Raw genomic sequence first — 54,764 nt, 5'->3', positions numbered from 1 at the left:
CGGTCACTCGACCAGGGTAACCACGCCCGGAATGTTCCTCTTAGGTGACCGCTTCTACACTTCCACTATCAATCAACCCCGGTAATGAGGTAGTGCAGTGGTGGCGACCGACCCCCATGCGAACGCGACGGCCGCCAAGCCGTCGGGTCCTGGGCTGCTCGGGCAGCTCATCCGCTTCGGCCTCATCGGTGGTTTCTGCGCGCTCGTCGACTTCGGTGTCTACCAAGGTCTGCGTGCGCTGGGGATGGACGCGACGCCGTGGGTGGACGTCGCGCGCGCGATCAGTTTCGTCGCGGGCACCACGACCGCGTTCTTCCTCAACCGCAAGTTCACCTTCGCCGGCGGCCGCCAGAACGGCGCCGGTCAGATCGGTGGCTTCATCGCGCTCTACACGGTGACTTTCTTCGTCGCGGTGGGCATGAACCGCTGGATGCTGCACCTGCTGCCCGAGTCCGTGTGGAAAACCACACTCGGCTGGGTGGTGTCGCAGGCAACCGCGACCGTGATCAATTTCGTCATGCTCAAGTGGGTCGTCTTTCGTGAAAAAACAGAGGAGAACTGAGGATCTATGCCCGGTAAAGCAGCAGCCGCAACCGGACAGGCCGCGGTGAAACCGGCCCCGAACGGTCACGCGGAAACGACCTTCGCCGAGCACGTCGCGACGGGGCGGCTCACCGCCCAGCGCGGTCTCTACGCCGGCCCCGCCCCCATCGTGAGCAAGGACCTGTACTCCGAGCTGGAGTTCGGCTCGGTGTCGCGCGAGCGGGCGGAGATCACCCTCGAGCCGGGGACCAAGGTCACCGGCAACACCTACTTCGGCCGCTTCCCCGCCAGCTACTGGCAGCGCTGGACGCACGTGAAGGAGGTCACCGTCGAGGCAGTCGTCACCGGTGACGGCACCCTCACGATCGGCGCCTCCGACGTCGAGGGCGACGCACGCGTCGTCGCGGCCGAGATCGTCAGGGGCGCTTCGGCGACCAAGTTCACCCTCACCGCGAAGCTCGACAAGTTCTACGACGGTGGCGCGCTCTGGCTCGACCTCGAGACCGAGGCCGCGCAGCACCTCAAGGTCGAGCAGGTCCGCTGGACCGTCGAGTCGCCGGAGAAGATCCGCCCGACCGCGGTCACCATCTGCACGATGAACCGCGCCGACGACTGCCTCAAGAACCTGCAGGCGCTCGCCGGTGACATCTCCTCGCTCGACACCCTCGACGCGATCTACGTCGCCGACCAGGGCACCGACCGCGTCGACTCGCGTGACGGCTTCGAGCAGGTCGCCAAGGACCTCGGCGCCAAGCTGCACTACATCACCCAGCCCAACCTGGGTGGCGCGGGCGGCTTCACCCGCGGCCTCTACGAGGTCGCCGGGCACACCGCCACCGAGCACGCGAACGTCCTGTTCATGGACGACGACGTGCTGCTCGAGCCGGACCTGGTGATCCGGATGACCGCGTTCTCCAACCGCACGGTCGACCCGGTCATCGTCGGCGGCCAGATGCTGAACCTGCTGCACCCGAACCAGCTGCACGTCGGCGCCGAGTACGCCAACCTGAACACGCTGGAGCCCGGCAAGCCGGTCGAGCACAGCCTGTCGACCGCCGACCTGCTCGGCATCGACGAGGACACCCTCAAGCCGAACCGCCAGGAGCGTCGTCTCGACGCCGGCTACAACGGCTGGTGGAGCTGCCTGATCCCGTACGAGATCGTCAAGGCCATCGGCTACCCGATGCCGTTCTTCTTCCAGTGGGACGACGCCGAGTACAGCTACCGCGCCCGCGGCGCCGGCTTCCCGACGGTCACCCTTCCCGGTGCGGGCGTCTGGCACGCCGACTTCCACTGGAAGGACTGGGACGAGTGGCACCGGTACTTCAACCTGCGCAACTCGATCATCACCGCGGCGCTGCACAGCCCGTTCAACACGAACCTGGTCGCCCGCGTGCTCGCCGCGCAGGTCGTCCGGTACCTGCTGGGCATGCAGTACGGCCTCACCGCCACGCTGATCAAGGCCGTCGAGGACTTCCTCGAGGGCCCCGAAATCCTGCGTGACGGCGGCGTCGCCGCGATGAAGGAGATCCGCCGGATCCGCGACGACTACCCGGAGACCAAGCGTCACAACGCGACCGACGTCCCCGGCATCGCCTCGAACGACATCGGCATCCTCAACAGTGCGCCGCGGCCCTCGCTGCAGCGCGTGATCCTGCTCAAGCGCGTGCTCGACCGGATTCTCGGCCGTCACCGCCACTCGCTCGGCGCCGTGCCGACCGACGAGGCCAACTGGTGGCACATCTCGCTGTTCGAGACCGTGGTCGTCACGGATGCCTCCCAGGAAGGCGTGCGCGTCCGCAAGTACGACCGCGAGAAGATGTTCACGCTGGCCAAGCGTGCGGCCAGGGTCATCAACCGCCTCCGCAAGGAAGGCACCGCGGTCAAGGAGCAGTACAAGCGCGCGACGCCGGAACTGACGTCGCGTGAGAACTGGAAGCGGCTCTACGAGCTCTGAGTCCGTCTTGCTTGAGGGCCCCCTTCGCCGCACGCGGAGGGGGCCTTCGCGGTTAGTTCAGCCCGAAGACCTTCTTCCGGTTGAGATCGTCGACGTAGGCGACGGCGACGTGGGCGAAATTGACGGTGACGGTCGAGTTGTCCTTGGTCACCACGGATTCGACGGCACCGGCCTTGACGAGTTCGCCGAGCTTTTCGGCGAGCTTTTCGGAAGAGTCGGTCGGAAGCGCGAACATCAACGGTTCCCCGCCGGTGGCGAGGTGCAGCACGAGAGCGGGTTTTTGATCAGCCATGGGTCCATCGGACCAGCGTGAGCAGGCACTCGGCAACTCGGTTCGCTACCGGCTGAGCGGATCCGGTGGCAGCCTGCGGTCGTCACAGCGGGTGGACTACCGTGTTTTTCGGAGTTGATGAAACCCGCAGGGGGCCTGGTTCGATGTCGCACACGTTCTCGCTGTCCTTGGCAGCCGTGGACATTCTGCTCGAGTACACCAAATACGGGCGCGCGCCCGTCCCGTTCCAGTTGCCGCACATCGGCACCACGTTCACCCAGCGCGGACAGGTACGCGGCGCGGTCTTCCGCGACCTCGAAGGCCGCGGCCTGATGCGTAACGGCAGGCTCGACGGCGACCTCGAAATCGCGCTGTCCACCTTCGTGAACTCACCCATCTCGATCTCCGCCGCCGCCAAGCTCGACGGCGAAAAGGCACTGTTCGCCCGCGTGGCTTCCAACGGCCAGTACGCGGTCGTCGTCCGCCAGGACGAGAACCTCCTGGTCTTCGACGAGACCCGCCCGACGGCCATCGTCCCCGCGATCGTCGACCTCCTGCCACTCACCCCGGCCGCCTCTGGCCAGTCGGTCACCATCGCCCGCCCGGCGCCCAAGCCTCGCCGCGACGACGGCTACGACGCCTTCGCGGGCGTGACCGGCCCGAGGTCCCAGTCGACCAGCCAGGTCCGCATGGTCGAGCGCATCTTCGAGAAGCCCAAGCTCCGCGTCGGCCAGTTCACCGTGGCGGTCCGAGGCCGCGACAACCGCCCGGTCGACCTGAGCCCGCTGGTCTGGTTCGACACAGAGGCAGGCCGCTACATGATGACCTCCCGTGATGCGGCCGACGGCCAGCGCTGGCTGACCTACGCGCCCGCGGACAACGCACGGATCGCGCAGCAGCTGTATTCGCAGCTAGAGGGCTATTTGTAGGCCGTTTGGAACCGGTGTGCTCTTGGGTACGTCTGAGCAAACGGTGATCGCGCGCGGCGGCGGGCTAGTAGACTTCCGGGCAACCGTGCACAGGGCAATGACGTGGGGTGACGATGAGTTTCGTACCTGATCCGGGGCAGGGCGGTACCGATTTCGGCAGCATGGTCGGGCTGGTCAGCACTGGCGGCGTCAGTGCGAAGGCCGTCGAATCGGCCAAGGCCGAGACCCAGAAGCTGGTCGACGCGGCGAAGTCCGGCGGCTTCAAGATCAGCGCCGAGGGCGTGAAGCCGCTCACCGACGCCATCATGCAAATGCGCCAGGACCTGATGTACCTCTCCCAGGGGACTTACTTCCTGACGCAGGCTCCTCAATTGGGCAGCCACCCTTATGGGCAGACTGTGGCCCAGCACGATCAGAAAGGTGCTGCGGACGAGACCAACTCTGCGCAAGTAGTGCTGCGGCAATTCATGACCGTCCTCGATCAGGCGGCAGAAGCATTGCTCAGGGCATCCGGGCAGTACAAGGAAAACGAAGCCGCGGTGTCCGACTCGATCAAATCGATTCAAACCTGAGGAACTGTGACTTTCTCGATGCGCATGCTCGTGGTAACCGGTGTGGCACTGTTGTCCATCGCGGGCTGTTCGGCCAAGGAACCGGGCACGGCTCAGCCGTCGACAGGTGCTCCGGGCACCTCTGCGAGTTCACCCTCCGGTCCGAGTTCGTCTGGCAACAACGGCTCGCCGACGGCCGCGCTCGATCCGTGTTCGCTGCTGGATCCTGTCGCACTCGGTGAGTTCGGTCCGTTCGACGGCGGTCCGCGTGCGGACGTCAAGCCAGGCGCGCGGGTATGCAACCTGGGCCGGAAGCTCATGTCGGCCACCGACGAGGTGCTGGTCATCGGTGTTGCCGTCCGTGACGAGCAGGGCTTGGCCGATACGAACGAGACCGGCGCGGGCAAGACCGAAGGCAAGGTCAACGGTCGTAAAGCGCTGCAGGTTCCGGATCTTATCCAGCATTGCTTGATCGTGCTCGAAGTGACTGCGACCTCCAGGGTCGACGTAGCCATTACCGCTTCGGACCCGCAGCAGGCCTGCAAGGTCGCGGGCAAGGTCGCGGACCTCGTCGAACCGAAGCTTCCGAAGGGGTAGGGGACCCGATGACCGGACAACACACGCCGATCTACACGCAGCAGGAAGTCGCCGACATGGCACCTGCTGAGCGTGACGCCTACTTGCAGCAGAAGGCCATCGAGGGTGTTCCCGAAGACAGCTGGCTGTTCGGCTTCATCGAGCAGATGAAGGCCAGTGCCGAGGCGAAGAAGCAGTCGCAGGCGATCGGCGACCAGAACCAGATGGCGGCGACGACCGGGCATGATGTCCAGTACGTCCAAGGTCTTCAGCCGTCGGACGCCAACTATCGCGGAAACGACCACACCCAGCTGAAGGCGTTCCTCGACAGCAACCTCGATGTTGAGCAGGTCTCGAACGTCTCGACCGCTTACCACCAGGTCCACAAGGCGTTCGAGGACTTCTCGAAAACGATGACCCAGGCGGTCAACGCCTCCAAAGGCGAGTGGGAAGGCGCCTCCGCGGACGCCGCCACCGGCTATTTCACCAGCCTCGCCAAGTGGTCCGACGCCAACTCCCAGAACGCGAAACTCGCGTCGGAAACCGTCTTTGACCAGGGCACGGCGGCGTCCAACGCCAAGAACCAGATGCCGACCCCGATCCCCTTCAACTGGAACGACGAGTTCAAGGACTGGGTGACCTCGAACCCGTTCAACATGGGCGAGAACATCGACAAGTCCATCCAGAAGCAAAAGGACAGCCAGGCCGCGCACGAAGAAGCCGCAGGCGTCATGTCGAAGTACGACAACGAGCTGTACCAGTCGGCTTCGAAACAGCCCGCGTTCGCGGAGCCGCCGAAGTTCGGCGAGGGCACTGGCACGAGCAGTGACACCGGCAAAGACACCGGCCGGTCGAGCGACAGCTCCAGTTCCAGCATCAACACCGGCAACTCGGGTAACACCGGGAGCAGCTACACGCCTGGCCCGACGCCGAGTGCTCCGCCGCCGGTGCATGGGCCGGGTGCGACGACCGGGGCCGGGCAGGTGGGTGGTGCGACGTCGGCTTCGTCGTTCGTGCCGCCGACGCAGAACCCGAATCCCGGGCCGAATCCGAACCAGAACCAGAACATGATGCCGATGGCTCCGCCCATGATGGGTGGCGGCAGCTTCGGGCCCGGTGGTGACAACGAGTACAACTCGAAGACCGGCCGCGGTGGCGGTGGGTTCGGGCCGGGGAGTGGCTCGTCGTCCGGTGCCGGCGCGCAGGGTGCCGGGAACAGCTCGGGTGCGGCCAGGCCAGGTGGGGTCGGTGCGGCCGAGTCCGCCGCCGGTCGCGGGCTCGGTGGGCCTGGCGCCGCCGGTCGTGGTGGGCCTGCCGGAATGGGTGGCATGGGCCGCGGCCAGGGTGGCAAGGGCGAAGAGGACCAGGAGCACCAGCGGCCGACGTACCTCGTCGAGGGTGACCCCGATGAGGTGTTCGGCAGCAACGCGCGCACGGCGCCGCCGGTGATCGGCGAATAAGTTTCCACGTCGATGCCCCCGCCTTCACCCGAGGCGGGGGCATTTTCGTTCGTAAAGGATCCGGGCGGCGGGGAACCGGTAGCTTGTTCCTGCGCTCTGAGGGTGAGAGCTGGGGTGATGGAACGAGAGGGTGGGCGATGACGCCGGAAGAATGGCTGGCGAACTTCGACGCGAAGATCGCCGATGTGCAGGCGAAGGCCGCCGAGTTCCAGGAGAACCTGGAGGCGTCCAGCGCTTCCGAGGCCAATCAGGACGGCTCGATCCGCGTCACTGTCGCGCCGAATGGCTCGCTGACCGATCTGCACCTCGCCGACACTGCGGTGCAGGGCAAGTCCGGCTCGAAGATCGCCGAGGAGATCCTCAAGCTCGCGCGCAAGGCGCAGCGCTCGGCCGCGGTGAACGTCGCGGAGGCGTTCAAGCCGATGGGCGGCGACTCGGAGGCCTTGCACATGGTCACCGGCTACATCCCGCCGGAGGAGCCAGAGGAGCCGGAACCCGCAGGTCAGCCGCCCGAGCGGCAGCTGTTCGCGCACGAGGAGCCGGAACAGCCGCGTCAGGCACCGCCCACCCCGCCGCCGCCGCCACCCGCCCGCCCACGACGGCCGCGTCCCGACGACGAGGACGACGACTTCGGCGGCGGCTCGATCCTGCGTCGCGACTGAGGAGCTGAATCATGACTACCGCGACTTCCGGAGCGGGCATCTTCGACACCTATTCGGGGCTGGTCGACTCGATCACCGCCGATTCGGAAAACGAAGGCATGCAGGTGTGCAACGTGGCGATCAGCGCCGCGAGCACGGTGGTCGACACCGTCGGCGCCGCCATGGACCCGCTGGGCGCCGTCCTCAACGCCGGCGTCGGCTGGATGCTCGAGCACATCAGCTTTCTGCGTGAGCCGCTCGACGCGCTGCTCGGCAACCCCGACGAGATCAACGCCAACGTCGACCAGCTCAAATCCGCGGCCGTCGAGATGAAGACGATCGCCCAGGAGCACCGCGAGGACCTCAAGGCCGTCGCCGAGTGGGAAGGCGACGCCGCCGACAAGTACCGCGACAGCCTGACTCAGATGGCCGAGGAACTCGAGGCGCTCGGCAAGACGCTCGACGGCACCGCGGCCATCGCGGGCATCTCCGGCATGCTGGTGACCACCCTGCGCGGCATCGTCTTCGGCCTCATCTCCAACGTCATCGCCGAGCTCATCCGCGACGCGCTGATCGCGGCCGCTTCAGCCGTGGTCACCTTCGGCAGCTCGATCGCCGCCTTCCTCGGCGTCGCGTCGGCCCGCGCGGCCGCCACCGCGGCGAAGATCTCCGGCAAGATCACCAAGCTCCTGTCCGGCTTCGCCCGCCAGGGCACCCGCCTCGCCAAGCTGATCCAGGCCATGGAGAAGATCACGCAGGGCCTCGACCGCTTCGCGACCGTCGGCGGCCTGGCCATGGGCGCGTACGACGCGGTCAAGCCGTACGACGTCCCGCCGGCGGGTGAGTAGCGATGGCCAAACACGGCAGCACCGGCGGTAGTCACCACACGTCAACCGGTTCGCATCACACGTCGACCTCGGGTTCGCATAGCCCCAGCCCGACCCATCACACCTCGGATGGTTCATCGCCGCACCACGAGTCGAAGAAGCCGAACACCAGCCATGGTGAGGGCACGCACAACATCGGTACCAGTGCGGGCGGCAAGGGCCACCGGCTCAACACCGAGTCACTGGGCACGATGGAAGGCCACATCGGCCGCACCCGTGACAAAGTCGACGGTGTCGGCCGGAAAGTCAGCGGCGCGAACTTCGGGCACGAGTCCATGGGCGTCATCGGCACGGGGATGACCGGTTCGCTGAACAGCACGGTCGATGCCGCGAAGGCCCAAGTCGCGAAGACGAGCAAGTCCGTCGACGCCGCGGCTTTGAAGACGAAGGCAGCTCGTCAGCACTACGAGACCAACGAGCTCAACACGGTCGACGCGCTGAACAAGACGGGCAAGTCGGTCAAGGCGCCGCCGGTCAAAGAAGGCTCGACTACTCCGTCCAGTGCGGGAAGCAGTACGCCGCCGACTCCAAAAAGCGCGGGTGGCTCGCCGCCTAACAATCCGCCGCCCGGCGGACCGCCACCACCCGGCGGCGGCGATTCCGGCGGCCACCGCCCTCCCGATGACGATGGGCCCGGGCATCGAGGGACGCCTCCCGGGCCGAAGTCGTGGCGGCAGTCGATGGAGGAGCACTTCACGCCCAGTGAGATGAAAGAGCTGGACCGTGCGTTCGAGAAGGGAACCGCCGACCCGACGAAGGGGCAGGTGCCCGGCTCTGGTCAGCTGACTCCACGGGAGCGCGACCTGGTGGCTCGTGCCCAGGCCTTGGTCGAGATCCACCCGGACACGACGATGCAGAAGGTGATCCCGCCTGGCGCGCTGGACCGATACCTGGCCAATGAGGTCACACCGAGTGGCGACCGGAGGTTCAACGCCAACCAGGTCGGTGGATTCGTGGCCAGGGCACAGGATGCGACTCACATGCGGACGCCGGAGGAGATCATCCAAGGCAACCGGCTGGACTACCAGAATACACCGTTCAAACCGGACAAGCTGGATGTCGTGCACGTAATGGAGTTCCCGGCGGGAGATTCGACCTACAAGGCACCTTTCGGTGCGCCCTACGCGGGAGGCAGCGGTACGCATGCCAATTGGGAGTCGGTGCGTGAAGCACGTGCCGGGATGGTCGACGCAGCCGATTCGGCGGGTTTCACACCCAAGAATTCCGAGTCTATGGTGTCGAAATGGCCGTTCAGTGGGTTCGGGATGACCGCCGATGCACATAATGGTGTGCCAGAGCGCATTCGGCCGTATGCGGACATCGAACCCGGAAGCACTATCTTCGAGTACGACCGAGCAGGCAATAAGCGGCCAGTAGCCAGGTACTGGGGCGAGGACTTGGGATGGGAGGATCTCCGATGATTCGACGGTATCCGGGTGCAGGCACCGTGGTGGAGTTTCGCGGAACCGTATATCCAAAGGCCTCGGTCTTGCACACCGGTGAGGCGCTGCTGACCTACCGGGGTGAAGATCCCCCTGACCCTCGGTTTCACTACCTGGAGAAGTGGAAGGCGTGGCAGGCGAATATTCCATTGGCTGAGTGTGATTCAGCTTATTCGGTCAGTAGTAAGGGTACGTATCACGGGCTCAATGTGCAGGTGATTTCGGTATCGGGCGACGGAAACGCCTTGCTGTATTATCTCGGTGGCGAAACTGCGGATGCCGAGGCGGAAGGGTTCGAGCAGAGCGATCCGGGCACTTTTTCCATTCTCGTGCCACTCCGTGAAGTGCATCGCTACCGTGAGGAGTGGCGCGACCTGCTTTTCCCGATCTGGCGTGAGCAGGAATACGCCAAACCGCAAGGTGAAGGTGTCTCATGACTTCCTCGATTCCGGGTGCGGGCCAGTTGTCGCACGAGCAGCGAGTGTTGGTCGCCCGCTCATTGCGACTGGCGCCCATTGAAGCGGACACGCTCATGGTCAAGGTCCTACGGCCCGGTGCCGCGGGACGTTATCTCGGTCGTGAGGTTTCCGCGGGCATGCCCGGTGTGAAGCCTCCTTTCCATCACAAACTCGTCGGCGGTTCGGTTTCCAGGCAACAGGACACTACGCATCTCCGTACTCCGGTCGAGTTCGTCGCGTCATTTCGACTCGATTTTCCTGCCAATGCCTTTGGCGCGCAGCCGAGCAATGTTCAGGTCATGGAGTTCCTGGCGGTCGACCCCGACCGTTTCGTGCTGCCGTTGGGCGCACCGACGTTGCCTTACCCACGGACCGGCTATCCGGAAAACCATGCTCGCGTCGAAGTGGCCGCGATGGACATGGTGGCGGCCGCGCGAGAGGCGGGGATCGACCTGGATACGTTCCGGCAGGAATTGAACCCGTGGCCGTACACCGGGACTGGTATCACGGCGAATTCCGAGCTGGGATTCCCCGAGTACTGGATGCGTTTTGGTGTGGTGCCGGGCGGTGCCATGATATTCGACTACAATCACCAAGGGCAAAAAAATCCGGTGGCGGTGTATAGAGGGGCAGCCCTCGGGTGGGTGCGTGCGTGATGGCGTCGATGCGTCCGCGAGTTGGTATCTACGCCTCGGTGCGTGGGCATGAATACGAGGTCGAGTCCCATCCGGTCGGGGGCAGTGTGATCTTGCTGCACGCCGGAGCGGTCAACCCTGATGCCAGGATTTTCTTCTGGTCAGAGGAGCGCGCCGCCGGGGCGGCGCAGGTCTCGATTTCTGACTGTGAGCGTCTCGACGAGATCACCGTCGAGACGGACTACGAGGGGCTTCCGTGCGAGATCGTCGCAATTGAAGCGGACGGCAGAGTTGGCCTTTGCTACATCGGAGCTGAGAAGGCACTTGCCCAGAAATACGGCTTCACTCAGACCGATGCGGGAAGCTGGGCGAAAACCGTAAATATCTATGAGCTGGATGTGTACCGCGAGTGCAGGTATGATTTGTTATTCCAACGTAATGTCGGGCTGCTGTACGATGTCGCGACGCCCGATGGTGACTAGCGGTGCCGATGTCTGAGTTCAGTACGGTCTCACCTCGAAACTATGCGCGCTACCAAGGGAAAACGTACGTGGCGCATGAGCGGGTGGCGTCGTCTGTGCGGCTCAACGACATCGATACCGGCAACGAGATCGCCGCCGTTCCAATAGACGACTTGGACGAGTGGTACGCGACGACCGTCAAAGGGATCTTCCTCGACCACGATTTCCAGGTTCTGATGGAAAATTCCGAGAGTTACCTCTTACTGTTCATCGCTGGTGACGGCCAATGGGCTGCCCGTACTTGGGCGCAGGAGGACAAGTACCCCGGCTGCAGTTTTAGTCAACTCGACAGATTCACCTTCGAGGTGACCGTTCCGAAAGAGATGGTTACCGACGCGCACGAAGAACGTCGGGACATCTTGGGTCCGTGGCGGCGAAAACAAGAAGGCCTTCGATGACTGCTGAAGTGGCGATCGTCGCGCGGTATCGCGGGCACCGGGTTGTCGTACTCAAGCGCTTGGAAGACTCGGCACGTGTGCTCTACCAGGACTTCAGCGGTGCGTGGGCCGAGTCCAACGGCTTCGTGCAAGTGGACAAGTACGAGTACCACGCGACTGTTCCCTTTGCCGCGCTCAAGGACGTGGCCGAGGAACGGATCGAGTGCACGCCTGGCTGGTGGCCGAGCCATGGCCGTGCGGAGTATCTGGGGCAGATCTGCGAGGTCGGCGCGCTCGGTGCAGACGGCTTGGTCGAGATCACCTACCTGTGGCGCGAGAACTCATGTGCTGGCACCGAAACCAAGGGAAAGGTGCTCAAACGGGCGGAGAAGCTCGGGTTCGTCGAAACTGCGGGTGGTTTGACCAAAACCGTTGCCGCGAGCGAACTTCACCGCGTCCGTGAGTACACGCCTCAGTAGCGGAAGAACTTCTCCTTGCGGCCCTGACGCACGAGCTTCAACCACTGCAGGAAGGCCTTCGGGTCGCGCTTGACGCCGACGAAGTACAGCCCGAACCGGATGTACTCCAGCGCGCCGATCTTGCGCATGCCCGGCTGGGCCATCAGGAAGCCGCGGTTGCGGTAGGTGTAGTACCGCTTGACCTCGTTCTCCGGGTCCTGCGCGTGGAACTTCCCGCCCAGCATCGGCTTGAACTCGTCCGAGCCGTCCGGGTGCAGGTACGTGGTCTTCAAGGACGTACCGAACGGCAAGCCCGAGCGGACCAGGCGCCGGTGCAACTCGACCTCGTCGCCGCGGAAGAACAGGCGCAGGTCCGGCACGCCTACGACGTCCAATGTGGACGCTCGGAAGAGTGCGCCGTTCATCAGGGAGGCGATGCCCGGCAGGAAGTCCTGGCCGAGTTCCTCGGATGAGCGCTTCCAAGTGAGGCCGCGGCGCAACGGGAAGGCCAACTTGGCCGGTGCGTCGATGTTCGCGACCACCGGGGAAATCTCCGCCAGGTTCCGCTTTTCGGCCTCGTCCAACAGGATCTGGAGGACGTTCTCGTCGGCCGGGCGGCCGTCGTCGTCGGCGAGCCAGAGCCAGGAGGCGCCCATCGAGAGAGCGTGGAGCATGCCGAGCGCGAAACCGCCCGCGCCGCCGAGGTTGTGGTGCGACGGGAGATACGTGAACGGGAGCGGGTAGCTCTCGACGACGTCGCGTGCCGACTGGTCGGGGCCGTTGTCGACCACGATGAGGTGGTCGACGTGGCGGGTCTGGGCCGCGATGATCTTGAGTGAGTCGGCCAGCAGGTCGCGGCGGTGGCGGGTGACGACCACGCCGACGACCGCGCCGGGTGGCAACGGCTGGTCGCTCATGTCATTCGCCGCCGTTCGTGGCCACCGCGAAGCGTTCCCGGTTCTCGGGGCTCATGTGCTCGAACGGGTCGCGGCCCTTGTACTGCGTCAACACCTCGCGGAGGCTGCCGCGCTGCTTCAGGTGACCCTCGTCCATCCAGATGGCCGAGTCGCACAGCTCGAAGAGGAACTCGTCGGAGTGGCTGGCGAAGACCAGGATTCCGGAGCGCTTCACCAGATCCTTCAGCCGGTCCTTGGCCTTGGCCAGGAACGCCGCGTCGACGGCGCCGATGCCCTCGTCGAGGATCAGGATCTCGGGGTCGATCGACGTCACCACGCCCAGCGCCAGGCGGACGCGCATACCCGTGGAGTACGTGCGCAGCGGCATCTGGAGGTAGTCGCCGAGTTCGGTGAACTCCGCGATGTCGTCGACGCGCTTTTCCATCTCTTTCGCGGTCATGCCGAGGAAGAGGCCGCGGATGATGATGTTCTCGAGGCCGGAGATCTCCGGATCCATGCCGATGCCGAGGTCGAAGACCGGCGCGATCTTGCCGACGATCCTGGCCGAGCCGCGGGTGGGCTCGTAGATGCCGGACAGCAGCCGCAGCAGCGTGGACTTGCCGGCGCCGTTGTGGCCGACCAGGCCGACCCGGTCGCCTTCCTGCAACGACACGGTGATGTCGTGCAGCGCCTCGATGATGGGCACCTTGGTGTCGGAGCCGATCTTGCCGCCGACCTTGCCGAGCACCTGCTTCTTCATCGACCGCGTCTTGGCGTCGAAGATCGGGAAGTCGACCGATGCGTTCCAGACGTCAATGCTGACCACTAGCTGTCACACCCAATACGAGACGCGGGAACGGTAGTTTTTCATGACCAGCAGCGCGATGCCCCAGCCGAGCCCGGTGAGCGCGACCACGATCACCCAGCTCCACCAGTCGACCTGCTGGCCGAGCAGCGGGCCGCGCACGACCTGCACGTAGTGGTACAGCGGATTGAACTGGACCGCCGTGTGGCCGATGCTGCGGCCGCGCTCACCGAGCACGTCGGGCGACCAGACGATCGGGGTCATGTAGAACACCAGCTGCACCAGGCTGTTGATCACCTGGGGGATGTCGCGGAAGCGGGTCGAGATGATGCCGAACAGCAGCGAGACCCAGACACCGCTGACCACCAGCAGGATGAAACCGGGGATCACCAGCAGCATGCCGAAGCCGAGACCGGGGTGCAGCGGGCCGGAATTGTCCTCGCTCATGTGGTACGGGCTGCCCAGCGTGCCGATCGAGACCAGCAGCACGATCACGTAGATGATCAGGTTGTGCGCCAGCATCAGCACCTGACGCCACACGGTGCGCAGCACGTACACCGTGAGCGGCGCCGGCATCTGCTTGATCATGCCCTCGTTCGCGATGAACGTCTCCGCGCCTTCGGTGATGCAGGCGAGGATGAAGTTCCAGACGATGAATCCCGTCGTGATGTACGGCAGGAACGTCTCGATCTTCATGTGGAACAGCGCGGAGTACAGGATGCCGAGGCCCAGCGCCATCACACCGGTCGCGATGGTGATCCAGAACGGGCCGATCACCGAGCGGCGATAACGCTGCTTGATGTCCTGCCAGCCGAGGTGCGCCCACAGCTCGTGGTTCGCGAACCCGGTCTTGAGGTCGGTGAACGTCCGCGCGAATGATCGGCGGTCGGATTCGATCGGCGCCGGATTCAGGGCTGTCTCCGTGTGGTCACTGGTGGCGTGAACCGTGCTGGTGGCATGCACGAGATACGAGGGTACCTACGTGACTCGGTGTGCTTGCCCTGCCCCATGGGAGCGGGATCGGCCGCAAGCCCTAATCTGCTTCGCCGATTCGCACGACGACCTGCTCGTCGACGTAGGAATACCCGACGTATTCGAACGAAATGCCGGTTTTCTCGACGTACTCCGTCCAGGCCCGGTATTCCCCGTCCTTCCAGGCCGGATAGTTGAAGAACTCGTCGAATACGACGATGGAACCCGGCCGCAGGCGCGGGCCGACGAGCTCCAGCACGGTCTTCGTGGAGCTGTAGAGGTCGCAGTCGACGTGCAGCAGGCCGACCGGGCCCTGATGTTCGTCGAGGAATCCCGGCAGCGTCTCGTCGAACCAGCCGATGACGAGCTCGGCGCCCGGCACCTCCGGCGGTTCGTCGACGGCGAAGTAACCCGGCGCGAAGTCGACGCCCCATTGCTCGGGCAGGCCTTTGAACGAATCGAAACCGTAGACACCGCCGGTCTGGCGGGTTTCGGCGATGAGCTTGAGGCTCGTTCCCTTGAACACGCCGAATTCGAGCGCCATGCCCTCTTCCGGCGCCAGCTTCAACCCGTGTCCGAGCACGCCGAGACGCTCATCGAAGCGCGGCGCGCTCGGCATGTGCTCGATGACGAATTCGGCGGCCTCCAGCGCGGCGCGCTGGTCGGCGGCGTACACGAGGTCGCGGCGTGACCGGATCTCGAACTCGATGACCCGGTCGTAGGCGCGCTGAGCTTCCGCGCGCGCTTCGGTGATCTGGCGCTCCAGCCGCTCGGTCTGCTCGCTGACCAGCGGTTTCACCGCCTCCGCCACGGCCCGTTTGAACTTGTCGGCAAGCGCGCGGCGGATACGGGCGTCTAGGGGGAGCTGGCGCACTGTGGGTCCTCTCGCACGGGGGATTCCGGCGAGTTTAGATGCCGGGATAACCGCTAAAGGTATTGCCCGCTTCCGGACAGGCCCGGTTCGCCGCCACCGGCGGCGGCCGACGCGCCGGGCGGGAGACCGCGGCGCATCTGCTCCAGCTGCACGCGGGCCGCCATCTGCTGGGCGAACAGCGCGGTCTGGATGCCGTGCACGAGGCCTTCGAGCCAGCCGACGAGCTGGGCCTGCGCGATGCGGAGCTCGGCGTCCGACGGGGTCGAGTCGTCGGTGAACGGCGAGACGAGCCGCTCCAGCTCGTCCTGCAGCTCGGGGGCCAATGCCTTCTCCAGCTCGCGGATGGACGTCTGGTGGATGTCGCGCACCCGGTTGCGGCTGGCGTCGTCGAGCGGAGCCGCGCGGACCTCTTCGAGCAGCTGCTTGATCATGGTGCCGATCCGCATGACCTTGGCAGGCTCCTCGATCAGCTCGCCGACGGCCTCCGCGTCGCGCTGGTCGAGCTGGCCGTGGCCGACCTCGCTTGTGTCGACTGGAGTGCCGTCCGGGCCGACGACCACCACGTGGGGTGCGGATTCGGGGTGCTGGGAATTCGGCGCGGTCATGTGCCCGAGAGTAGCGGTCGGCGGCGCATCCGGTGTCTGCCAGGCCAACCCCGAACACATCGCACTTGCAAGCATCCGTACGGTGTCCACCATGGCGTTCGACGTCGCTCGTATCCGTGGGTTGTTTCCCGCGCTGGGTGACGGCTGGATTCACTTCGACGGCGCTGCTGGAATGCTGGTACCCGAACAGGTCGCTTCGGCCGTCTCGACGGCGATGCGCGCACCGGTATCCGGCCCTGGCGGGGCGTTTCCGGCCTCTCAGCGCGCCGAGAGCATTGTCACGGCGGCTCGCCGGGCGGTCGCCGACCTTGTCGGGGCCGATCCGGCCGGAGTCGTGCTCGGATCCAGCGCGCCCGTGATGCTGCGCCGCCTGGTCGAGGCCATGGCCGAGCGCTGGACCATCGGCGACGAGGTGGTCGTCTCCCGGCTCGACGAGGAGGCCAACCTCGCGCCGTGGCAGCGCGCCGCGAAGCGCGTCGGCGCCGTCGTCCGCTGGGGCGAGATCGACATCGAGACCTGTGAGCTGCCCGCCTGGCAGTATGAAAGCCTCGTTTCCGCCCGCACGAAGGCCGTCGCCGTGACGCTCGCGTCCGGCTCGGTCGGCACCAGGCCGGACGTGCCGACGGTGATCGAGTTCGCCAAGCGCGTCGGCGCGCTGGTCGTCGTCGACGCCACCTACGCCGCCCCGTTCGTGCCGCTGGACCTGCAGGCGCTCGGCGCCGACGTGATGGTCGTCTCGGCGCAGGCGTGGGGTGGCCCGTCGGTCGGCGCGCTCGTCTTCCGCGACCCTGAGCTGCTCGAACGCCTGCCCTCGGTCTCGCTCGACGCCAACGCGCGCGGGCCTGCCAGGCTGGAACTCGGACCGCACGCGTACCCGCTGCTGGCCGGGCTGGTCGCTTCGGTCGACTACCTCGCCGGGCTCGACGACGCCGCGGCCGGGTCACGCCGCGAGCGGCTGGTGACCTCACTCGGCTCGGCGAAGTCGTACCACGCCGGGCTCGCCGCGCAGCTGTCCACGGAACTGCGGGCGTTACGTCATGTGATGGTGATCGGCGACGCGATGCGCCGGATCCCGGCGCTGGCGTTCACGGTGGCGAACAAGAAGGCGCCCGAGGTCGCCGAGTACCTGGCGAAGCAGGGGCTGTGCGCGTTCGCCGACGACGGCACGAACGGCGTGTTCGCCTCGCTCGGCGTCGGCGAGGTGGGTGGCGCGGTGCGGATCGGGCTGGCCCACTACTCGAACACCTTCGAGGTGAACCAGCTCGTCCGCGTCCTGGATGAGCTTCGCTAGGGCGCGTTTCTCGGATCGGATCCGCGATAGCCGCGCCCAGGTGGCCCCTGGCGGCACCGCGGCATCACCCGAGTACAACCCGGTACGAGGATGATGCCGCGGCACCGCCAGGAACCACCTGGATCACGACTCTCATCGCACCCGATCCGAGAAACACGCCCTAGCTCTTCGCCGCCAAGATCACTTTCCCGAACACCGAGCCTTCGGCCAGCGCTTCGTGTGCCTTCGAAGCCTCCGCGAGCGGGACCACCTGACCGACGATCGGCTTGACCGAGCCGTTCTCGAGCAGCGGCCACAGATGCGCGCGCACGTCGGAGACGATGGCGGCCTTCTCGTCGAGCGGACGGCCGCGCAGCCCGGCGGCGAACACGCTCCCGCGCTTGCCCAGCAGCTTGGCGATGTTCAGCTCGGCCTTCACCCCGCCCTGGAAGCCGATGACGACCAGCCTGCCGTTCATCGCCAGCGCGTCGATATTGCGATCCAGATACGACGCGCCCATGTTGTCGAGGATGACGTCGGCACCATCGGTCACCTTCTTGAGTTCGGCGACGAAGTCCTGCTCGCGGTAGTTGATCGTGATGTCGGCGCCGAGCTGACGGCAGCTTTCGAGCCGTTCCGGCGAGCCGGCGGTCACCGCGACGGTGGCGCCGAGCGCCTTGCCGACCTGGATCGCGTGCGTGCCGATGCCGCCGGCGCCGCCGTGCACGAGCAGCACGTCGCCCTTGCCGAGCTTGCCGTGCATGACCACGTTCGCCCAGACCGTGCAGGCCACCTCTGGCAGCCCGCCCGCGATGAGCAGATCGACCTCCGCGGGCACCGGAAGCAGCTGACCTGTGGGAACGGCGACTTTTTCGGCATAGCCACCGCCGGCGAGCAGCGCGCAGACCTCGTCGCCGACTTGCCAGCCCTCGACACCCTCGCCGAGTGCGGCGATGGTGCCGGAGCATTCGAGGCCGAGCGTGTCGGTCACGCCGGGCGGCGGGGGATAGAGACCTTGACGCTGCAACAGGTCGGCGCGGTTGACCGCGGTCGCGGCGACGTCGACGAGCACCTCGCCGGGGCCGGGAACGGGATCGGGGACCTCGGTCCATTCGAGTACTTCAGGGCCACCAGGTTCACGGATGGTGATCGCGTACATGATCCGAGGGTATCTCCCGCTGAGTGGACTACCGCCGAATGCAGCATTGACGTATCAGTCAGTACGCATGAAAGTCTTCGACCATGCATAAAGCTCGCAAAAGACACTTGCCCGCGGTCGTGCTGACCGCCTGCGCTGCGCTGGCACTGGGCACCGCGCCCGCCGCCACCGCGGCGAAGGCCGATGACCCCACCGCGCTCGCCAAGAAGCTGGTCCAGAAGGTCGATGTCAACGGCGTGAACCGCCACCTCATCGCACTGCAGCGCATCTCGGACGCCAACGGCAAAACGCGTGCCGCGAGCACCGAAGGCCACAAGAAGTCCGCCGAGTACGTCGCGACCAAGCTCGAAGCGGCCGGCTTCGACGTGACGCGCCAGGAGTTCCCGTTCACCTTCAGCCAGACTCTGGCCGAGAAGCTGACGGTCGGCGGCGCCGCGACGCCCATCATCGCCATGACCTACACCCCGTCGACGCCCGTCGGTGGCATCACCGCGCCGCTCGCTCTGGCCGCTGTCGACGACACCTCCGGCTGTGAAGCGGGCGACTACACCGGCGTGACCGGCAAGATCGTGCTGATCAAGCGCGGTGGCTGCACCTTCGCGCAGAAGCAGGCGACCGCCGCGGCCGCCGGTGCCATCGGCGCGATCGTCTACAACAACACCGACGGCTCACTCAACGGCACGCTGGGCGACCCGGCCGCCGCGAAGATCCCGACCGGTGGCGTCACCGCCGCGGACGGCGCCGTGCTCGCAGGCAAGGCAGGTCAGGCGGTCACGCTGGAGCTGCGGACCGTGCTCGAGCCGCGCACCAGCTACAACGTCATCGCGGAGACCAAGACGGGCCGCAAGGACAACGTGGTGATGCTCGGCTCCCACCTGGACAGCGTCCCCGAGGGCCCCGGCATCAACGACAACGGCACCGGCTCCGCCGCGCTGCTCGAGACCGCGCTGCAGCTCGGCGCCACCCCCAAGGTCAACAACGGGGTCCGCTTCGGCTGGTGGAGCGCCGAGGAGTTCGGCCTGGTCGGCTCGACCCACTACGTCAACCAGCTGAGCTTCGAAGAGCAGCTGAACATCGCGCTGTACTTGAACTTCGACATGATCGGCTCGCCGAACGCGGCGTACTTCGCCTACGACGGCGATGACTCCGACGCGACCGGCGCCGGCCCAGGCCCGTACGGCTCGGCGCAGATCGAGAAGAACTTCACCGACTACTTCGCGTCGCGCAATCTGCCGATCGAGGGCACGGACTTCACCGGCCGCTCCGACTACGGCCAGTTCATCGCCGTCGGCATCCCGGCGGGTGGCCTGTTCACCGGCGCCGAGGGCAAGAAGACCGCGGCACAGGTGGTGAAGTTCGGCGGCACCGCCGACGTCGCCTACGACAAGTGCTACCACCAGGCCTGCGACAACCTCGGCAACGTCGACCGGGTGGCGCTGGACCGCAACTCCGACGCCGTCGCGTGGGCGCTCGGCAGCTTCGCGTACAGCACAGCCGACGTGAACGGCGTGTCGCCCGTGGGCAGCACCGCGAACGCGAAGGCCAAGCGGGCTTCGGCGATGCGGATCCTCGGTGACCGTGAGGCCGGAGTCGACTCCGACCACGCGGCCGCGTAACCAATCGCGAAAGGCCCGCCATCTCAGTTGAGATGGCGGGCCTTTCGCGTGGCGGGTCAGCCGAGGTCTTTGGCCCCGAAGGTGTCGCACTTGGCGGGCTGGCCGGTTTCCCAGCCGGTGGTGAACCACTTCTCGCGCTGGGCGGACGAGCCGTGCGAGAACTTGGACTGGTCGACGCGGCCGCCGCCGAGCTTGGTCTGGATGTAGTCGTCGCCGATGCGGGACGCCGTGTCCAGCGCGCGCTTGATGTCGTCCTGGGTGACGTCGGTGATCAGCGGCTTGCCGCTCTCGGCCGGTGTCGAGGTGGCGTGGTTCGCCCAGACGCCCGCGTAGCAGTCGGCCTGCAGTTCGAGGCGGACCGAGCCGGAGGTCGGGCCGGTGCCGGTGCCCTTCTTGGACACGCCGGTCAGGTTCTGCACGTGGTGGCCGTACTCGTGGGCGAGCACGTAGGCCTCGGTGAACAGGCCGCCCTGCGCGCCGAACCGGGTGCGCAGCTCCTCGAAGAAGGACAGGTCGATGTAGACCTTGGAGTCGGCCGGGCAGTAGAACGGGCCGACATCGGAGCTCGCGCTGCCGCAGCCGGTGTTCACGCCGCCGGTGAAGAACTTGGTCGGCGCCTTGCGGTAGGTCGAGCCGGACCGCGAGAACTCCTGCGTCCAGTAGTCCTGGATCGAGTTCACGATCGCGACGATCGCGCAGTCATGTTTGGCGTTGGCGTCCTTGCCGGTCTTGCACTCGGTCGCGAGCGAAGTGTTGTTCCCGGTCGAGCCGCCGCTCTCGAGCCCTGGCAGCCCGCCTGCCTGCTGGCTCAGGCCGCCGCCGAACTGCGAGAACAGGAAGTAGATGACGAGCCCGACGATGCCGAGCCCACCGCCACCGAGCGCCACCCGGCCCCCGATCCCACCGCCGCCACCTTCACCACGCGAGTCCTGGATCTCGGAGATGTCCAGCCCGGAGTCATCGTCGAATCGCACGGCCACAGCGTAGCCCGCGCGCAGGCCGGGGGCGCGGCACTGAACTCCAGCGCCGCGCCCCTGGTCAATCGAGGTCGAAAAATCCGAATCGGCGGTTGGCCGCTGCCGGGCCGGCGTTCAGCGCTGCCGGCACGGTCGAAGAGGCCGTGACCGAAACAGGCTCGAACTACGCCGAATGCGCGAGAATCTTGCCGAGCGCATTTACGAAGAACCCGTGCGTGCTGTTCGCAATCGCGACCGGGTCGGGATCAGTCCGCACCGCTCGCGGGGACACAGCAGGCAGTCAACCGCGGGAAATCAGCGATCACGCAACCACCTGTCCTTCCCGGTTGGAAGGTCACGTACCGGCGTTGCCTGGTGACTCGCCTTGTACGGCCCCGTCCACCCTCTGACAAGTAAGGATGCGCCTTTTACCGCCGACTCTCAACCGTTTCGTAATCCCCCTTCGGGCGATCTTTGGCAGAGTTTTATAACCCAGCAGGCGGTGCATCGGTGGTGGCGATCAACGTTCTACTCTGCCAGGCATGAGCGAGGAGCGTGAGGACGTGCGATGGCTGTCTGAGTCGGAGGGACTCGCCTGGCGCTCCTACATCGTCGCGACCTTGCGCCTGCGTCAGCGCCTGCACCGCGAACTCGCCGATCAGCACGACGTGTCGCTCACCGACTACGAGGTGCTCGTCTGCGTCGACATGCAGGAAGACAAGCGCATGCGGATGAGCGACCTCGCCGAGATGCTCGGCTCCACCAAGAGCAGGCTCTCCCACCAGGTCGGCCGCATGGAGCTGGCGGGCGTACTCCGCCGCGACCGCGACCCGGAGGACAAGCGCGGCGTCATCGCCGAGCTCACCGAAGCGGGCACCGACCTGCTGAAAAAGGCGGCCCCCACGCACGTGCTCGGCGTCCGCGAGCACCTGATCGACCTGCTCACCCCAGCCGAGCAGGCGACCATCGGCGCCGCCTTCGGCCGAGTGCTCGAACACCTCACCGAGCTCGAGCCGTGACCCGTTAGGCTTGCGGCAGGGAAGCGTGGCAGAGCGGCCGAATGCACTCGCCTTGAAAGCGAGCGTTGGGAAACCAACCGGGGGTTCAAATCCCTCCGCTTCCGCATAGCGCCTCTGACCAGTGGAAACGCTGGTCAGAGGCGATCTTGTCAGTACGCGGATGAGCGAGCACAGCGCTTCCAACACGCTCGCCTGGTGACACTTCGGCACCAGGGTGGAGAGCATGAAAGACGCGTACAAGTACGCACCGGGCGAGTGGGAGTCGCTGGGGCGCGAGTGGCGCAGGTCCCTTCAAGCGGACAACAAGTCAGCCGACACGATCAGGATTACCTAGGCGTCTGTACCACAACCACTTCCGGTCGCTGCGGACGTTTACCTTGGATGCTGAGGGGGACGAGCTGGGCGGGACCGGCACCGAGCCCGGTGAGTAGTTCTACTCAGTCGAGGGTAAGTAGAGACCCTTGAGCTGGTAGGTATGCCTCCCCCTCCTGGGGTTCGGGCGTTGAAACGGCCTTCCTTGACCCCGTAGTGTCACCGGTTGACTACGGGGGGGGAGGCCGCGTGTCGGGCTATCAGGTTGTGATTGACAAGATCAGAAATACTGGCCGAGCTGCCGGGCGTGTGGCGGACGGCCTGCGAGGTGTCGACTGCGCCGCTGTGCTGCCGACCGGGGACGCTGGAATGCCGGGTGCGCGCTGTGTGCCGAAGCTGGCAGCGGTGATCCAAGCGTGGCAAGGCCGTGAAAAGGCCGCTGAGGGCCAGCTCGATGAGCACTCGTCGAGCATGGCCAAGGCCGCTGATCGCTACAGTTCGAATGAGGTGGACGCGAGCCACGACCTGATGGTTCAGGCGCGCCCAACGACCGGTCCGAGGCCGTCCTGATGGCCACATGGGGCGAGGTCAAGCGTTGGCAGAACGGACCAATGCAGAACTCGGTAGGTCCGTTGAACGGTGAGTACAACAAGCTCCTCGCGCTTTCGGATGACCTGCGCGATATCAATGCGCCGTATGGATGGTCGGGTGCCGCTGCGAGCGCTGCCGCGGGCGCGGTGAATCAGATCATCGACACGCTGGAGGAGTACGCAGCCGAGGTCGCCGCCGCTCGGCGAGGTCTTGGTGATACCGGCGACGCGATCTTGGGCATCATGCACGGGGTATCCGACGCCGAGCATCTTGCGGCCGCGCATCGCTTCACGATCGGTGACAACGGTGCGGTCGTGGACAACGGCCCGCCGCCGGACACGCCTGAGGATCAAAAGGATGCGGTCGCGCGTGAGCGGCAGAAGATCGCCGCCGAACTCAAAGACCGAGTCGAGCAGGTCATCCGCAGCGCCACAGACGTCGACGATGACCTGTGCATCGTGCTCGACCGCATCTTGTCCGGGCACACGATCGACGCCGGAGCTAATGACAACGAGCACACCAGTCTCGCCGCCGCGGGCAACGCAGGCGACGCTCTCGGCTCCTTGTCGATCCCAGCGCCACCACCGGAGGGTGCAACGGCTGCGCAGAACGCCGCATACTGGTCGACCTTGAGCGAAGCACAACGCACTCGGCTTGCCAAAGACAGGCCTGAACTCGTCGGTCCGCGAAACGGGTTCTCAGCTACACAACGAGACATTGCGAACCGTATCCTCTTCGACCGCGAGCATGAGCGGTGGCGCAAGGAACGCGACGAGCTGCAACGGAAGGTTGACACCTTTCCCCGTTCAGGCGGGGGAGAGATCAAGCTCAATGACCAACATGAATTCGATGCGCTGAAGGCAAAACTCGACGAAGCCAATGGCAAGGTCGGCGGTCTCGACAGGATCGAGCAGGCACTGGCGGACCCGCCAGGAACGCCCGATTCGAGGCGGCATTACCTGCTTGGCCTCGACACGGCCAACGACGGCAAAGTCATTCTCTCCACCGGAAACCCTGACGCCGCCAAGAACGTCGCGACATACGTTCCAGGCACAAGCTCCGACCTGCCTTCGTTCGGAACCAGTATCGACCGTGCGGACGTCATGCAGCGGGCTGCAGACAAGGTGGACGCCACGGGCGGAAACGCCGTCATCGCCTGGATGGGCTACGACGCGCCAAACGAGATCCCGAACGCAATTTTCCAAGACTACGCGAACAACGGGAAGCATGCTCTCGTGGACTTCCAAAATGGACTCAGCGAATCGCATAAAGACGGTCCTGCGCATAGCACTGTAGTGGGACACAGCTACGGCACCACAGTGGTCGGACTAGCAATGCGAGACGAAGGGATGGCTCCTGGCAACGTGATCAACGTCGGCAGTCCAGGTATGGGCGTCCACCATGCAAGCCAGTTGCACTATCCCGGTGACCAGATCTACTCCATCGCTGCCGACAACGACCTTGTTCCTGATACTCAAGCGCAAGGAAACGATCCAACGGATCCGAGCTTCGGCGGCCGGGTCATCAACGCCGACCCAGGGCCTGGTGGCTGGATGTTCGGCTACAGTTCGGATGCTCACAGTCAGTATTGGGACCCGCGAAACCCGGCACTGGCAGGCATGGGTGAGGTTATTGCCGGCCACCCGCCGCGCTAGGAGGCCAATAGTGAAACGCCTGAGACTGATACTCGGCATCACATGTACAGCGGTATGCGCGGTCCTGTTGACCGCGTGTGGAGACGACAACCCTTCGGGAACATCATTGAAGTCGACGATCACCGTCAAAGAGGCAAACCAGCGAGTTGACGATCTCATGGAGCAGGGGAGGAAGGCGCTCGGCCCTGACACGCGACTGACTGATGACTTCCGCAAGGAGTCCATGGCGTGCGATGACCCCACCGACCAGGGCCCGAAGGGGCGCGTCTTCGCTACGCGTGACGCTCAGGTCGTGAACACGCGCACCAGCGTTCCGCAGGAAAACTTCGCTGCCCTCCGTGAATGGTGGAAGGTCAGCGGGTTTCAGATCACCAGCGACGCGAGCTCCCGCCTCTTTGCGGAAAACCCTGCGAACGGATTCCGGATGAGTATCGAGACTAATGCGCAGGGTTTGCTGTATCTCGGCGTCAGCTCGCCCTGTGTGTGGCCAAACGGAACGCCGGAGCCAAAAGAAAAATAGGTGTCGATGCGCTTGAAGACTTGCCGGATGGCAGACGATCACATGATCGTTGTCATGTGCGTGCTGCTCTCCGTCGCCAGGCGTGAATCGTCCGTACTTGCCTGAGGTCGCGCCTGCGTTGACGGTCCAGGCGTCGACTTCGGTGTCGGCGAATTTGAGTCGGTAGGTGACGTTCGGCGTGCCGACGGATCGCCCCGGACACCGACGTACGGAGTGGTATTGCCGCGGACGGTGAAGGTGGGCAGCACGTCCTCCGGGTGTATCAGGATCAGGCCCATACCGGCCACGACCGCAGGTCTTGATAGACACTCGTGGGCCGCCTGTCTGCCGGTGGCACTCGGCGCGATCCCTAGTTGTCCACAGGGTGGGGACAACATGGGGACAACTCGAACACGCGTTCGTAGCCGGTCGTGTTCGAAGGATTCACCTCGAATCTTCCGCCCGGCTCAGTCTCCAGAGATGCCCCAGAGCGCCAGCTCCACGGCCGTGCCGTTTTCGTAGAGCAACGCGCACGTCGCGCTCCAGCGCGGCGCCAGGTAGAGAAGGTCGGCGTTCTGCTCGCGTTCGTAGTCGGCGATCGTGGGGTCCTCGGTGCCGAACGCGGCGATGAGCTGGGCGGAGGTGAGCGGCCGGATGGTGCCGAAGTCGTCAGGGTCGTCGGCCGCGATGAACCGGGAGACGTCCAGCGCCGAGTGGGTGCCGCATTCCTGCGTCATCTCGTTCGCCATCAGTTCCTCGACGGAGGCGGGGTGCGGTTCGTCCTCTTCCCAGAGGTAGTCACGCTCGAGGAAGATCCGCTCCCGGATCTCGTGCAACGTCTTCATCGGATCGCCGTCGAACTTGCCGCGATACGTCCAGTACGAAGCCCCCATGGGCCACCTCCTCGTGTGCTTCGCCGCAGCGTAATCGCCGCCACCGACAAGACCAGGGCCTTTGCCGCTGACAATGGCCTGGCCGACGCCGCTCAGCCGGGCAAGCCGCCTGAAGCGATCGGGCCCGCCGGGGGTGGCTACCGCCTCATTGCCCCTGAGCGCGCGCGGCGATCCGGGCCTGGACCTCCGGGCGGCGCAGCGGCGGGACCGTCGCGGGCGGCTGGCGGCGCGGCGGCAGCTCGTTCAGCAGGCGGGTGCTGATGGCGGTGATTTCGGCGACCGCCGCTTCGAACGCCTCGCGGGTGCTGTCGGTGACGGTCTGCACGCCGCTGATCTTGCGCACGTACTGGCGTGCGGCCGCCTCGATCTCCTCGGCGGTCGCGGACGGTTCCAAGCCACGAAGTGTGGTGATGTTCCGGCACATGCACCCGAGGATAGGCGGGAAATCAGCCCAGGGTGACTCGGCATTGCTGCGAACCGACGCCGACGACATCGCCGTTGACCAGCTGACGGCCGCGCCGGATCTCGGGTTCGCCGTTGACGGTGACCTCGTCGGCGTCGAGTAGGTCCTTGGCGTGGGTGCCGTCTTCGGCGATGCCGGCCAGCTTGAGGAACTGGCCGAGACGGATGGGTTCGCCGGTGATCGGTACGTCCACGATGGGCTTCATGGACGCATCATCTCAGCCCAGCGCGGTGCTCTGCGCGTACAGGCTCTGGACGTCGGTGTCGAAGTAGCTGCTGTAGGAGGTGTCGGCCTCGTCGCCGCCGAACTGGTAACCGCCGATCACACCGATGACAGTGCCCAGCTTGGTCGCCGGATCGGCGCCGGTGACCCACGGGGCGCCGCTGGTGCCGTCCGGGAAACCCGCGCAGTCGACACGCATCTGGAACTCCGACTCGCGGGCGGTCGTGTTCGTGCAGACCACGGGCGCCTCGGCGTCGTCCGGATAGCCGGTCATGGTGATCTGGTTGTCGAAGCCGCGGGCGACGCCGAGTTCGTTCGCGCCGGTGACGCTCTCGATCGGGTGCGGGTTGCCGTTCTGCCGGACGGTGATGAAGCCGACGTCGAGGTCGGGGTCCGACGACTCGATCCAGCCCGGCGAGACCAGCGTCTTCACGGCCGTCCACATGCCGTACGGCGCGACGCCGTCGTGGTAACCCGGCGCGAACGAGATGTCGTCGATGTAGTCGCCGCCCTCGCCTTCGTGGAGGCAGTGCGCGGCGGTCAGCACCAGGTCGCCGGCGTCGCTGTGGACCACACTTGCGGTGCAGTAGTGGCCGTCGCCGGAGAACAGCGCACCAATCGGTGCCAGGCCGGCCGGCACCACGGGCGCGGCTTCGGCGGTGGCCTCGGGCCCGCCTTCACTGGCTCGCGGAGCGATCTGCGGGGTGGGTGTCTCGATGACCGGAACTTCGGCGACCGGCACGTCGTCCGGCTGGAGGATGACCGCGGAGCCCGCGATCGGCAGCGCGACCAGCGCGCAGACGAGCACGAGGAGAACCGGCCGCGGCACGCGCATGGTTACTCCTTCCCCGTCCGGCAGGTCGTTGAAACCAGATCACCATAGGGCGGACGCGGAAAACACCTGCGCCCGGCTGATGCACAGCAACCTCACAGCTCGACGGCGCGGTCCGGGTCGAGTGTGATGCCCTGTTCGCGCAGCACCGCGTCGAGCGCGCCCCAGGTCATGGTGGCCAGGTGCGTGACGAACTTGTCCTTGGGCATCGTGCGGGTGCGCATCCACCACTCAGTCGCCGCGCCGACCGCCCCGACCACGGCATACGCGCTCGGATCCGCCAGCTCGGCGTCGAGATCGGTGGCGCTCAGGAACTCCTTGAGGACGTTCGCGATGACGCCCGCGATCTCCTTGCCGCTCTCCATCAGCGGTTCGGAGTCGGTGCGCATGAGGAACTTGAAGACGTTCGGGTACTCGTCGACGACGTTGACGTACGCCTCGAGGCCGCGCCGGATCGTCACGCGCGGCGCGTCGCGCAGGTTCATGTTGGGCAGCAGTCGCTGCCAGAGGATCTCGCCCATCCGCTCGGAGACGGCGCCTGCCAGGTCCGACTTGGCCGCGAAATGCCGGTAGAGCTTGGGTTTGACGGTGCCTGCCTCGGCGGCGATCTCGTCCATGCTGACTTCGGGTCCGTGTTCCGCGAGCGCGCGGAAGGCCGCGTCGACGAACTCCCGGCGCAGCGCGAGCTTGTGTTCGCGCCAGCGCTCGGTGCGAGCGTCCGTCCGCTGACGGTTGACACTCCCGGGCATGCGTTGGATAGTACCGGAAGTATCACGTACTGCTGGTACTGGCTACTTCAGGTAACAGGGGTTCAATGATGACCGCACCTGACAAGGAGAAAGTCGCCCGGCGCCTGCTCACTTCGTCGGCCGACCGCTACTACGACCCTGAAGTCGACATCGACTGGGACGCGCCGTGGGCGCCAGGCGTCCCGTTCATCCCCGATCACCGGATCACCCTCTACGGCACCGAGCTGTGGCAGGAGATGACTCCGGAACAGCGCCTCGAGCTGGGCAAACACGAGGCCGTCAGCATGGTCAGCTACGGCATCTACGCCGAGGCCGCGCTCATGCACATCCTGCTGCGCCTGGTCACCGAGGGTGACCCGGCGACGCCCAGGGTGCGCTACACGCTGACCGAGATCGGCGACGAATGCCGCCACTCGACGATGTTCGCCAGGTTCATCGAGAAGTCCGGCATCCGTGCCTATCGCCAGCCCCGCGTGGCCGCGCGGGCGATGAAGTTCATCTCGCTGCTGCCGGTCGGGCCTGCCAGTTACGGCCTGGCGCTGCTGATCGAGGAGATTCTCGACCGCGGCCAGCGCGAAAGCATGAACGACGAAAACGTCCAGCCGCACATGCGCATGCTGAACCGCATCCACGTGCTTGAAGAGGCCCGCCACATCAGCTTCGCGCGCACCGAGCTGGTACGCAGCGCGGCCGAGCTGAACCGGTTCGAGCTGTTCGTCAACCGGATGGTCGTGGCGATCGCCGCGAATCTCGTCGCGATCATGCTGATTCACCCGCGCGTGTACAAGGCGGTCGGCATCCGGCCGCGCGACGGCCGCCGCGCCGCGCTGAAGAACCCGCACTACCGGCAGACGCTGGCGTTCATGGCCGAGAAGCTCATCGCGTTCTTCGAGGAGTCCGGGATGCTCAAGGGGCGGCTCGTGCGTGCGCTCTGGCGCCGCTCCCAGCTGATGCCGAGGGCGGCTCGATGACCGCGCTGCCGTCGGAAAGCGTTACGCAGCAAAGGAATCGGTTCATCACGAGCGACGGCGTGGCGCTGCACGTCGTTGAATCGGGACCGGCCGCGCCGGTGACGGTGGTGCTCGCGCACTGCTGGACCTGCGATCACACGTCATGGGACGACGTCGTCGCAGCGCTCGGCCCGGAAGTCCGGGTGCTGCGCTACGACCATCGCGGGCATGGGCGTTCCGGTGCAGGCGAGCCGTCGATCGCGAGGCTGGGCGATGACCTGGCCGAGCTGATCGAGCAGCGAGCCGCTGGAAAGGTCGTGCTCGCCGGGCATTCGCTCGGCGGGATGACGATCATGGCGCTCGGCGAGCGGCACCCGGAGCTCGTCCGGCAGCGGGTCGCGGGCGCGGTGTTCGTCGCGACCAGCGCGGGGCCGTTCCGGATGAGACCATGGATGCTGAAGCTGGAACAGGTCGCCGCTTTGCGTACGGCCAGGCGTGATCCACGTGCTCGGGCGCTGCCATCAGTGCTGCTGCGGCCGTTGCTGTTCGGCGCTCGTCCACAAAGGACCGCGGTGGCCGAGACCGCGAGGCAGATGGCTCGCGCGCATCCGGCGAGCATGGCCAGGTTCCGTGGTTCCATCCTGCGGCACGACCGGGTCAAGGCGCTGAGCGTGTTTCGCAAGATTCCGGCCGCGGTGCTGGTCGGCGACGTCGACAAGCTGACTCCGCCGAGCACGGCGCGCGCGATCGCCCGCGCGCTGCCCGCGGCCGAGTTCACCGTGTTCCCTCGTACGGGACACATGCTGCCGTACGAACGATCCGCCGAGGTGGCGGCCCGGATCTGGAGGATCGCGCATGCCTGAAGTGATCATCATCGGCACCGGGTTTTCGGGGCTGGGTATGGCCATTCAGCTCAAGCGGCAGGGACGGAACGACTTCGTCCTGCTCGAAAAGGCCGACGATATCGGCGGAACCTGGCGCGACAACAGCTATCCCGGCTGCGCCTGTGACGTGCCATCGCACATGTACTCGTATTCCTTCGAGCCCAAGGCCGACTGGTCGCGCGCGTACTCGAGGCAGCCCGAGATTTGGGACTACCTCAAGGAGTTGACCGATAAGTACGGCCTGCGCGAGCACATCCGGTTCGGCGAGGAGGTGACCTCCGCGAGGTGGGAAGACAACCAGTGGGTCGTCGGTACCTCGAAGGGTGAATACCGCGGGCAGTTCCTGGTCGCGGGCGTCGGCGCGCTGCACATCCCGAACATCCCCGCGCTGCCCGGCATCGAGCGGTTCAAGGGGCACTCGTTCCACTCGGCGACCTGGGACCACGAATACGACTTGCACGGCAAGCGCGTCGCGGTGGTCGGCACGGGCGCTTCGGCGATCCAGTTCGTGCCGGAGATCGTCGGCGAGGTTTCCGAGCTGCACCTGTACCAGCGGACGCCGCCGTGGGTGCTGCCGCGCGGCAACGGCCGGATCAAGGAGTCGACGCAACGGCTCTTCGAGCGGGTTCCGTTGGTGCGCAAGGCTTACCGCAACGCCGTCTATTGGGCGGCCGAGTCGCTGGCCGTCGGTTTCAACGGTCACCCCGGCATCCTCAAGGTGGGGGAGTACTTCGGCAAGCGGCACATCGCGAAGCAGATCGCCGATCCGGAGTTGCGGCGGAAGGTCACGCCGGACTACACGCTGGGCTGCAAGCGCGTGCTCGGCTCGAACAAGTACTACCGGGCGCTGACCAGCGGTCATGTCGACGTGATCACCGACGGCATCCAAGAGGTCCGCGAGCACTCGATCGTCACGAGCGGCGGTGTCGAGCGCGAGGTCGACGCGATCATCTACGCGACCGGGTTCCACGTGACGGACTCGTTCGACTACCTCGACATCAAGGGGCGCGAGGGCGTCGACCTGGCTTCGAAGTGGCGTGACGAAGGCATCCAGACCCACCTCGGGATCACGGTCAATGGGTTCCCGAACGCGTTCTTCCTGCTCGGCCCGAACACCGGGCTCGGGCACAACTCGGTCGTGTTCATGATCGAATCGCAGATCCGGTACGCGCTCGACGCGATGCGGATGGTGCGGCGCAGCCGTGCGGAGGCGTTCGAGGTGCGGGCGAGCGTGCAGGCCGCGTTCAACGACGAGATCCAGCGCAAACTCGCGAGCGGGGTGTGGAGCACCGGCGGCTGCACGAGCTGGTACCTCGACTCGAAAGGCGTGAACCGGACCATCTGGCCCGGTTTCACCTGGCAGTACTGGCTGCGGACACGCAAGGTGGACACCGGTGACTTCGAGCTCACCGGGTCACGGGCACGCAAACTGACGGGAGTTGCTTGATGAAACGGTTGGCCGGCAAGGTCGCGGCGATCACCGGAGCGGGTTCGGGGATCGGCAGGGCACTCGCGCTGGCGCTGGCCGAGCGCGGTATGCGGCTGGCGCTGTCCGACATCAGCCTCACCAGGGTCGCGGAAACGGCCGCACTGTGCGAAAAAGCCGGTGCCGAGGCGAAGGCGTACGAGCTGAACGTCGCCGACCGGCAGGCCGTGCTCAGTCACGCCGACGAGGTCGTCGCCGACTTCGGCGTGATCAACCTGGTCGTCAACAACGCGGGTGTCGCGCTGCAGGCGACGGTCGAGCAGATGCGCTGGGAAGACCTCGACTGGGTGATGAACATCGACTTCTGGGGCGTCGTGCACGGCTCGAAGGCGTTCCTGCCGCACCTCATCGCCTCGGGCGACGGGCACCTGGTCAACGTGTCGAGCGTGTTCGGTTTCGTCGGCGTGCCAACGCAAAGCGCGTACAACGCGGCGAAGTTCGCGGTACGCGGGTTCACCGAGTCGCTGCGCCAGGAGATGCTGATCGCCAAGCGCCCGGTGAAGGTCAGCTGCGTGCACCCCGGCGGTATCCGCACCAACATCGCCCGCGACGCCCGCGGAACGGAGGCGGGCGACGCGGAGAAGTTCGCCCAGATCGCCCGCACCAGCCCCGAAGGCGCGGCGCGCGCGATCATCCGCGGCGTCGAGCGCAACCGCCCGCGCATCCTGATCGGCGCGGACGCCTATGTTCTCGACGCGATCCCCCGCCTGCTCGGCCCGTACTACCAACGCCCACTGGCCCTCTTGGCCCGCCTTGGCGTCCGAGTCTGAGACAGGATAAAGCGGGCTTTATCCCGGGGTGGGATAAAGCCCGCTTTATCGCGTTTAGATGGCTACGTAGTGGGTCCAGACGCAGAGGGGCTCGCCCCACTCGACCGAGACCCAGGCGGTGACGTTGCCCGCCCACACTGAAACGTTGTTGACCCGCATACGTGCGGCGCCGAAGAACTCCGAACCGCTGGTGCCTGCCTGGACGACGGTCACCGCGACGGCCTGGCCGTCATAAGCGCCCAGTCCGGTGAGGTTGAGGTGGAAGTCGCCCTTGACCCCGCACCACAGGTGCCGGTAGGAGATCGCACCCAGCGTGCCCGCGGTGCGGACCTGGTCCAGGTGCGCGGCTTCGGTCCGCTGACCGATGACCTTGCTCGAGTCAGGCTGGGCCGCCACATCGGCGGAGGTCGCCGAGGCGACCCCGAAGAAGCCGCTGATCAGCAAAGCGAAAGCCGCCAGCAGGGTGATGAGCTTGGATGATCTTTTCACGTGATTTCCCCTCGATCCGTATCAACCAGGACGATTCGAGCATCCGCTTCGCAGATACAAAGTTCGCACGAGGTAGATACACGGAAAGCGATTGCCCGTTGGGGTGACCATGCGTGCAGGAGTGTTGCGTTTGGTGTGCTGCCTGCGATCCTGCGTTCAGTTGGCATTGCGAAAGACAGTGGGGTGGCTGTGGAGTTTCGCGTGTTGGGACCGCTCGAACTAAGAGCGGCGGACAGTATCATTCCGGTGAAAGCACCGGGCCGAAGATCTTTACTGGCCGCGTTATTGCTGGCTCCGAATCAGGATGTCAGCGTATCGAGGCTGGTAGACGTCATCTGGGGGCACAATCCACCGTCATCGGCGGTGGCGAACCTGCGCAGCCAGATCGCCGCATTACGCCGTATACTGTCCTCAGTGGACGGTGGAGTGGCCAGGCTGGAGACGAGGCCGGGCGGCTACCTCATGGTGGTGCGTCCCGGAGAGCTGGACTTGACGGTCTTCAAAGACCTTGTCCGCCTTGCCAGGCAAGCATTACGCGAGTCCAGGCATCCGGAAGCCGTGGAACTCTTCGGCCGCGCGCTCGGCCTCTGGCGCGGCGAGCCACTGGCCAACGTCGCGCTGCTCGGCGGCGCCGAGGCCGACCTCGCCCGCCTCGGCGAAACCCGCCTCGCCGTGCTCGAGGACTACCTCCGAGCTCGCCTGACCTGCGGCGAACACGCCGACGTCGCCGGTGAACTCCAAGGCCTGGTCGTCGAGCACCCGCTCCGCGAATCCCTCTGGGCACTGCTCGTCCACGCCCTGCATCACGCGGGCAGGCGCGCCGAAGCCTTGCTCGCCTATAACCGTGCGCGCACCCAGCTGGCCGACGAACTCGGCCTGGATCCCGGGCCTGACCTGCGCGAAGCCCATGCCCGCCTTCTCGCGGGTGACCCTCTCCCTCGCTGAATCCGAGTCTTTCCTGGGGCTCGCTCGGGGTTTGGGTTTGTTGGGGTGGAACCAGGGCGGTCCCGTATGAACATTTCCGCAGCGACCCACCACCCCACCCGACCCAATGGAACCCAAACCCCACAGCCGAGAGCGACCTTCCAGCAGGAGAAAGTCCAGCCAAGCCTTGAACCCCGGGCACGGGTCCCGCCCGCTGCTGAAAAAAATCCCAATGTGGCTTTCGTCAGCTCAGAGCTGACGAAAGCCACATTGGGACGCTGAAACCTGACGAAAGCCGCATTCGGGGTTTCACAGGAGTTGGAGCGAGGAGACGAGCCAGCGGGAGTCGTGGTGCTCCAGGGTCATGAGGACCCGGTTCCGGTCCACGCGGGGGTCTTTGGTCGCCGCGTTGGTGACCGATTGGTCGACGAACAGCAGGACCTCGGCCCGGTCGACCGTCGCGGACTTCAGGCCGGACTCGACGACCGTGCCTCGTGCGGTCGCCTTCGCCTCTTGGATCAGCTGGCGTAGGGAGCCGGAGGCGCCCGTGTACTGGTCCTTGAACTCGCCGGTCGCGCCGTCGAGGACGTCCGCGAAGTTGCGGTCCAGGTTCTGGAAGTCGTACGTCGTCACCGTGACCGCGTAGGAGCGGGCGGTCGCCAGTGCGGCGTCGCCCGCGGCGGTGGCGTCCGACTTCGTCTTGTACTGCCAGGCGAAGAACGCACCGGCGGCGAGCACTGCCAGTGCCAGCACTGCGAAGCCGAGCTTGCGGACCGGGAACGGGCGCTTTTCCTTAACCTCAACGGCTTCTTCTTCGAGTACGTCCACGGCGATTCTCCTTACTGGCCCAGCAGCTGCGGATAGCGGGTGAACCATGTCGTCACCTCCGGAGCGGCGGCGGGAACAGGAACCGGTACAGGCAAAGGTCCCCCTGGGCGTGGCGCGTTCTGGGCGCCGCGTTGCTGCACCGTCACGCGGGTGTCGGTGCAGTGCACGTCGAGCGGGGGAGGAGGGCTGCCGCCGATGGTCGGCGGGCGGCGTGGGGTGTGGTAGTCGCAGCCGGCACGCGGGTAGGCGTCGACCAGTGTCTGGATCGCGCCGCCGCGGACGATCGCCGCCAGTGCGTCGCCACCATGCGCGAGTTCGGGCAGGAACGCGCTGATCGCGGGCAGCCGCATGCTGACCACTTCGCTGACGGTCGACAGGTCGCCGAGCAATGCCGCCATGGTCGGCTGGTTCTCCTTGATCAGCCCGTCGACGAGGTCGAAGGCCGCCGGGCTGTGGTCGAGCAGTGTGCGGATCTCGGGATCGGATTTCCGCAGCTGGTCGCCGAGCCGGACGCCTGCCGTGCCGAGCCGCGCCAGTTCGTCGGTCAACCCGTTCGCGGTGTCCAGCACGACCGACGAGTTGTTGAGGATGCTGACCGTCTCAGGCAGTACTCCTTCGAGGCCTGCGAGCAGGAAGTCGCCGCCGTCCAGCAGCTTCTTCAAGTCGGGGCCTGCGCCGTTGAACGCCTTCGCGAGCTCGTCGATGACCAGCGTCAGTTTTCGCGGGTCGACCTGCCCTGCCAGGCCGTTCACGTGGCCGAGTAGCTGCGCGAACGGCGTCGGCGTGCTCGTGTTCTTCTCCTCGATCACCGCGCCGTTCGCCAAGAACGGCCCGGCGTCGGTCCGCGGCCGAAAGTCCAGGTACTGCTCACCCGCCGCTGAAAGACTCGCGACGACGGCCTCGGTGTCGGCGGGGATCTTGGCTGTGGAGTCGACCTCGATGTCGACGGCCACCCCGCCGGGCACCAGCTGGATCTGCTTGACGTTGCCGACCCGGTAGCCGCGGAACGTCACGTCCGAGCGCCCCAGCAGGCCGCCGGACTGCGCGAGGTTCACCCGCATCGTCATGACTTCCGCGGTCGGGTCGATGCGGACCACGCCGAGCAGCAGATACGCCAGCCCGACGGCGAACACCGTCAGCAGGCCCACGGTCGACAGCCAGATCCTCATCGCGGTCCACCCAGCTTCCTGATCAGGTCGCTGATGTTGTCCGAGATGGTGCCCAGCGCGCCGTTGAGATCGTCGGGCCCCAGCACGGGCAGGTTGGTGATGCCCGCGAACCGCGCGATGCCGACGCCGGATTCACCCTTGGTCGCGCCTTCGACGAGCTTGCCGAGCATGACCAGGCTCCGCAACGTCGGACCGAGATTGTCTTTCAGCGCGCCGAAACCGTCGAGCACCGGACCCAGATCACGCAGCATCGCCTTGAGGTCGGCACTGGTCTGGCCGAGCACGCGCGCGCCGGTGTCACCCGCGTCCGCGACCTTCGTGAGCACCTCGGTGAACCGCCCGGTCTGCTCGGAGAGCACCTGCAACGCGGGCGTGATGTCCGCCAGTGCCGCGTCGATCGTGCCCTGCCGTTCGACGGCCAAACCACTCAATGCCTTGGTGGAAGCCAAGATCCGGTCGATGTCGGCGGTGCGGGCGGTCAACGTCTTCAACGTCGTGTCCAGCTCGCCGATGAGGTGACGTGTCTGGTCGGCCTTGCCGTCGAGCGCGGCGTTGACCTCGTGTGTGATGGTCTTGAGCTGCCCCAGTCCGCCACCATTGATCAAAGTGGACAGTGCGGCCAATGTGTCTTCGACGGTCGCCGCCGACGAGGTCGAGTCGACACCCAAGGTCGCACCAGGCGCCAGCGCCCGCCCCTTGCCGCGATGCAACGCGACGAAGACATCGCCGAGCGGCGTGGCTTGGCGCAGCTCGGCCGTCGTGCCTTCCGGCAGCGAGACGGCCTTCTGCACCACCATCCGCACCCGCGCGGTGAAGTCCTTGGCGCTGATGCTCTCGACCGTCCCGATCACCACACCGTCGAGCTTCACCCGCGCCTTGTCCGGCAGGTTCAGCGCGTCGGTGAACACGGCGTTCAGCTCGTAGGTCTCACCTTCGACATCGCCGCCGGGCAGCGGTAGATCGGCGGCGGTGACACTGCAGCCTGCCAGCAGGAGCACGGACGCGAAAGCGGCGAGGACTCTCATTTCTTCGTCGCCCCCAGCAGCAGTTCGGTCATCCCGAGATCCGGCCCGAAGTCGCCGAGCTTGCCGGAGCCGCACCCGGGCAGCCGCACGCCGACGCGTCCACAAAGGATGTTGATCAGCTGACCGTCGAGCAGCATCTCGGCCGGGTCGATGTGCACTCGCAGCTGCCCGGTCGCGGGGTCGGCCGCGTTGGCGAGATTCTGGAACAGGAGCGGCAGCACGTCAGCGGACTCGGCGAGCTGACGGGTGTGGTCGCTGAGCGTCCCGGTGGTGACTTTGAGGCCGCGCAAGGTGTTCTGCGCGGTGTCGCGGTTCTCGCCGATGAGCTTGACCGCTTCGTCGAGCAGGCCGTTGAGCCTGGTCAGCGCGTCGCCGAGAGCCGGAGCGTCCTCCGCGAACAGCTCGCTCGCCTGCGTCAGGTTCTGCGTGAACGACGTGATCACGGCCTGGTTGTCCGCGGCCGCCTTGGTCAGTGTGTCGACGTTCTTGATCAACCCGGTCAGCGCGTCACGCTTGTCGGTCATCGAGTCGACCGCCCCGGACAACGCCTCGACGGTCGCCCGGATCTTGTCGCCGCTGCCCGCGAGGTTGTCGGCGGCGACGTCGGTCGCGTCCTTGAGCACCCCGGTCTTCGACAGTTCACCGGCGAGCGTGTCGACGGCCTTGATCACGCGGTCGATCTCGACCGGCGTCCGCGTGCGATCCAGCGGGATGAGGTCGCCGTCCCGCATCGTCGGCCCGCCGCGATACGCGGGCGTCAACTCGACATGTCGATCGGTGACCACGGACGGCGAGACGGTGACCGCGCCAGCGCCCGCCGGGACCTTCGCGTCGGCGTCCAGCTCCAGCTCGACCTGCACGGACGTCCCGCGCGGCTCGATCTTCGTCACCTTGCCGATCGGGATGCCGAGCATCGCCACGTCGTTGCCGACGTACAGCCCGACGGCATCCCTGAACTGCGCTTTCACCGTGATGTGCGGTGACTCCACCGCCGCGCAGGAGCTGGTCACCACCGCCGCGACGGTGCCCAGCACGAGGACGAGTGCTTTCATTTGCACCCCTTGACCGCGCCGGTGAGGCACAACAGGTTGTCGGGGAAGATCGCGTACGGCAGGTTGATCGTGAGGTAGTTGCCGTCGCCGACCGAGTTGGTGAGATAGCGCGCGGCGGGCGCGAGCAGCTTCAGCGCCTCGCCGACGGCCGCGTTGTTGCGCTTCAGGATGTCCGTGACTCCACCGAGGTTCGCCAGCAGCGGCTGCAGTTGCGGGCGGTTGTCGTTCAGCAGGCCTTGCAGCTGAGTGGTGAGCTGCTGGAAATCCGTCAGGATGTTCGTGATCAGTTGCTTGCGTGCGACGAGCTTCTTGAGCAGTACGTCCGCCTGGCCCATCAACGCGAACACCTGCGTCCGATTTTCGTTGAGCAGCTTGGTGATCCCGTCCGCGCTCGAGATGAGCTGACTGATCTGCCCCTGCCGCTTACTGACCACTTCGGACACTTGCGACAGCCCGTCGAGCGCCTTACGGCCTGCTTCCGGGGTGCCGCGGAACGTGTCCGTCAGCACCTGCAACGAGTCACGCAGCTTCACGGCGTCGATCTGCTCGACGGCCGGCGTGCCTGTCTGCAGCACGTTCTGCAGGTCGAACGGCACCGAAGTCCGCGCCAGCGCGATGCGATCCGACAGGTCACCCTCGCCGAGCGGCGAAAGTTCGAGGTACCGCCCGCCGAGCAGCGTCGCGAGCTTGATCGACGCGCGCGTGGCCGTGCCGAGGTGCACGCTCCGGCGCGTCCGGAACGACACGACGACCTTGTCCCCGTCGAGCCTCGTCGAGGTGACCTCGCCGACGCCCATGCCCGCGACGCGCACCTCGTCACCAGAGCGGATACCGCCGGAGTGCGCGAATTCGGCTTCGTGGCGCGCATCCCCGAGGCCTAGCTCGCCGAACGCGACCGACCCGGCGACCAGCAGCGCGATCACCGCGGCTCCGATCACCCCGACCCACAAGGGATTCCGCGACTTCAGCCAGGCCATCATCGGCACACCTCCGTGTGCTTGTCCCCGCCAAGCTTCGGCAAGATCCCCGAAGGCAGCGGCGCGAGATTGATGTCGATCGCGCAGGCGTAGAGGTTCCACCACGAGCCGTAATGGCTGATCCGCGCGAGCCCGGCCAGGAAGCCCGGCAGGCCCTGCAGCGTCGCTTCGACGGTCGGGCCTTCCTTGAGGAACAGGGCCGCGACCTGGTTGAACTTGCCGATGTCGTCCTTCAGCGCAGGCCGGATGTCGCCGATCAGCCCGGTGATCGCGCCGCTGACCTTGTCGATGCGCTCGACCGCCCCGAAGATCGGGTCGGCGTTGGCGGCGAGGCCGTCGACGAGCTTCTTCGTCTGCCCGACGAGTTGCTGCAGCTGATCGCCCTTGCCGGACAAATGGTCCAGCACGCCGGTCAGATTCGTGATGACTTGGCCGATCACGTCATCGCGCGACGCGATCGCGCTGGTCAGCTGCGAACTCTGGGTCAGCAGGCTGGTCAGCGCCGGGCCTTCGCCCTGCAGGACGCGCACGATGTTCTCCGACAGCCGGTTGACGTCGGCCGGTTCGAGCATCGAGAACAGCGGCTCGAAGCCGTTGAGCAACGCGGTCAGGTCGAGCGAAGGTTCGGTGCGCTCGGGCGGGATGCGGGCGCCATCGGTGAGCGGTTTCGCTTGTCCCGCACCGGGAAGCAACGCGAGATAGCGTTGGCCGACCAGGTTCTGATACCGGATCAGCGCACGCGTGTTCTCGAAGATGGGCTGGTCACGCTGCACCGAGAAGCTGACCTCGGCCCGCGTGTCGACGAGTTCCATGTCCTCGATGCGGCCGACCTTGACTCCGGCGATCCGGACGTCGTCGCCGACCTTGAGCCCGGACACATCGGTGAATTCCGCGCTATAGCCGTAAGTCTCACCGCTGACCGTGTTCTGGAGCGTGGTCCAGATCAATGTCGTCGCCATGATCGCGACGACCGCGAACACGACGAGCTTGATCAGCGGACCTCGGACGCTCATCGCGGGACCACCACCGTCAGGCCGCGCAGGATCGGCCCGAGCAGCAGGTCGCCGAGCGAACCGGTGCCGCCGATCAGGTTGTTGAGCTGCTCGATCTCCTGCGGACTGCCGACCGGCCCGACCGTTCCGCCCTGCGGCACGACCTCGGGCGTTTCGTCGGGGACCGGCGCTGGTGGCGGCAGTGGGTTTTCGAAGCGACGACCGCAGTTCGGGCCGTTCATGCCGGGGTACCGCGGGCAGTCGGCGGGCGTGTAGAGGTGGAACGGCGACAGCGAGATGACCAGGTCGATCGTGAGCTTGCCACCGGGGAACGCGCCGGACACGGCCGTCGCGCCGCGGCCGAGCGCGTCGAACGACACCGGGATCGCCCCGCTCTGCTTGGAGATCGTGCCGACGATCGGGCGGCTCTGCTTGATCACCGTGATCACGCGGTTGGCGTTGTCGTTCATGAACCCGCGCACGGTGTCGACGGCCACCGCGCCACCAGCCAGCGAGGCCGCGAGCTGCTGTTGTTTGTCCACAATGGTCTTGGTGGTGACCAGCGCGCTGTCCACCGTGTCGAGCAACGCGGGCGCCGTGCGCTGGAGGCCTTCGAGCGCGGAGGCCAGCGCGGTGACGTCGTGGCTGAACGTCCCGCTCTGGGCGTTCAACGCGGTCAGGTAGCCGTCGAGCCGACTGACCATGTTCCCGAGCTGCTCACCGCGCCCGGACAAAGCCTGCGAAATCCCGGTCAGGGCGGCGTTGACCTTGGACGGCTGGACCGCCGTGAGGATGTCCTTGAGCTTGGTCATCGCGGTCTGCAGCTGGACGGTCTCCTGCGAATCGTCGCTGGTGATCACGGTTTCGGCGGTCAACGACGTGGTGTCGCCCGGCGAGGGCACCAGCTCGACCGAAGGCGACCCGAAGATGTTCGTCGGCACGATCCGCGCCTTCACCGAAGCCGGGATCCCGCTGACCTGCTCCGGTCGCAGCCTCAGATGCACGACATGGCGCGCGGTGCCCGCCTGCGATTCGACGGCGGCGACCGTGCCGACGAGCACGCCTCGCACCTTGACGTCCGAGCCGACCGGCAGCCCGTCGCCGACGTCCGAAACCACCGCGGTGGCGGCGAAATCGTCACGGAACGCGCCACGAGACTGCAGCAGAAGAAAGGTCCCGATCAGCAGGAGAACGGCCAGGTAAACGACCCCGCGCACGGCCAGTGTCGCGGCGCGCGGTCCTCGTCCGGAGGGGTCGATGTAGGTCATCCCGAGATCCGCACTCCCGGGTCGAAGCCCCAGAACGCCAGCGTCATCAGCATGTCCAGCACGACGATCACGATGATGCTCGCGCGGATCGCCCGGCCGGACGCGACGCCGACACCCTGCGGGCCGCCGGACGCGTAGTAGCCGAAATAGCAGTGGATCAGCGTCGCCACCACGACGAATGTGACCGCCTTGACCACGGACAGGAACACGTCCATCGGCACCAGGAAAGCCTGGAAGTAGTGAAGATACGTGCCCGACGACTGGCCGTAGAGCCCGCTGAGGATCAGCTGGGTCGCGAGGTAGTTGCCGGCGAGCCCGACCGAGTAGAGCGGGATGATCGCGAGGAACCCGGCCAGCATCCGCGTGGTCACCAGATACGGCAGCGGCCGGATCGACATCGACTCCAGCGCGTCGATCTCCTCCGAGATCCGCATCGAGCCGAGCTGCGCGGTGTACCGGCAGCCCGCCTGCGCGGCGAACGCGACCGCGGCGATCAGCGGCGCGATCTCGCGCGTGTTCCCGTACGCCGAAACGAAACCGGTGAGCGGAGCCATGCCGAGGATGTCGAGCGCGTTGTAGCCCTCGATGCCGACGGACGCGCCGGTGAACACGGCCAGCAACGCCATCACGCCGATCGTCCCGCCGCCGACGATGATCGCGCCGCTGCCCCAGCTGATGTCCGCGAGCAGCCGGAACACCTCGGCGCGATAGTTCTTGAGCGTCAACGGGATTGCGGCGAACGCCTTCACGAAGAAGGTGATCTGGTGGCCCATCCCGACGAGCGCGTCGTATGGCTTCCCTGCCACGGCCGTGATCGGCCGGGGGATGACGGGATGCTTCGAGCCGACGGCCATCACGCGATCCTTTGCGGGAACAGCACGGCGTAGAGCTGCGTGATGATCACGTTCACCGCGAAGAGCAGCACGACCGACAGCACGACGGCCGCGTTGACCGCGTTGGCGACGCCTTTCGGCCCGCCGCTGGCGGTGAGTCCCTTGTACGAGGCGACGACCGCGACGATCCCGCCGAAGATGACCGACTTGAGCTCGGCGAGGATCAAGTCGGCGGGCTGCGCGAACGCGGCGAAGGTCGCGACGTAACTGCCGGGCGTGCCGCTCTGCACGAGGACGTTGAACACGTAACCGGTGACGACGCCGGTGAACGAGACCATGCCGCACAGCAGCACGGCGACCAGCAGCGTCGCGGCGAGCCGGGGTGCGACCAGTCGTTGCACGGCGGACAGGCCCATGGTCTCGAGCGCGTCGATCTCGTCGCGGATCTTGCGGGCGCCGAGGTCGGCGCAGATCGCGGAGCCGACGGCACCGGCGAGCAACAACGCGACAACGATCGGAGCACCCTGGCGGATCACGCCGAGCCCGTTGGCCGCGCCCATGAACGAGGTCGCGCCGACCTGCTGCGAAATGCTGCCGACCTGCACCGAAACGATCACGCCGAACGGAACGGCGACGAGCAGCGTCGGCACCATGGAAACGCTGGTGATGAACCAGGCCTGCCGGACGAATTCCTTCCAGGGGAAGCGCTTGTGCGGGATGTAGCGCAGCGCGTCGACGGCGAGCACCAAGACCCTGCCGAAGGTGACGAACGATTTCGGCACCCGCTCCAGGATCTGCATGCGCTCACCTCCAGGATCGGTGATATTGACACATCGTCAACTACTCGGCAACCTCAGGTGGTCGGTGCTCCAAATGTGTCCTGGGTCATAGTGGCACATTAGAGACTGACACGTCATTCTGTACAGACCAAAACAGCGACGCGGAACGCGTCTCCGTTGAGGGTGGCGGTGGGAGACGGGTGGGGCGGTACCACCAATGGCGGAGGTGGCAGCAGATGAGTGTTCCCTTTCCCGAGGTCAACGATGGTCCGGCCGCGGAGGAAACGCAGGCTCGCATAGTTCACGTAGACGGAGTAAGCACCGGAGCGCGGGTCTTGGCCCTCGCGCTCCGTACCTTCATCCGGCCGGTGCTCGTCGCGGGCGTCCGGTACCCCTCGTTCTCGTGGCCGTGGGGTCTCGTGGACTACGCGGGCCTGCTGCTGCCCGCGCGCAAGGGCACCGACCTGCGGCCGGTCCGGCTGCCGAACTGCCGCGCCGAGTGGGTCGAAGCGCTCGGCGCGAGCCAAGACCGCGTGGTGCTCTATCTGCACGGCGGTGGCTTTGTCTGTTGTGGACTGCGTACGCATCGGCGGCTGGTCTCGCGGATCTCCGCGGCAGCCGACGGGCCGGTGTTGAACGTCGACTACCGGATGCTGCCGCGCAATCCGATCTCGTCGGCCGTCTCGGATGGGGTCGACGGATACAAGTGGTTGCTGTCCAACGGTTTCCGGCCGGAACAGATCGTCGTCGCCGGTGACTCCGCAGGTGGGTATCTGGCGTTCATGGTCGCACTGGCGGTCGCCGAACTCGACCTGCCACGGCCCGCCGGTGTCGCCGCGCTGTCGCCGTTGACCGAGATCGACCCGGCGCGGAAGATTGCGCACCCCAACGCCTCGACCGACGCGTACCTGGTCCCGCAGTCGCTGAAGCTGATCGTCGAGCTGAACGAACGTATTGTGGTGGAAGGACAACTCGGGCCGCATGTGTGCCCTGTGGACAGTGAGCTGGCGGAGATGCCGCCGACGCTGATCCAGGTCGGATCCACGGAAATGCTGCTGGCGGACGCCGAGCTGATGGCCGAGCGGCTCGCCGCCGCGGGCTCGGAGTGCGAGGTTCAGGTCTGGGAGAAGCAGGTGCACGTCTTCCAGGCGGGCGCGGACATCCTGCCGGAAGCGCGCAGGGCGATCCGCCGGATCGGGGAGTTCGTCAAGCGGGTGGCACCCTGAAGCCCGGCGACTACGTCAACTTGCGGGGCGACATGCCTCGCGTCGAACCTTACGATGACCAGGTGAGTGCGGGATGACGACCACGGAGCAGCGGGCCGAGCAGCGGCGTCGGGACATCGTCGACGCCGCGTTCAAGGTGTTCAGCCAGCGTGGCTACCACGCCGCGGGCATCGCTGACATCGCCGCGGAGCTCCAGATCGGGCATGGCACGTTCTACCGGTACTTCGAGAACAAACGCGACATCCTGGTACACGTGGTCAACGAAGCCGCCGCCAGGCTGATGAGCGTCATGGTCGAGGACGATCCAAAAAGGACGAGTTCGCTCGCCGACTACCGGGCGCAGACCGAGCACATCTGCGCGCGGCTGTTCACTCTCTTCGCCGAGGACCGGGCGCTGACCAGGCTGCTGTTCGTCGAGGCGCTGGGCGCGGACCCGGAGATGACACTGATGATCCAGCAGATCTATCGCGGGATGGCCGCCGGGACCGAGCAGTACCTGCGCAACGGCGTCGAAAAGGGCTTCCTGCGGCAGGGAATGGACACCGAGATCACCGCGCAGGCGCTGAACGGGATGATGATCGCCTGCGGGATGTCGCTGCTGTCGGCGGAAGATCCCGCCACGGAGCGGGATCGCTGGATCCGAGCGGGTATGCAGATCATGTTCGATGGGATTGTCGCGTGAACCTTCTGCACGAACTGGTCAATGTCGGCATCCTCGCGCGCGGTGGCATCGCCAGGCCGATGCGGCCGGACAAGGCGTTGCGCATCGGCGTAGCGGCGCTGCGCTGGGGCATGTCACCCGCGACGCTCGTCGCGGCCGCGGCCATTCAGCATGGCGAGCGCGCGGCGCTGATCGACGAGCGCGGCACGCTGTCCTTTGTGGACTTGGACCGGCGGTCGTCGGCATTGGCCGCCGCACTGTCGGCGCACGACATCCGCGCGGGCAGCCGCGTCGCGGTGATGTGCCGCAACCACCGCGGTTTCGTCGACGCGCTGGCCGCACTCGGGAAGCTCGGCGCCGACGCGTTGCTGCTCAACACGGCCTTCGCCGGGCCGCAGCTGGCCGACGTGCTGGACCGCGAGCGCGCTGACGCGGTCATCTACGACCACGAGTTCGAGGCACTGATCGGCTCCGTCGACCTGCCGCGGTTCGTCGCCTGGCACGACGAGCGCGTCCCCGAGCCGACGCTGGACGAGCTGATCCAGGACAACTTCGACGGCTATGTCCCGATGCCGTCGCGAGCCGGTCAGGTGGTGATCCTGACCTCGGGCACCACCGGCGCGCCCAAGGGCGTCGCCAGGAAGGCCGACTCACTGGACCCGGTCGCGGGCCTGATCGAGCGAATCCCGTTGCGCCGCAAGTCGTCCTACGTCGTCGCGGCGCCGATGTTCCACACCTGGGGCCTGGCGTTCCTGCTGCTGGGCCTGCAACTCGGCGCGACCCAGATCGTCCGCCGCAAGTTCGACCCCGAAACCACACTGGCCGACCTGGCGTCCCACCGCGCTTCGGTGCTGGTGCCGGTTCCCGTGATGCTGCGGCGGATACTGGACCTGCCGCGGGTCGTCCTGCGTGGCTACGATCTGTCCGGCCTGGAGGTCGTGGCCGCGGCGGGTTCCGCGCTGCCGGGTGACCTGGCGCTGGAGTGGATGACTCAGTTCGGCCACACGCTCTACAACATCTACGGTTCGACCGAGGTCGCACTCGTCTCCATCGCGACACCCGCCGACCTGCGCGTCGCCCCGGACACCGCCGGACGCCCCGCACGCGGAACGATCGTGAAGATCCTCGACGAGAACGGGCTTGAAGTTTCGCAAGGGGTGACCGGCCGGATCTTCGTCGCGAGCGGAGCCCTGTTCGAGGGCTACACCAGCGGCGAGACCAAACAGTCCTTGTCCGGCCTGATGTCCACCGGCGACGTCGGCTACCTCGACGCCGAGGGCAGGCTCTACCTGCAAGGCCGCGACGACGACATGATCGTCTCCGGTGGCGAGAACGTCTTCCCCCAGGAGGTCGAAGACCTGCTCGACCGCCACCCGGCGGTGAAGGAGGCCGCCGCCATCGGCGTCCCCGACGAGAAGTTCGGCCAGCGCCTGCGCGCCTTCGTCGTACTCGCCGAGAACTCCCCGCTCACCGAGTCCGACCTCCGCCAGTACGTCAAGGAAAACCTCGCAGGCTACAAGGTGCCCCGCGAAATCCTCTTCCGCTCCGAACTCCCGCGCAACGCGACCGGCAAGATCGTCAAGCGCCTGCTCCAAGCCCCCTGACCCCGGCCGGTCAAAAAAATCCCAATGTGGCTTTCGTCAGGTTTGAGCTGACGAAAGCCACATTGGCGTGCTGAAACCTGACCAATGCCGCATTGGGAGAAAAATCAGCAGCCTAGACGGCGGCCATGCCGTGGTAGGCGAACTCGACCAGTGCTTCGATCTGGGCGTCGCGGTCGGCCGGCCGGAGTGAACCGCCCATGGTCGAGACCACGGCCGAGATCATCAGGGCGAGCAGGCTCTCGCCCGCGATCTTGGTGTCCAGGTTCGGGTCGAGGAACCCGCGGCGGACCCCGTTTTCGAGGTAGCCCATCGCCAAAGTCCCGAACGACGACGTCAGCTCGAGCAGGCGGGTGATCATCTCGCCGTCGATCGCGGGTGCGTCGAGCATCAGGAACTCGATCAGCCCCGGCTGCTCTTCGATCACCGCGAAGAGCCGGGTGAGGATCGCGCGGAACTGGTCGGACAGCTCGTCGAGCGTGGTCGCTTCCGCAGGCGCGTCCGAGCCGATCACGCCGACGATGATCTTGCCGACCGCGTGGTCGAGCACCGCGTCGAGGATGTGGCGTTTGCTGTCGTAGTAGTTGTAGAACGTCCCGTGGCTGACGCCTGCCTCGCGCACGATGTCGGCGACGCCGGTCGTGCGGTAGCCCTGGGTGGAGAAGACCTTGTACGCGGCCGCGATCAGTTCTTCGCTGCGAGCCGCCGCTCTGTCGGTCATCGGGGGCCGCGCATTCCGAACACGATGAAGGAAACGAGCGCGTCGACATATCTGGCGCGTCTGTCAGGGGTGGCTTCGCCGCGTAGCGCCAGCAAAAAGCCCGGTACCAGCAAGGAGTTCATCGCGTGCGCGGCCCAGCGGCTGTCGAGCCCCTTGCGCAGCCAGCCTTCGCGCACGCCATGGTCCAAATAGGACGCCATCATCATGGTGAGCGTGTTCTCCAAGCCGACGAGCCTGGCCTTGAGCTCGTCGTCGATCGCGGTGGCCTCGACGACCACCAGCTTGATCAGGTCCGGTTCCGCCTCGATCAGCTCGAATAGTCGTTCGGCGATCGAACGAACCTGCGCGGTGAACTCTTCCAGCGAGTGCGGGCGTTCGCGGGTCGCACCGGTGCGCACGGCGTCCAGCATGCGCTCGACGCTGTGGTCCAAGACGTGGTCGAGGAGAGTGCGTTTGCTGTCGAAGTATCGGTATACGGTGCCCTGGCCGACGCCGGCGTGCTTCGCGACATCGGAGATACTCGCGGCTTCGTAGCCACGTGAGGCGAACACCGCGCAGGCGGATTCGACGAGCTGGCGGCGCCGGCGTTCCGCGAGTCCTTGCTCAGGTGGACGCCCGCGGCGTGCCTTTGGCTTCGCCGTACCGGATACGTGCGGGGATTCCATCGGGGAGGGAGCCTACGGGATATCTCCTATTACGGAACGCTTATCTGGTGTTACTGTTGAGTAACTGGAGGTCGTCGATGCCGAGTGAGATCCCGACGTCCCGTTTTGCCCGCACGGGCAGGCTCGGGGTGTTCGCCGCGGGCCAGGCCGCGCGCCAGATGGGCACGAAAGCGAGCACGCTCGGACGTTCCGAACCCGAGCGCACGCGCATTCTCGAACGCCGCGCGCTGGAAGCCGCAGATCAGATCGTCAACGTGCTCGGCAGCATGAAAGGCGCGGCGATGAAGCTGGGCCAAATGCTCTCCGTGATCGACATCGGGATCGTGCCGGAGGACGCACGCGTCGATTTCCAGCGGAAACTGGCCGCACTGCGTGATCAAGCACCGCCTGTTCCGTTCAGTGGGATGCGCACGGTCATCGAGAGTGACCTCGGAAAGCCGCTCGGCGAGGCCTTCGCGAAGTTCGACGAGACCCCGGTCGCGGCCGCTTCCATCGGCCAGGTCTACCGCGCGGAATTAGCGGACGGCCGTGTCGTCGCGGTGAAGGTGCAGTACCCGGGAATCGCCACCGCCGTCCGCGCGGATCTGAAGAATCTGGCGTTGTTCCTCAGATTTTCGAAGAAACTGGTGCCGGGACTCGAAGCCGGTCCGATGACCGACGAGATCAGCACGCGCATCATCGAAGAGCTCGACTACCGCCGCGAGGCCGAAACACAGGCCGAGGTGGCCGCCGCGTTCCGCGGGCATCCGTTCATCGTCGTGCCGGACAGCGTTCCGGAGCTCTGCGGGGAACACGTGCTGGTCACGGAATTCGTCGAGGGCGCCGGATTCGCCGAGATCCAGCGCGAGCCGCAGGACGTGCGCGACCGCGTCGCCGAGATCGCCTACCGTTTCTATTGCGGCTCGCTGTATCGGAAGCACCGCTTTCCCGGCGACCCACACCCCGGGAACCTGCTGCTCTGCCCGGACGGCCGGGTCGCGTTCCTCGATTTCGGACTGTTCAAGACGATGCCCGAAGAGGACGTCCAAGTTGAACTCGACGTGCTGCGTGCCGCGAGCGAAGGGCGCGCGCAAGACGTGCACGCGCTACTCGACGGCATCGGTGTCTTTCCCGATCCCGGTTTGATCGAACCGGATGTCATGCTCGACTACATTCGCGACGCCGTCGGCTGGTATCTCGACGACGAAGAGATCGCCGTCACACCCGAGCTGGCGACCGACGCGTTCATCTCGTCGATCGACCCGCGCTCGGCCCATTTCCGCAAACTGCGCTGGCAGCATCTCCCGCCTGCGCACCTTTTCGCGCGACGCGTGGAGCTGTATACCTTCGGGCTGCTCGGCCAGCTGTACGCACAGGGGAACTGGCATCGCATCGCGCGCGAATGGCTGTACGGTGAGGCACCGGTCACAGCACTGGGCAAACTTGAAGAGGACTGGCGAACCTAGGGCGTGCCCCAGTCACCCGATTGAGTCAACTTTCGCCAGGTTCGGTGGAAAACCCACCAGAATGCAGACGTCTGCGACAAAAGCCGGAGGTTTTCGTATGGTGCGCACCGCTCCGCGCGGCATGACGACCGTGCCCGAGGTCGAGTTGCTCGACCGCACGGGGATCGTCGCGGCGAGCCTGCCGCAGCGCCGCCGCACGGTGAGCGGCCGGTCTCCGGCAGGCGGCGTCGAGCAGCACGACAAGGACTGGGACCTGCGGCCCAAGTCTGTGGTCATCCAGCGCCGCATCAAGACCTGGCTCGGCACCTGCAGCGCGGTCGCGCTCGTGATGACCGGGTGGATCACCGGCGGTGCCTTCGACGGTCCCGAGACGCAGACCGCGTCGCCCGTGCCGGTCGAGATCCAGGAGCGGGCCGCCGAGCCCGCGCCGGTCCCGGTTCAGGTCGAGCAGCCGCCGAACCCAGGCCCCGCGCCGGTTCCGGTGACGAAGAAGCCCGTCGCGCAGAAGCCTGCCGCCGCGCGCACGCCGTCGGCGAAGAAGCCACCCAAGTCGACACCGACCACGCCGTCGCCGCGCGTCGACCTCCCGGCGCCCAGCAAGCCGAAGGACCCGGTCGAAGAGTTCATGCGCAGCTACGTCGACCAGTTCGTGAAGGTCACCATCACCAGGGGCTAAGCCTCTTTCCAGCTGTACTCGTGCTCCGGCCTGCCCGTCGCGCCATAGCGCAACCGCATCTCGACCGAACCTGATTCCGCCAGCGCGGTCAGATAGCGCTGCGCCGTCGCGCGTGCCATGCCGAGTTCGTTCGCGACTTCGGCCGCCGACAACGGATGCGCGGCGTTGCGGAGCTGATCCGAGACCAGCCGCGAAGTCGCGGTCGACTGGCCTTTCGGTGCGAGTGCGCGATCCTGCTCGTGCAGCGCGCGAAACGCGCGGTCGACGTCATCCTGGTTCAGCACCCGATCATCGGTGAGCAGCCCGCGGTACCGCGCGTAACTGCGCAGCCGTTCCGAGAGCTGGCGTGTGGTGAACGGTTTGATCAAGTAGTTCAACGCGCCGGCGCCGATCGCACGCCGGATCGACTTCCCATCGGTCGCCGCGGACAGCACGATCGTGTCGGTCTGCAGCTCGGGGAGCAGGACGAGGCCGGACTCGTCCGGCAGGTAGACGTCGAGCAGCACGAGGTCGGGCGACAGCTCGCGGACGCGAGCCCTGGCCTCGGCGGCGGTGTGCGCGGTGCCGACGACCGCGAACCCCGAGACCTCCTCGACGAACCCGGCGTGCACACCCGCGACCCGGAAATCGTCGTCCACGATCAAAGTTCGGATCATCCCTCTGCCCTCCCCGTGCTCAGCATGCCCGGCAAAGCCGCTACGAACAACGCCCCGTTCTCCTCGTCACCCGGATTCGCGAGCCAGACGTCACCGCCACGCGCCCGCGCCGCCTGTCTCGCCAGCGCCAGCCCGAGCCCGTGCCCAGGGCTGAGTTTCGTCGAGACGCCTTCGTCGAACAGCCGGTCGCGCAGCTCCGGCGCGACGCCGGGCCCACTGTCCACAACGGACACGTGCAGGGTGTCGCCGTCCGCGAGCAGCGCGATCTCGACGGTCGCCGGTCGTCGCGGACCCATGCGCGCGGCGTGCAGCGCGTTGTCGACGAGATTGCCGACGACAGTGTTGACGGCGATCGGATCGGTCACCGAGGCGGGCACCCATGAGTCGTCCGACACGCGCAGCGTCATGCCTTTTTCTTGCGCCTGCTCGGTTTTTGCGACCAGCAGCGCCTGGAGATACGGATCGGTCACTGCGTCGCTGGCCTCTGTCGAGATGTTCCCGGCCGACTCGGTGATCGTCTGCAGGTACTCGGCGGCTTCGCTGTTGTGCCCGAGTTGCAGCAGGCCGGACAACGTGTGCAGCCGGTTCGAGAATTCGTGCCGCTGCGCACGCAGGCCGTCGGAGAGCGCGCGGATGCCGTCGAGTTCGCGGCTGAGTGTGTCGAGATCGGTGCGGTCGCGGAAGGTCAGCACAGTCCCGATGACGTGATCGTCCCTGACGACCGCGCGGGAATTGATGACAAGTACCCGGTTTCCCGCTACGGCAAGGAGATTGTCCACAGGCAACCCCTCGTCGAGTGCCTTGCGCAGTCGGGGCGAAAGGTCCAATGAGGACAGTTCTGTGTTCAGGGGCAGTGAAATGCCCAGCAGCCGTTCGGCTTCCTCGTTGCGGACGGACACGCGGTTGGAGGCGTCGACGGCGAGCACGCCCTCGCCGATCCCGTGCAGCACGGCTTCGCGTTCGTACAGCAACTCCGAAAGTTCGTGTGGTTCCAAGCCGTGCGTGACACGTCGCAGGCGTCGGTTCAGCAACGCCGATGCCCCGACGCCCAGCAGCAACGCCCCACCCGCGAACAGCAACGTCGTCGGTAGCAGGCGGTTGAAAGCCTCGATCGGATCGTCGAACTCGAATCCGACGCTGACCTCGCCGACCGGCAGTTTGTAGCCCGGCGCCCAGATGGGCGTCTTGCTGCGTACGGACAGGCCTCGGGTGCCTTCCTGCACCGCGCTGACCACGTCATTGCCCGCGAGAGCTTCCTTGGCGGAGGTGCTCACTTTCTGCCCGATCAGCTTCTCGTCGGGATGGGCGAGCCGGATCTCTTGATCGTCGGTGATCACCACGAACAGCGATTTGGTCCGTGTCGTCACCTCCACCGAGCGTCGCTCGAGTTCGCCGCCCGGTCGTTTCGCAGCCACCTCGGCGATCACTACGGGGTCGACGGCGACCGAGCGCGCTATCGCCAGTGCCCGCTCGCCGTATTGCTCGTTGAGCGTCTTCCGCAGCTGCCAAGAGACCAGCGCGAGGCCGAGGCCGAGCATCAGCACGACCACGCCGACCTGCAGCAACAGGATCTGGCGGCTGAACCGCATCTTCATGCTCAAGGACGGTACCTGCAGGTCACGGCGCTGCGCAGAATGAGCAAAACGCTCAATATGCGCAGTCCGCGCGCAGAAAGTGGCCAAGCTTCACGGCCTCTTGATCAACTCTTAACGTCAGTGTGACCCCCTGCACACCGACGATGGAGTCGATGACGATGGCCCCACCACTGATCGAGCTCATCGGAGCCACCAAGCGCTTCCCGAGCGGGTCCGGCTCCGTGCACACGGCGGTCCGCGACCTCACCATGACCGTGAACCCCGGCGAGTTCGTCGCGGTCGTCGGCCCGACGGGCTGCGGTAAGTCGACCACGCTCTCGCTGGTCTCCGGCCTGCAGCCGCCCTCGGCGGGTCAGGTCAAGGTCAACGGCGTGGACGTGAAGTCCATCCCGGACGGTGTGGGCTACATGTTCCAGACCGACGCGGTGATGCCGTGGCGTTCCGTGCTCGACAACGTGGCATCCGGCCCTCGCTTCCGCGGTGTCGACAAGGCGCAGGCCCGCGAGCAGGCCGTCGAATGGATCGAGCGCGTCGGCCTCGCCGGCTTCGAGAAGTACTACCCGCACCAGCTTTCCGGCGGCATGCGCAAGCGGGTCGCGCTCGCGCAGACGCTGGTCACCAGTCCCAAGATCCTGCTGATGGACGAGCCGTTCTCCGCGCTCGACGTGCAGACCCGCGCGCTCATGCAGGACGAGCTGCTGCGGCTGTGGTCCGGCACCGGCGCGGCGGTCATCTTCGTGACGCACGACCTCGACGAGGCCATCGCGCTGGCCGACAAGGTGGTCGTGCTGACCACCAGCCCGGCGACCGTCAAGGACGTCTTCGAGATCCCGTTGGAGCGCCCTCGGCACGTCGAGGACCTCCGGCTGACCGAGGAGTTCCGCCTGATCTACCGCGAAATCTGGGAATCACTGCGTGGCGAGGTCGACAAGGCTCGCGAGAAGGGTGCCAACCGTGTCGCATGAAACGCTGACCGCCGCCCCAGTCGTCCCGGTGATGGAAACCGAAGCCGACATCCTGAACAGGCAGCGCAGGGCGAACGCCAAGCGCAGGCGCAACATCTGGGCACTGCGTGCCGCGATTCTCGTGGTCTGGCTGGGAAGCTGGGAACTGACCGCGACGTTCTGGATCAATGACTTCTTCTACTCCAAGCCGTCGAAGATCTGGATGCGGCTGGTCGAGTGGTTCACCGACGGCACAGCGCTTGGCTCGATCTGGTACCAGATCTTGGTGACCATCGAGGAAGCCGTGCTCGGGTTCGTGCTCGGCGCTGTCGTGGGTGTCCTGTTCGGTGTCGTGCTCGGTCGCAGCCGATACCTGGCGGACGTGTTTGCTCCGTTCATCAAGGCGGGCAATGCCTTGCCGCGCATCGTGCTCGCGGTGCTGTTCCTCATCTGGTTCGGGCTCGGCATGGCCTCAAAGGTCGCGACGGTCTTCGTGCTGGTGTTCTTCGCGGTGTTCTTCAACGCGTTCACCGGTGCCCGCGAGGTAGACCAGAACCTGATCGACAATGCGCGCATCCTCGGCGCGAGCCGCTGGCAGGTGCTGAAGTCGATCGTGCTGCCCAGCGCTACCTCCTGGATTCTGTCTTCCTTGCACGTGGCGTTCGGCTTCGCTCTGATCGGCGCGATCGTCGGTGAGTACACCGGTGCGAAGGCGGGGCTCGGATTGCTCATCAACAACGCGCAAGGCACCTTCGATTCGGCGGGCATCTACGCGGGCATGGTGATCATCACCGTCATCGCGCTGTCCGCGGAGTGGGGTATCGGGCAGCTCGAGAACCGGTTGTTGCGATGGCGTCCAAACGCTTCCGCCAACGCGGTACAGATCTGAGGTGGGCGGTATGCGTCTCAAAAGGACATTCGCGGTCACCGCCGCGCTCCTGGTCACGCTGACCGCCTGCCGAGGGGTGCCAGAGGTCGAGCTGGGCGAAAGCGGCAAACCGCACGTCAAGATCATGGTCGGCGGACTGTCGAAGGTGATCTACCTTCCGGGGCAGCTCGCACAGCAGCTCGGTGAGTACGAGAAGCAAGGCCTGGAAGTCGAACTGTTCGATCAGCCGTCCGGCGCGAACGCGGAGACCGCGTTGCTCGCCGGTGAGGTGCAGGCGGTGGTCGGCTTCTACGACCACGCGATCGATCTGCAGGCCAAGGACCAGTGCATTACCAGCGTTGTGCAGTTCGCGAACGTGCCGGGTGAGGCCGAAGTCGTCGCCACGGACAAGGCGAACGCCATCCGAGGTTCCGCGGATTTCAAGGGCAAGAATCTCGGCATCACCTCGCTTGGCTCGTCCACGGACTTCCTGACCAAGGCGCTGGCGACCAAAGCGGGGATCAGCTCTGACCAGTACACACTGGTCAAGGCAGGCGCAGGGCAGACGTTCATCGCCGCGATGAACCAGGGTTCGATCGATGCGGGCATGACCACCGACCCGACGATCGCCCAGCTCACGAACACCGGCAAGGCCAAGGTGCTTTACGACATGCGCACCGAGGAGGGCACCCGCGCCGCGCTCGGCGGCCTTTACCCGGCCAGCTCCCTGTACATGGGCTGCGAGATCGTCCAACGATACCCAGACGTCGTGCAGAAGTTAGCCAATGCTTTTGTGGCCTCGTTGAAGTGGTTGAAGGAGCACACCCCGGAAGAGGTGGCCGCGATCATGCCACCCTCGTTCGCGGGCGGTGATAACGCGCTGTATGTCAAGTCGCTCAAGGACAGCTTGCCGATGTTCACCCCCGACGGCCGGATGGACCCCGAAGGCGCGAAGAACGTGCTCGAGGTCTTGGGTGAGTCATCGACCAACGTTAAGCCGCGCAAGGACAAGATCGACCTGAGCAAGACGTACACGACCCAGTTCGTGGACGCCGCCAAGGCTCAGGTCGACTGAGACCCGGTTACCCGGCATGCCGGGTGGAGAACGCCTTCCCCGCCCGCCGCGGGGAGGGCGTTCTTTCTATTGGGGTCGTGAGCGTTGCGGGCGGTTAGAACCGCCCGGAAC

At 66.1% G+C, this 54,764-nt stretch carries 61 protein-coding genes and 1 tRNA gene (1 of these 62 running past the window's edge); 34 read left to right on the top strand and 28 right to left on the bottom strand.

The annotated features are described in order from the left end of the window. Positions 1–7, bottom strand: partial view of an FAD-binding protein gene (locus ACFV15_RS29475; RefSeq protein WP_378354202.1) — the beginning only. Its footprint begins 1,364 nt before the window's first position; the window shows 7 of its 1,371 coding nt (coding positions 1–7); its start codon is at positions 5–7; its stop codon lies off the left edge, out of view. 90 nt (positions 8–97) lie between these two features. Here ACFV15_RS29475 and ACFV15_RS29470 point away from each other — a divergent pair, with 90 nt between their 5' ends. Further along, a complete protein-coding gene (locus ACFV15_RS29470) occupies positions 98–562 on the top strand; it encodes a GtrA family protein (RefSeq protein ID WP_378354200.1) in 465 nt (154 codons plus the stop codon). 6 nt (positions 563–568) lie between these two features. Then, complete coding sequence (locus ACFV15_RS29465; RefSeq protein ID WP_378354198.1) at positions 569–2,500, top strand: glycosyltransferase; 1,932 nt, start codon at positions 569–571, stop codon at positions 2,498–2,500. A gap of 52 nt (positions 2,501–2,552) precedes the next feature. Here the strand turns inward: ACFV15_RS29465 and ACFV15_RS29460 are convergent, their stop codons facing one another. Further along, a complete protein-coding gene (locus ACFV15_RS29460) occupies positions 2,553–2,792 on the bottom strand; it encodes a hypothetical protein (RefSeq protein ID WP_378354196.1) in 240 nt (79 codons plus the stop codon). 143 nt (positions 2,793–2,935) lie between these two features. Here ACFV15_RS29460 and ACFV15_RS29455 point away from each other — a divergent pair, with 143 nt between their 5' ends. The 12 genes from ACFV15_RS29455 to ACFV15_RS29400 all read left to right on the top strand — a co-directional run bounded on the left by ACFV15_RS29455 (position 2,936) and on the right by ACFV15_RS29400 (position 11,727). Beyond that, positions 2,936–3,700 carry an ESX secretion-associated protein EspG gene (locus tag ACFV15_RS29455; protein WP_378354194.1) on the top strand — a complete coding sequence of 255 codons (765 nt, stop codon included), beginning with the start codon at positions 2,936–2,938 and terminating at the stop codon, positions 3,698–3,700. Between the two features lie 113 nt (positions 3,701–3,813). Next, positions 3,814–4,272 (top strand): hypothetical protein, encoded by a 459-nt coding sequence (locus ACFV15_RS29450; protein WP_378354192.1) that lies wholly within the window; start codon positions 3,814–3,816, stop codon positions 4,270–4,272. A gap of 42 nt (positions 4,273–4,314) precedes the next feature. Beyond that, positions 4,315–4,848, top strand: a complete 534-nt coding sequence (locus ACFV15_RS29445) for a DUF3558 family protein (protein WP_378354190.1) — start codon at positions 4,315–4,317, stop codon at positions 4,846–4,848. A gap of 8 nt (positions 4,849–4,856) precedes the next feature. Further along, complete coding sequence (locus ACFV15_RS29440) at positions 4,857–6,287, top strand: hypothetical protein (RefSeq protein ID WP_378354188.1); 1,431 nt, start codon at positions 4,857–4,859, stop codon at positions 6,285–6,287. 137 nt (positions 6,288–6,424) lie between these two features. Further along, the gene (locus ACFV15_RS29435) at positions 6,425–6,949 is read left to right on the top strand and encodes a YbaB/EbfC family nucleoid-associated protein (RefSeq protein ID WP_378354186.1); all 525 of its coding nucleotides are present in this window, start codon (positions 6,425–6,427) and stop codon (positions 6,947–6,949) included. An 11-nt stretch (positions 6,950–6,960) separates the two neighbouring features. Continuing rightward, on the top strand, positions 6,961–7,776 hold the full coding sequence (locus ACFV15_RS29430) for a WXG100 family type VII secretion target (protein ID WP_378354184.1): 816 nt from the start codon (positions 6,961–6,963) through the stop codon (positions 7,774–7,776). Between the two features lie 2 nt (positions 7,777–7,778). Beyond that, the gene (locus tag ACFV15_RS29425) at positions 7,779–9,236 is read left to right on the top strand and encodes a hypothetical protein (protein ID WP_378354182.1); all 1,458 of its coding nucleotides are present in this window, start codon (positions 7,779–7,781) and stop codon (positions 9,234–9,236) included. Further along, positions 9,233–9,694, top strand: coding sequence for a hypothetical protein (locus ACFV15_RS29420; RefSeq protein WP_378354180.1), 462 nt, complete (start codon positions 9,233–9,235; stop codon positions 9,692–9,694). Before ACFV15_RS29425 ends, ACFV15_RS29420 begins: the two co-directional genes overlap by 4 nt. Next, positions 9,691–10,371: a hypothetical protein gene (locus ACFV15_RS29415; RefSeq protein WP_378354178.1), complete on the top strand. Its 681-nt coding sequence runs from the start codon at positions 9,691–9,693 to the stop codon at positions 10,369–10,371. Before ACFV15_RS29420 ends, ACFV15_RS29415 begins: the two co-directional genes overlap by 4 nt. Then, positions 10,368–10,832, top strand: a complete 465-nt coding sequence (locus ACFV15_RS29410) for a hypothetical protein (protein ID WP_378354176.1) — start codon at positions 10,368–10,370, stop codon at positions 10,830–10,832. Before ACFV15_RS29415 ends, ACFV15_RS29410 begins: the two co-directional genes overlap by 4 nt. Before the next feature lie 2 nt (positions 10,833–10,834). Next, positions 10,835–11,269: a hypothetical protein gene (locus ACFV15_RS29405; RefSeq protein ID WP_378354171.1), complete on the top strand. Its 435-nt coding sequence runs from the start codon at positions 10,835–10,837 to the stop codon at positions 11,267–11,269. After that, on the top strand, positions 11,266–11,727 hold the full coding sequence (locus tag ACFV15_RS29400; protein WP_378354169.1) for a hypothetical protein: 462 nt from the start codon (positions 11,266–11,268) through the stop codon (positions 11,725–11,727). The genes ACFV15_RS29405 and ACFV15_RS29400 overlap by 4 nt, the downstream gene beginning before the upstream one ends. Here the strand turns inward: ACFV15_RS29400 and ACFV15_RS29395 are convergent. The 5 genes from ACFV15_RS29395 to ACFV15_RS29375 all read right to left on the bottom strand — a co-directional run bounded on the left by ACFV15_RS29395 (position 11,721) and on the right by ACFV15_RS29375 (position 15,858). Beyond that, a complete protein-coding gene (locus ACFV15_RS29395; RefSeq protein ID WP_378354167.1) occupies positions 11,721–12,623 on the bottom strand; it encodes a glycosyltransferase in 903 nt (300 codons plus the stop codon). The genes ACFV15_RS29400 and ACFV15_RS29395 overlap by 7 nt on opposite strands. A gap of 1 nt (position 12,624) precedes the next feature. Next, complete coding sequence (locus ACFV15_RS29390; protein WP_378354165.1) at positions 12,625–13,428, bottom strand: ABC transporter ATP-binding protein; 804 nt, start codon at positions 13,426–13,428, stop codon at positions 12,625–12,627. Between the two features lie 6 nt (positions 13,429–13,434). Continuing rightward, positions 13,435–14,370 (bottom strand): ABC transporter permease, encoded by a 936-nt coding sequence (locus ACFV15_RS29385; protein WP_378354163.1) that lies wholly within the window; start codon positions 14,368–14,370, stop codon positions 13,435–13,437. 70 nt (positions 14,371–14,440) lie between these two features. Continuing rightward, entirely contained in the window at positions 14,441–15,253 is an 813-nt protein-coding gene (locus ACFV15_RS29380) for a class I SAM-dependent methyltransferase (protein WP_378354161.1), read from the bottom strand. Positions 15,254–15,306: 53 nt separating this feature from the next. After that, positions 15,307–15,858 (bottom strand): bacterial proteasome activator family protein, encoded by a 552-nt coding sequence (locus ACFV15_RS29375; protein ID WP_378354159.1) that lies wholly within the window; start codon positions 15,856–15,858, stop codon positions 15,307–15,309. 91 nt (positions 15,859–15,949) lie between these two features. On the opposite strand from ACFV15_RS29375, the gene ACFV15_RS29370 reads away from it, so the two are divergent. Continuing rightward, positions 15,950–17,149: a cysteine desulfurase-like protein gene (locus tag ACFV15_RS29370; RefSeq protein WP_091299626.1), complete on the top strand. Its 1,200-nt coding sequence runs from the start codon at positions 15,950–15,952 to the stop codon at positions 17,147–17,149. Positions 17,150–17,309: 160 nt separating this feature from the next. On the opposite strand, the gene ACFV15_RS29365 is transcribed toward ACFV15_RS29370, so the two are convergent. Continuing rightward, positions 17,310–18,287 (bottom strand): NAD(P)H-quinone oxidoreductase, encoded by a 978-nt coding sequence (locus ACFV15_RS29365; protein WP_378354157.1) that lies wholly within the window; start codon positions 18,285–18,287, stop codon positions 17,310–17,312. An 83-nt stretch (positions 18,288–18,370) separates the two neighbouring features. Here ACFV15_RS29365 and ACFV15_RS29360 point away from each other — a divergent pair, with 83 nt between their 5' ends. Next, positions 18,371–19,903 (top strand): M28 family metallopeptidase, encoded by a 1,533-nt coding sequence (locus ACFV15_RS29360; RefSeq protein WP_378354155.1) that lies wholly within the window; start codon positions 18,371–18,373, stop codon positions 19,901–19,903. Between the two features lie 56 nt (positions 19,904–19,959). Here the strand turns inward: ACFV15_RS29360 and ACFV15_RS29355 are convergent, their stop codons facing one another. Further along, a complete protein-coding gene (locus ACFV15_RS29355) occupies positions 19,960–20,877 on the bottom strand; it encodes a neutral zinc metallopeptidase (protein ID WP_378354153.1) in 918 nt (305 codons plus the stop codon). A gap of 524 nt (positions 20,878–21,401) precedes the next feature. Between ACFV15_RS29355 and ACFV15_RS29350 the strand changes: the two genes are divergently transcribed. The 5 genes from ACFV15_RS29350 (at position 21,402) to ACFV15_RS29330 (ending at position 24,956) form a co-directional block, all read left to right on the top strand. Next, a complete protein-coding gene (locus ACFV15_RS29350; protein ID WP_378354151.1) occupies positions 21,402–21,878 on the top strand; it encodes a MarR family winged helix-turn-helix transcriptional regulator in 477 nt (158 codons plus the stop codon). A gap of 19 nt (positions 21,879–21,897) precedes the next feature. Beyond that, positions 21,898–21,982, top strand: a tRNA-Ser gene (locus ACFV15_RS29345). A gap of 457 nt (positions 21,983–22,439) precedes the next feature. Further along, on the top strand, positions 22,440–22,760 hold the full coding sequence (locus ACFV15_RS29340; protein ID WP_378354149.1) for a hypothetical protein: 321 nt from the start codon (positions 22,440–22,442) through the stop codon (positions 22,758–22,760). Next, positions 22,760–24,436, top strand: a complete 1,677-nt coding sequence (locus tag ACFV15_RS29335; protein WP_378354147.1) for an alpha/beta hydrolase — start codon at positions 22,760–22,762, stop codon at positions 24,434–24,436. The genes ACFV15_RS29340 and ACFV15_RS29335 overlap by 1 nt, the downstream gene beginning before the upstream one ends. 106 nt (positions 24,437–24,542) lie before the next feature. Then, positions 24,543–24,956, top strand: a complete 414-nt coding sequence (locus ACFV15_RS29330; protein ID WP_378354145.1) for a hypothetical protein — start codon at positions 24,543–24,545, stop codon at positions 24,954–24,956. Between the two features lie 446 nt (positions 24,957–25,402). On the opposite strand, the gene ACFV15_RS29325 is transcribed toward ACFV15_RS29330, so the two are convergent. The 5 genes from ACFV15_RS29325 to ACFV15_RS29305 all read right to left on the bottom strand — a co-directional run bounded on the left by ACFV15_RS29325 (position 25,403) and on the right by ACFV15_RS29305 (position 28,094). Further along, positions 25,403–25,828, bottom strand: coding sequence for a hypothetical protein (locus ACFV15_RS29325; RefSeq protein WP_378354143.1), 426 nt, complete (start codon positions 25,826–25,828; stop codon positions 25,403–25,405). A 145-nt stretch (positions 25,829–25,973) separates the two neighbouring features. Further along, on the bottom strand, positions 25,974–26,252 hold the full coding sequence (locus tag ACFV15_RS29320) for a DUF2277 domain-containing protein (protein ID WP_378354141.1): 279 nt from the start codon (positions 26,250–26,252) through the stop codon (positions 25,974–25,976). 22 nt (positions 26,253–26,274) lie between these two features. Further along, on the bottom strand, positions 26,275–26,496 hold the full coding sequence (locus ACFV15_RS29315) for an RNA-binding S4 domain-containing protein (protein ID WP_378354139.1): 222 nt from the start codon (positions 26,494–26,496) through the stop codon (positions 26,275–26,277). A gap of 12 nt (positions 26,497–26,508) precedes the next feature. After that, entirely contained in the window at positions 26,509–27,348 is an 840-nt protein-coding gene (locus ACFV15_RS29310) for a trypsin-like serine peptidase (RefSeq protein WP_378354137.1), read from the bottom strand. A gap of 92 nt (positions 27,349–27,440) precedes the next feature. Further along, positions 27,441–28,094, bottom strand: a complete 654-nt coding sequence (locus tag ACFV15_RS29305) for a TetR/AcrR family transcriptional regulator (protein ID WP_378354135.1) — start codon at positions 28,092–28,094, stop codon at positions 27,441–27,443. 68 nt (positions 28,095–28,162) lie between these two features. Between ACFV15_RS29305 and ACFV15_RS29300 the strand changes: the two genes are divergently transcribed. Genes ACFV15_RS29300 through ACFV15_RS29285 form a run of 4 tightly spaced genes read left to right on the top strand, consistent with a single transcriptional unit; the run spans position 28,163 to position 32,184 of the window. Beyond that, positions 28,163–29,065, top strand: a complete 903-nt coding sequence (locus ACFV15_RS29300) for a diiron oxygenase (protein WP_378354133.1) — start codon at positions 28,163–28,165, stop codon at positions 29,063–29,065. Continuing rightward, positions 29,062–29,907: an alpha/beta fold hydrolase gene (locus tag ACFV15_RS29295; RefSeq protein WP_378354131.1), complete on the top strand. Its 846-nt coding sequence runs from the start codon at positions 29,062–29,064 to the stop codon at positions 29,905–29,907. The genes ACFV15_RS29300 and ACFV15_RS29295 overlap by 4 nt, the downstream gene beginning before the upstream one ends. Next, entirely contained in the window at positions 29,900–31,375 is a 1,476-nt protein-coding gene (locus ACFV15_RS29290) for a flavin-containing monooxygenase (RefSeq protein WP_378354129.1), read from the top strand. The genes ACFV15_RS29295 and ACFV15_RS29290 overlap by 8 nt, the downstream gene beginning before the upstream one ends. Beyond that, on the top strand, positions 31,375–32,184 hold the full coding sequence (locus ACFV15_RS29285) for an SDR family NAD(P)-dependent oxidoreductase (RefSeq protein ID WP_378354127.1): 810 nt from the start codon (positions 31,375–31,377) through the stop codon (positions 32,182–32,184). Before ACFV15_RS29290 ends, ACFV15_RS29285 begins: the two co-directional genes overlap by 1 nt. A gap of 54 nt (positions 32,185–32,238) precedes the next feature. On the opposite strand, the gene ACFV15_RS29280 is transcribed toward ACFV15_RS29285, so the two are convergent. After that, a complete protein-coding gene (locus ACFV15_RS29280; RefSeq protein ID WP_378354125.1) occupies positions 32,239–32,673 on the bottom strand; it encodes a hypothetical protein in 435 nt (144 codons plus the stop codon). A gap of 414 nt (positions 32,674–33,087) precedes the next feature. On the opposite strand from ACFV15_RS29280, the gene ACFV15_RS29275 reads away from it, so the two are divergent. Further along, on the top strand, positions 33,088–33,618 hold the full coding sequence (locus ACFV15_RS29275) for a BTAD domain-containing putative transcriptional regulator (protein ID WP_378354123.1): 531 nt from the start codon (positions 33,088–33,090) through the stop codon (positions 33,616–33,618). 288 nt (positions 33,619–33,906) lie between these two features. Here the strand turns inward: ACFV15_RS29275 and ACFV15_RS29270 are convergent, their stop codons facing one another. From ACFV15_RS29270 to ACFV15_RS29230, 9 genes are read right to left on the bottom strand one after another with little or no spacing between them, the layout of a single operon-like run. Beyond that, on the bottom strand, positions 33,907–34,425 hold the full coding sequence (locus tag ACFV15_RS29270; protein WP_378354121.1) for a hypothetical protein: 519 nt from the start codon (positions 34,423–34,425) through the stop codon (positions 33,907–33,909). 11 nt (positions 34,426–34,436) lie between these two features. Beyond that, entirely contained in the window at positions 34,437–35,594 is a 1,158-nt protein-coding gene (locus tag ACFV15_RS29265; RefSeq protein ID WP_378354119.1) for an MCE family protein, read from the bottom strand. Further along, the gene (locus ACFV15_RS29260) at positions 35,591–36,619 is read right to left on the bottom strand and encodes an MCE family protein (RefSeq protein ID WP_378354117.1); all 1,029 of its coding nucleotides are present in this window, start codon (positions 36,617–36,619) and stop codon (positions 35,591–35,593) included. Before ACFV15_RS29260 ends, ACFV15_RS29265 begins: the two co-directional genes overlap by 4 nt. After that, on the bottom strand, positions 36,616–37,671 hold the full coding sequence (locus tag ACFV15_RS29255; protein ID WP_378354115.1) for an MCE family protein: 1,056 nt from the start codon (positions 37,669–37,671) through the stop codon (positions 36,616–36,618). The genes ACFV15_RS29260 and ACFV15_RS29255 overlap by 4 nt, the downstream gene beginning before the upstream one ends. Then, the gene (locus ACFV15_RS29250) at positions 37,668–38,651 is read right to left on the bottom strand and encodes an MCE family protein (RefSeq protein ID WP_378354113.1); all 984 of its coding nucleotides are present in this window, start codon (positions 38,649–38,651) and stop codon (positions 37,668–37,670) included. Before ACFV15_RS29250 ends, ACFV15_RS29255 begins: the two co-directional genes overlap by 4 nt. Beyond that, complete coding sequence (locus ACFV15_RS29245; protein ID WP_378354111.1) at positions 38,648–39,661, bottom strand: MCE family protein; 1,014 nt, start codon at positions 39,659–39,661, stop codon at positions 38,648–38,650. Before ACFV15_RS29245 ends, ACFV15_RS29250 begins: the two co-directional genes overlap by 4 nt. Further along, on the bottom strand, positions 39,658–40,908 hold the full coding sequence (locus ACFV15_RS29240; RefSeq protein ID WP_378354109.1) for an MCE family protein: 1,251 nt from the start codon (positions 40,906–40,908) through the stop codon (positions 39,658–39,660). Before ACFV15_RS29240 ends, ACFV15_RS29245 begins: the two co-directional genes overlap by 4 nt. Continuing rightward, positions 40,905–41,762, bottom strand: a complete 858-nt coding sequence (locus tag ACFV15_RS29235) for an MlaE family ABC transporter permease (RefSeq protein WP_378354107.1) — start codon at positions 41,760–41,762, stop codon at positions 40,905–40,907. The genes ACFV15_RS29240 and ACFV15_RS29235 overlap by 4 nt, the downstream gene beginning before the upstream one ends. Continuing rightward, on the bottom strand, positions 41,762–42,541 hold the full coding sequence (locus ACFV15_RS29230) for an MlaE family ABC transporter permease (protein ID WP_378354105.1): 780 nt from the start codon (positions 42,539–42,541) through the stop codon (positions 41,762–41,764). The genes ACFV15_RS29235 and ACFV15_RS29230 overlap by 1 nt, the downstream gene beginning before the upstream one ends. A 215-nt stretch (positions 42,542–42,756) precedes the next feature. On the opposite strand from ACFV15_RS29230, the gene ACFV15_RS29225 reads away from it, so the two are divergent. The 3 genes from ACFV15_RS29225 (at position 42,757) to ACFV15_RS29215 (ending at position 46,011) form a co-directional block, all read left to right on the top strand. Then, entirely contained in the window at positions 42,757–43,746 is a 990-nt protein-coding gene (locus ACFV15_RS29225; RefSeq protein WP_378354103.1) for an alpha/beta hydrolase, read from the top strand. Positions 43,747–43,819: 73 nt separating this feature from the next. Then, complete coding sequence (locus ACFV15_RS29220) at positions 43,820–44,428, top strand: TetR/AcrR family transcriptional regulator (RefSeq protein WP_378354101.1); 609 nt, start codon at positions 43,820–43,822, stop codon at positions 44,426–44,428. Then, positions 44,425–46,011: an AMP-binding protein gene (locus ACFV15_RS29215; RefSeq protein WP_378354099.1), complete on the top strand. Its 1,587-nt coding sequence runs from the start codon at positions 44,425–44,427 to the stop codon at positions 46,009–46,011. The genes ACFV15_RS29220 and ACFV15_RS29215 overlap by 4 nt, the downstream gene beginning before the upstream one ends. Before the next feature lie 112 nt (positions 46,012–46,123). On the opposite strand, the gene ACFV15_RS29210 is transcribed toward ACFV15_RS29215, so the two are convergent. Beyond that, positions 46,124–46,729, bottom strand: coding sequence for a TetR/AcrR family transcriptional regulator (locus ACFV15_RS29210; protein ID WP_378354097.1), 606 nt, complete (start codon positions 46,727–46,729; stop codon positions 46,124–46,126). Beyond that, positions 46,726–47,394 (bottom strand): TetR/AcrR family transcriptional regulator, encoded by a 669-nt coding sequence (locus ACFV15_RS29205; RefSeq protein ID WP_378354095.1) that lies wholly within the window; start codon positions 47,392–47,394, stop codon positions 46,726–46,728. The genes ACFV15_RS29210 and ACFV15_RS29205 overlap by 4 nt, the downstream gene beginning before the upstream one ends. Positions 47,395–47,471: 77 nt before the next feature. Between ACFV15_RS29205 and ACFV15_RS29200 the strand changes: the two genes are divergently transcribed. Further along, the gene (locus ACFV15_RS29200; RefSeq protein ID WP_378354093.1) at positions 47,472–48,839 is read left to right on the top strand and encodes an ABC1 kinase family protein; all 1,368 of its coding nucleotides are present in this window, start codon (positions 47,472–47,474) and stop codon (positions 48,837–48,839) included. A 97-nt stretch (positions 48,840–48,936) separates the two neighbouring features. Beyond that, positions 48,937–49,515, top strand: a complete 579-nt coding sequence (locus ACFV15_RS29195) for a hypothetical protein (RefSeq protein ID WP_378354091.1) — start codon at positions 48,937–48,939, stop codon at positions 49,513–49,515. Here ACFV15_RS29195 and ACFV15_RS29190 read toward each other — a convergent pair. Both ACFV15_RS29190 and ACFV15_RS29185 read right to left on the bottom strand, forming a co-directional pair. Beyond that, positions 49,512–50,171 carry a response regulator gene (locus ACFV15_RS29190; protein WP_378354089.1) on the bottom strand — a complete coding sequence of 220 codons (660 nt, stop codon included), beginning with the start codon at positions 50,169–50,171 and terminating at the stop codon, positions 49,512–49,514. The genes ACFV15_RS29195 and ACFV15_RS29190 overlap by 4 nt on opposite strands. Further along, positions 50,168–51,766, bottom strand: coding sequence for an ATP-binding protein (locus ACFV15_RS29185; RefSeq protein ID WP_378354087.1), 1,599 nt, complete (start codon positions 51,764–51,766; stop codon positions 50,168–50,170). The genes ACFV15_RS29190 and ACFV15_RS29185 overlap by 4 nt, the downstream gene beginning before the upstream one ends. Positions 51,767–51,924: 158 nt before the next feature. Here ACFV15_RS29185 and ACFV15_RS29180 point away from each other — a divergent pair, with 158 nt between their 5' ends. From ACFV15_RS29180 to ACFV15_RS29170, 3 genes are read left to right on the top strand one after another with little or no spacing between them, the layout of a single operon-like run. After that, the gene (locus ACFV15_RS29180) at positions 51,925–52,731 is read left to right on the top strand and encodes an ABC transporter ATP-binding protein (RefSeq protein ID WP_378354085.1); all 807 of its coding nucleotides are present in this window, start codon (positions 51,925–51,927) and stop codon (positions 52,729–52,731) included. After that, a complete protein-coding gene (locus ACFV15_RS29175) occupies positions 52,721–53,599 on the top strand; it encodes an ABC transporter permease (RefSeq protein WP_378354083.1) in 879 nt (292 codons plus the stop codon). The genes ACFV15_RS29180 and ACFV15_RS29175 overlap by 11 nt, the downstream gene beginning before the upstream one ends. Positions 53,600–53,609: 10 nt before the next feature. Continuing rightward, the gene (locus ACFV15_RS29170) at positions 53,610–54,653 is read left to right on the top strand and encodes an ABC transporter substrate-binding protein (RefSeq protein ID WP_378354081.1); all 1,044 of its coding nucleotides are present in this window, start codon (positions 53,610–53,612) and stop codon (positions 54,651–54,653) included. Positions 54,654–54,764 lie beyond the last annotated feature (111 nt).

The organism is Amycolatopsis sp. NPDC059657, from assembly GCF_042734395.1.
Classification (GTDB): Bacteria; Actinomycetota; Actinomycetes; order Mycobacteriales; family Pseudonocardiaceae; genus Amycolatopsis.
This window is presented reverse-complemented; position numbering and strand designations above follow the sequence as displayed.

Excerpts from the sequence above, each read along its gene's own strand:
- ACFV15_RS29325 (WP_378354143.1), bottom strand. The coding sequence starts at position 25,828 with ATGGGGGCTTCGTACTGGACGTATCGCGGCAAGTTCGACGGCGATCCG.
- ACFV15_RS29290 (WP_378354129.1), top strand. The coding sequence starts at position 29,900 with ATGCCTGAAGTGATCATCATCGGCACCGGGTTTTCGGGGCTGGGTATG.
- ACFV15_RS29300 (WP_378354133.1), top strand. The coding sequence starts at position 28,163 with ATGACCGCACCTGACAAGGAGAAAGTCGCCCGGCGCCTGCTCACTTCG.
- ACFV15_RS29450 (WP_378354192.1), top strand. The coding sequence starts at position 3,814 with ATGAGTTTCGTACCTGATCCGGGGCAGGGCGGTACCGATTTCGGCAGC.
- ACFV15_RS29180 (WP_378354085.1), top strand. The coding sequence starts at position 51,925 with ATGGCCCCACCACTGATCGAGCTCATCGGAGCCACCAAGCGCTTCCCG.
- ACFV15_RS29245 (WP_378354111.1), bottom strand. The coding sequence starts at position 39,661 with ATGAGCGTCCGAGGTCCGCTGATCAAGCTCGTCGTGTTCGCGGTCGTC.
- ACFV15_RS29205 (WP_378354095.1), bottom strand. The coding sequence starts at position 47,394 with ATGGAATCCCCGCACGTATCCGGTACGGCGAAGCCAAAGGCACGCCGC.
- ACFV15_RS29285 (WP_378354127.1), top strand. The coding sequence starts at position 31,375 with ATGAAACGGTTGGCCGGCAAGGTCGCGGCGATCACCGGAGCGGGTTCG.
- ACFV15_RS29250 (WP_378354113.1), bottom strand. The coding sequence starts at position 38,651 with ATGATGGCCTGGCTGAAGTCGCGGAATCCCTTGTGGGTCGGGGTGATC.
- ACFV15_RS29190 (WP_378354089.1), bottom strand. The coding sequence starts at position 50,171 with ATGATCCGAACTTTGATCGTGGACGACGATTTCCGGGTCGCGGGTGTG.
- ACFV15_RS29415 (WP_378354178.1), top strand. The coding sequence starts at position 9,691 with ATGACTTCCTCGATTCCGGGTGCGGGCCAGTTGTCGCACGAGCAGCGA.
- ACFV15_RS29360 (WP_378354155.1), top strand. The coding sequence starts at position 18,371 with ATGCATAAAGCTCGCAAAAGACACTTGCCCGCGGTCGTGCTGACCGCC.
- ACFV15_RS29210 (WP_378354097.1), bottom strand. The coding sequence starts at position 46,729 with ATGACCGACAGAGCGGCGGCTCGCAGCGAAGAACTGATCGCGGCCGCG.
- ACFV15_RS29460 (WP_378354196.1), bottom strand. The coding sequence starts at position 2,792 with ATGGCTGATCAAAAACCCGCTCTCGTGCTGCACCTCGCCACCGGCGGG.
- ACFV15_RS29370 (WP_091299626.1), top strand. The coding sequence starts at position 15,950 with ATGGCGTTCGACGTCGCTCGTATCCGTGGGTTGTTTCCCGCGCTGGGT.
- ACFV15_RS29170 (WP_378354081.1), top strand. The coding sequence starts at position 53,610 with ATGCGTCTCAAAAGGACATTCGCGGTCACCGCCGCGCTCCTGGTCACG.
- ACFV15_RS29455 (WP_378354194.1), top strand. The coding sequence starts at position 2,936 with ATGTCGCACACGTTCTCGCTGTCCTTGGCAGCCGTGGACATTCTGCTC.
- ACFV15_RS29430 (WP_378354184.1), top strand. The coding sequence starts at position 6,961 with ATGACTACCGCGACTTCCGGAGCGGGCATCTTCGACACCTATTCGGGG.
- ACFV15_RS29315 (WP_378354139.1), bottom strand. The coding sequence starts at position 26,496 with ATGAAGCCCATCGTGGACGTACCGATCACCGGCGAACCCATCCGTCTC.
- ACFV15_RS29375 (WP_378354159.1), bottom strand. The coding sequence starts at position 15,858 with ATGACCGCGCCGAATTCCCAGCACCCCGAATCCGCACCCCACGTGGTG.
- ACFV15_RS29295 (WP_378354131.1), top strand. The coding sequence starts at position 29,062 with ATGACCGCGCTGCCGTCGGAAAGCGTTACGCAGCAAAGGAATCGGTTC.
- ACFV15_RS29425 (WP_378354182.1), top strand. The coding sequence starts at position 7,779 with ATGGCCAAACACGGCAGCACCGGCGGTAGTCACCACACGTCAACCGGT.
- ACFV15_RS29395 (WP_378354167.1), bottom strand. The coding sequence starts at position 12,623 with ATGAGCGACCAGCCGTTGCCACCCGGCGCGGTCGTCGGCGTGGTCGTC.
- ACFV15_RS29260 (WP_378354117.1), bottom strand. The coding sequence starts at position 36,619 with ATGAGAGTCCTCGCCGCTTTCGCGTCCGTGCTCCTGCTGGCAGGCTGC.
- ACFV15_RS29195 (WP_378354091.1), top strand. The coding sequence starts at position 48,937 with ATGGTGCGCACCGCTCCGCGCGGCATGACGACCGTGCCCGAGGTCGAG.
- ACFV15_RS29185 (WP_378354087.1), bottom strand. The coding sequence starts at position 51,766 with ATGAAGATGCGGTTCAGCCGCCAGATCCTGTTGCTGCAGGTCGGCGTG.
- ACFV15_RS29350 (WP_378354151.1), top strand. The coding sequence starts at position 21,402 with ATGAGCGAGGAGCGTGAGGACGTGCGATGGCTGTCTGAGTCGGAGGGA.
- ACFV15_RS29320 (WP_378354141.1), bottom strand. The coding sequence starts at position 26,252 with ATGTGCCGGAACATCACCACACTTCGTGGCTTGGAACCGTCCGCGACC.
- ACFV15_RS29420 (WP_378354180.1), top strand. The coding sequence starts at position 9,233 with ATGATTCGACGGTATCCGGGTGCAGGCACCGTGGTGGAGTTTCGCGGA.
- ACFV15_RS29440 (WP_378354188.1), top strand. The coding sequence starts at position 4,857 with ATGACCGGACAACACACGCCGATCTACACGCAGCAGGAAGTCGCCGAC.
- ACFV15_RS29220 (WP_378354101.1), top strand. The coding sequence starts at position 43,820 with ATGACGACCACGGAGCAGCGGGCCGAGCAGCGGCGTCGGGACATCGTC.
- ACFV15_RS29365 (WP_378354157.1), bottom strand. The coding sequence starts at position 18,287 with ATGTACGCGATCACCATCCGTGAACCTGGTGGCCCTGAAGTACTCGAA.
- ACFV15_RS29200 (WP_378354093.1), top strand. The coding sequence starts at position 47,472 with ATGCCGAGTGAGATCCCGACGTCCCGTTTTGCCCGCACGGGCAGGCTC.
- ACFV15_RS29335 (WP_378354147.1), top strand. The coding sequence starts at position 22,760 with ATGGCCACATGGGGCGAGGTCAAGCGTTGGCAGAACGGACCAATGCAG.
- ACFV15_RS29255 (WP_378354115.1), bottom strand. The coding sequence starts at position 37,671 with ATGAAAGCACTCGTCCTCGTGCTGGGCACCGTCGCGGCGGTGGTGACC.
- ACFV15_RS29225 (WP_378354103.1), top strand. The coding sequence starts at position 42,757 with ATGAGTGTTCCCTTTCCCGAGGTCAACGATGGTCCGGCCGCGGAGGAA.
- ACFV15_RS29230 (WP_378354105.1), bottom strand. The coding sequence starts at position 42,541 with ATGCAGATCCTGGAGCGGGTGCCGAAATCGTTCGTCACCTTCGGCAGG.
- ACFV15_RS29310 (WP_378354137.1), bottom strand. The coding sequence starts at position 27,348 with ATGCGCGTGCCGCGGCCGGTTCTCCTCGTGCTCGTCTGCGCGCTGGTC.
- ACFV15_RS29400 (WP_378354169.1), top strand. The coding sequence starts at position 11,266 with ATGACTGCTGAAGTGGCGATCGTCGCGCGGTATCGCGGGCACCGGGTT.
- ACFV15_RS29435 (WP_378354186.1), top strand. The coding sequence starts at position 6,425 with ATGACGCCGGAAGAATGGCTGGCGAACTTCGACGCGAAGATCGCCGAT.
- ACFV15_RS29240 (WP_378354109.1), bottom strand. The coding sequence starts at position 40,908 with ATGACCTACATCGACCCCTCCGGACGAGGACCGCGCGCCGCGACACTG.
- ACFV15_RS29235 (WP_378354107.1), bottom strand. The coding sequence starts at position 41,762 with ATGGCCGTCGGCTCGAAGCATCCCGTCATCCCCCGGCCGATCACGGCC.
- ACFV15_RS29465 (WP_378354198.1), top strand. The coding sequence starts at position 569 with ATGCCCGGTAAAGCAGCAGCCGCAACCGGACAGGCCGCGGTGAAACCG.
- ACFV15_RS29305 (WP_378354135.1), bottom strand. The coding sequence starts at position 28,094 with ATGCCCGGGAGTGTCAACCGTCAGCGGACGGACGCTCGCACCGAGCGC.
- ACFV15_RS29265 (WP_378354119.1), bottom strand. The coding sequence starts at position 35,594 with ATGAGGATCTGGCTGTCGACCGTGGGCCTGCTGACGGTGTTCGCCGTC.